This is a genomic window from Pantoea sp. Morm, from assembly GCF_016643525.1.
In the GTDB taxonomy this organism is placed as follows: domain Bacteria; phylum Pseudomonadota; class Gammaproteobacteria; order Enterobacterales; family Enterobacteriaceae; genus Pantoea; species Pantoea dispersa.
On sequence record NZ_VOQX01000003.1, the window covers coordinates 1 to 56,637 of the forward strand.

Here is a 56,637-nt window from a genome sequence, read left to right on the forward strand (position 1 = left end):
TACATTGCGCCGCTTGCAGGGTCAATGACCCACCTTCGCGCATCACTGCGCAGGCATGCGCGAGGTCAGGTCTCATCGTGAATGGTGGTCGACGCACCATTCTGCTGCACCGAGCGGATGCCGTTTTCCGCCGCCTGTTTAGAGCTGTACATCTCGCTGGTGGCGATGGTTTCGCCGTTGCTGGCTTTAAGCACAAACCAGTATTTCTGCGACGATGCTGTATCACTCTTACTCAGTACGTAATATCCCATGCGCTTTCTCCTTGTACCGGCACCCGATGGCCGGTTCGCTTACTATTCGCGCAGCCTGCTCATTAATCAATCACTGATTAGGAATTTGCCCGAATCCAGGAGCGGGATCGCAGCGTTTTGTATCAATCCGGTTGCTGGCAGGCACAAAAAAGGCCGCATCGCGGCCTTTTGGGGTAATGAGTTCGTGTTTATCACGTGGGTAAAGCCGTGATGTTCATGAATCGGGTAAATGCTTTACTGCGGGACACACCTTTCGGATCGCTGAAAAATGGCAGCTGGAATTTCGGTGAATCTTCCAGTGTCAGGCTCCAGATATAATCACCGATAAAACGAAACTGAAGTGAATGGTCACTGATATGCAACTGCTCAAATGTGCCGGAGTTATACTCATTGCCAATAGTGACAATTTCCTGAATGCCCTGAGAGGAATCAATCAGCACAATCGTTAGTGATTCCTCGTAGAGCACGTCATCCGTGACAAACAGGATATAGCGGTTATCAGTCACTTTGACTGCTGCCTCAAGGATTTTTCCGGGGATGATTATGCCGGTAGAACTACCACTGAGTAATACCTCTGATTTCGCCTGTTCGCGGTCCGTTGCGTGTTGCACCTCAACCAAAGATACATCATTAACTATTTGCATCAGCGCCAAATCCATCCCATTTGCTATGCCGCGAGAGCAGCTCCTGCGAATGAAATTTAACTAAGTTCGCTGCGGATTAATATGCTTATGATGTAAAAAACGCCTGATGCACTGCACCAGGCGTTTTTTAATCAAATGAATGCAGAGCAATCGCTCTCTACATCAGAACAAATTACTCAGAGACTTTCTTCTTCAGATCGCTGGCACCTTCTTTGGTTTTGTTCCAGCCTTTCTGCGCGCCTTCTTTGGTGGCGTCCCAACCTTTTTCAGTACCTTCTTTGGTGCTGTTCCAGGCTTTCTGTGAGTTTTCGCTCGCTTTGCTGGTCAGGCTATCGCTTTTACCTTCGGCAGCATGTTTGGCTTTGAGCTGCTGCTCTTCACCCTGATGCTGCGCCTGATGCAGTTTCTCTTTCGCCGTATTGGCGCCCGCTTTGGCGTCAGCGACGGTTTCATCGGTTGCGTGTGTGGCGGCAAACGCCGTAGAAGTCAGAAGAATGGCGGATAACGCAATAATCGTCTTTTTCATAATATATTCCCTCATTAAGCATCATAAGTGTTATGAGCGTAGTTAAGAGTGGCACAGAGCGCAACGCAGGGCATTAGGAATAAACTGTAAGTGAATCGTACCGTTTCTGTGAGGGTTTCTGGCATAAGTGCGCAGCGGTGTGCCGTAGGGGCCAGCCAGGTGTAATACTGGCACAGCGCAGAGGATAAAGAAACGAGGTGTGCTAAGTGCACTAGTCGGCTAGAGAAAAAGGTGGGGCAGCAGCGCAACCCTAAAACTTCGTGCGATTTTTTGTGCAGGTACTGGAGTAAGACGTAAAAGACAGCTCGAATCTCTTCATAGCCGATCAGGCAGGACCTTAATTCAGATTACCGAAGCCCTGAGCAGTGGGTTGATTGACTCAAAAGCTTCAAATAATGCAGACAAGGTCATTATAATGTCTATCTGAGTCAGGCCAGGGAGGTAAGAATTATGGATGAAAAAACCAACAAGAAGTTGAAGAAGATTCAATCAAAAATTCGGGGTAATGATTTTAACAAGGCTGAGTTACTTAGTTTCAGAGCCGGTTATAAAGAGATAAATTCGGTTTTTACAAAGAAAATTACCTCGGATATTAACCTGCGTTCAGTCATCGCGATCTTGTCAAATGATGTGTCTTCAGTTGTCGTTATTTATCTCTATATTCTGATTCTTTTTACGGCGGCTTTTTGTTTTGTCGGTGAAACGGAAGGTGCAGGATTATTTTTTGGCATGATAGGTATTGCTGCCGTAGTGCATTTCATTTACACGGCCAGGAAAAATAAGTTAGGACTCTTCACCCAAGTGAAGCTGGTTAATCTCTATATTAGAAGTGTTTTATAAAAATCCTTCTTGTAACCCCCTCTTCGGAAACGACAGACTCGAACAATTTATTGCCTGTTTGAGACGTCGTTAACCGTGAATGTTGACACAGCATTGTGCGAAAAATCAACTGCGCCACGCAGGCTCACCGGACAGGGCTGAACGCTCGAGTGCGCGGGTTTCCCGAATATTCCGGGCTGGCGGTGAACCAAACAGCCGTGAATATTCACGGGTAAACTGCGTCACGCTCTCATATCCCACCGCGTTAGCAGCAATACCGATCGCTGTCCCTTCCGTCAGCATCAGTCTCCGCGCTTCAAGCAGGCGCAGTTGTTTCTGGAATTGCAGCGGGGTGAGCGTGGTGACATGGCGGAAATGCGTATGAAATACCGAGAGGCTCATACCGGCGGCGTCAGCGAGGGTTTTCATGCGCAGCGGTTGCGCATAATTGGCCCGAATGATTGCGACTGCCCGCGCAATCCGCCGCGCATGGCTGTCAGTACTGCCGAGGGCGCGCAGCACGCTGCCGTGTCGTCCTGACAATAGCCAGTAATGTAACTCCCGCACCAACTGGCTGCCCAGCACGGCGAGCGCGCGCGGTCTGCTGAGCATGTTCAGCAGACGCAAAGCGGCTTCTGCCACATCTTCTTCGATCTGATCAATGCTTACGGGTAAATCCGTGGCAGCCTCCAGCCCGACCATGTTTGCCATCAGTTCACTAATCACCGCCGCATCCAGTTCCACGACCAGAGAATAATAAGGGGTGTCGGCACTGGCGCTGATAACCTGACTCACGGTTGGCACATCCATGGTGATCAGCAAGGATTCCCCCGCGCCAAAATCAAAACGATCGCTGCCCATGGTCACGCGTTTGCTGCCTTGCAGCACCATTGCGATCAACGGTTTAGTGATAGCAAATTGCAACGCGGTAGGTGCGGTCTCGCGCAGAATGAACACCCCATCAACCGGCGTTGCGGCAACGCCCGCTCCGTTGTGGTGTTCATCAGCATAATGACTTGCCGCCTGCAGCAAAGCCGCCATCCTCCCGGCAGATTGAAACTCGTCGTCCCCAGCAGGACGTTCCTCATACGAGTGAGCATGCTTTTTCATATTATCAGGCAATTAATGAAAAATTTCAGATGCGACCATTCTAGTAAATACCGCATCAAATAAAAATATAAAAATAATCAGGCAATAATTAAAAATTATTAGGCAACCTTGTAATTCTGCCGATTGTTAGAATCACTCTCCCATTATTGAGGAGATATTTCATGACAACCCTTTCTCTTGTTACTGGCGCCAGCCGGGGTCTTGGCCGTAATACCGCACTGAGCATTGCCCGCCATGGTGGTGATGTCATCGTGACTTATCGTACTGGTAAAGAGGCGGCGGATGCCGTGGTGAATGAAATCCAGGCGCTTGGCCGTAAAGCAGTTGCGCTGCAACTGGACACCAGCAACGTATCGTCCTTCCCGGGTTTCGTCGCCGCCGTGGGCAATATCCTGAAAGGTGACTGGGGACGCGAAACGTTCGACCATCTGATCAACAACGCCGGGCATGGGGAAATGGCCGACTTTAGCGCAACCACGGAAGAGCAGTTTGACGCGTTATTTAATGTACACGTCAAAGGAGTGTTTTTTCTGACGCAGTCGCTGCTGCCGCTGCTGGTCGATGGCGGACGCATCGTCAACTTCTCTTCGGGGCTGACCCGCGTGTCGTTCCCGGGGTTCTCGGCCTACTCGGCTGCCAAGGGCGCCGTTGAAATACTCTCCGTGTATATGGCGAAAGAACTGGGCAGCCGCGGCATCACCGTGAATACCGTTGCCCCGGGAGCGATTGAGACCGACTTCCTGGGTGGCGCGGTGCGTGACATCCCTGATTACAACCAGGCGTTTGCGGGTATGACCGCGCTGGGTCGCGTGGGCCTGCCTGATGACATCGGTCCGATGATTGCCAGCCTGCTGGGACCGGACAACCGCTGGGTCACCGGTCAGCGTATTGAAGTCTCCGGTGGGCAGTCAATTTAGTTGCCCGATGATGGATTCCGCCCGGTGCGGAATCCATCCTGTTCCCCTGATGCAATAAGAGGTATTTGATGCCTAAAATGATCATTCATGCGCCAGCAGGCACCTTTGATGCGGCCAAGCGTCAACAGGTTGCCAGAGATCTGACGCAGTTAGGACTTAATTGCGAGGCGCTGCCAGACTCCCCTCTGGTTCGTAGTACGGTATGGAGCTACTTTGCTGAATACTCTTCTGATGCCGTTTTTATGGGAGACAAACCCGCATGGTTGCCAGTTGTGTCCCTTCAGATATATGTCATCAAAGGTGGGCTGGATGAGGAAGCAAAGAAGAAGCTGATCGAGGGAGCAACCGCAATTCTGGATCGGCGTCCGTCAGGGACTTCAGTCGCGCCTGTCTATGTGGTGATACAGGAAATCGAAGAAGCAAACTGGGGGATTTTTGGTCAGCAGGCCGATCTGGCAGCGCTTCGCGCCAGCGATGAAAACGCTCCGTCGATTTGAAGGAAATGTTTTTGATAGGGGGGCGAGAAAACTATCAGGGAATGGTGTGAAGATTACAGTGTTGCGGCTATTGAGTATGTCTGATGTTACTTACGCATGCTGAAGGAAAGATGTACTTCAATATCAGATGTGATTACCTCAGCTAAGCTGGCTGAGTTGACATTCGGCAGAGCATAAGAAGGTAAGGAATAGAATGAACAGGAATGGTAATTGCCCGGCCCTGGGTTTAAGATTTGACTCGTATAAAGCGAAAGGAGAAGGTAATGGATACCACCGAACAGCTAAATGGAACGTACTTTTATGGTGGACTAACAAATCTCAGTGCGGGGGAATTATTCTTCTGGATTATGGTAGACGTAACCGCAGAACATTTCACTGGCGCGAAGGATGTTCTGGCGGCAGCAGCAATTTATAGCGGTCAGAACACTATCACCGTCAGAGGCAAGCTAGGTAGTGCTACGCCTGGCACAAGTTATGCCTCAAAGTATTCAAGGAAACTGCTTAGGGATATTCGGCTCCCTTTCCGCTTACCTACCTGGATTCAAAATCCCGCAAATCCTTTTGAAGTTAAAAGAATAATGACATCAAAGCTTTCGACGTTTGTAGGGCGTGCTATTCCTGTGGTTGGCTGGGTGATCCTGGCGGGCGATGTGGCGCAAATAGGTTATCAGTCTATGGTACGTTACAATCGCATTGTCACAGAGGAAGATAAGATATGGTAAGGCAGGATATTGAGCAGGCAGTTTATTCACTTCTGGCCGAATACAATGGTAGAAGCCTTTTTACCTTTCGACGTTATCCTTTAAAGCATTCTACTGATTTGAATAAAGATTTTCGTATGGATCCTCTTGATGCCTATGAGCTACTTGAAAGGTATTCTGAAAGGTTTGGCATTGATCCCAAATCAATTAATTTTCAGCGATACTTTCCAGATGATTTCAGTGAAGCGCATAAGCCACTTACTGTTCAACTCCTGATCGATTCTGCTGAAGCCGGGCGATGGCTGGATGATTGATGCATCTTAGGCGCTTAGTTGATATGAGCCTTGGATTGAAAATGTAGAATTGCCAACTGACTTAGCGGTGGGTTGGGGATTCGATCGAAAAAAGCTGAGCAGAGCAGAGCAGACCAGGCCAAGCTGAACTGATTGCGGTGAGTCGATGCGCAGCTTGCAAATCGCTTTCAGGTGTGAAGGCCGCTTATGAGCTGGCGGAATCTGAATGGATGGTTCAACTTTTTGAAATTAAATGTTTTTATCTAATTCAACTTTGAGTCGTATACCTAAACGTGTACCAACTATCAGATCTAATACCCCGGAGCGGCAGGGTAAGTATGACGAACGACAGGAGCCAAATCAAAAATAAAAATAATTTAAGAGAAAGTGTTCACATAGTTCACTTAGGGTTTTTTATGTATTAACTTCAGTATCCTAGGTAGTGAATGGTTTGAGGTTGGATGTACACTAGTGTGCACTAGGAGTGACCACTTTAGTCAAGTTGATTGATAAGCGACCGAAGCATAGTAGGTGCGATGTGATTCTGTTAAGCGCTTCATACTGGCTATTGTCAGCTCAGCACCACAAGCAAAGTTCTCGGATATCATGGCATGTGTAATAGATGTTTAAAAGTGCAGGGCTACTTAAGTAGATTTTTACATTAGCCCACGAAAGACTAATTTTCGTGGGCTAAGCTGCTTTAAAGTAACGTTCACTGAGTAGTTAATGAGCTCTGATTTACCTAAGTATATTTGTCGAAATATATTATGGTTTAACTGGCCATCTCATCATTGTGAATGGTAATTAGTAAGATTGTCGAAGAATGGATGTGAAATGATCAATCAAAATGTTATAGATGGACTTGCATGGCTGTATTCTATTTTTAATATAAAGCTGCTGACTTTAATCGCTGCAGGTTTTACTATTTACTTCGGATACCAGAAAGTAACAAAGAAAATATGCGTATCGTATAGTCTAAGTACTGGTAAGTTATACAACTTACACCTAACAAACTTTGTCATTTCAAATAAGAGAGATAACACAGTTATTATTTCCTCAATAAACATGAGGATTGGTAGTAAAGGTAGCATTGAAATAATAAAATTTGAAGAGCCACTAGTTTTAAAAGGCTATGAAGCTAAATTGATTGATGTGCCTAAATATAGTGAGATTTATGATCAAAATGGCTTGGTTTCGATTGGTATTTCTGAGAAACTTTTCTTTACTGTGGTTACTGGAGGCGGAAATATTATCGGTTGTGATGTGGAAAGCTCACTAACATTAAAAAGTTTTGAAAATCGCCTGCATAAAAGAGTGATTACTTTTAATGATATAGTGCTGACGCGGAAAATGGGGTTCATATTCACTTATCGAATTAAAGATAAAACTATAGATGTAATTTTCGATAAGTTTGGTTTCATAACAGGATATACACCATTTAACTTCAATATGTTCACGGAAATGTCAGGCGAAACATTTGAGTTTTTTCTAATATCAAATGGTTATCATGAACACTATGATGATTACGCTCTGTTTCAAGTGCAGGATAATCTAGATGTAATTTTAATATTGAGTAAATTTAATGTGCAAAAAAAAGCAACAGATAAAAATTCAAGTGAAAAAATATTATAGTTGATTCAGTTTATTAAAATTTACACATAAGTGTATGCATGTAAACTGATATAGTTTGCATTAATATGATTTTTAGGACTTCAATTGCTAGAGAACGCCTTACAATGCGATTTATTTTTATTTGGATTATATTACACATCAGTTAAGGCGCATACTTACATATAAGTTATAGTTTATATGATTGGATTTTTTTTATGATTTTAGCACTAAATTTTTCACAAAGGGAGTTTATAAAAAGAGGCTCAACACTTACACAATATGAAAGGTATCCTTGAAGGTACTTTTTCTTTTCAATTGTTAGTTGATCCCATTTGTATACTAAGCTTCTAATCTCTCGTTTCTTATCTCTACCAATCGATATATTTCCAGTATTCGTAATTGTAAGTCCAGTTACCATCATCCTGCTTTTTTTGGAGGAATGCTTGGTTTTCGATGAATTAATTATTAAGTGTTTTGGATATTCTAATGAGCGAAGTACATACATAATTCGTTGAGGCATGCTTCTTAAAATATCTGGAGTATTAGTGGATAAATAAATATCATCGGCATATCTCGTGTAAGTAATGTTTTGCTGACTGCAAATTGAGTCGATATTTCTATCCAATTTATTACAAATTAAATTAGATAACATTGGAGACGTAACAGCACCCATGGTTAGCCTGCCATTGTAACAAACTAGTTTTAAGAAAATTTCTTTATCATATTCATTCCAATCAGGATGGATTTTGTTTTCCATCATGAATGACAAAATATCATTATGTGTGATTGATTTAAAAAAATCCACGAAATCAAGGCGGAGAAGATATTTGTTTTTTTTATGTTTTTCAGCATTGTTTTTAACTGAAGCACCCTCTAAGTAAGCTGTAGATGCTGGGTGAACTGGCATCTTAACTAAAAAATCATCATGAATTACTCGTTGTAATAATTTTAGTTCTTTATGTGGTTGATAAACAACTCTCGTACCACCATTTTTTTTGGGTACACTGAATTTGTTATAGTTTTTACTGGCGGTATCTGCAAGTTCACAGATGAAATTTTCAGTTAAAATAAGACTATCTGAAAGATGTTCAATTAACATTTTTCATTACCTTTCCCAATTCGCTTTTGAAAGCTGGTATCATTATCAAATCTGACAGTGCTCTGGCCCTGCTTTTTAGTATCTTACTTAATAATTTTTTAGTGGAGTCGTGATTGAAAAATTTATCAAAATCAACGCATGAGTAATATGGCTCGTTTCCAACTTGTGTTTTTTTAAATAATCCTAAGGCGATTCCAAGAGATAGCATAAATCTAATGTTATTTTTGTTTCTATCTTTCAGTCCAATAATGTTAGAGCTCAGTTTTGCTATTTCTGTTGTCCCAATAGGACCAAGAGAAGCAATTACATACAATAAGAAGAAAAGAAGGACTTTTGGTGAGTATTGATAGTCACCATGAAGGTTGTTTTTTGACACAGAGGATCTTGTTTTTCTGGTTAGCCTCTCATTAATTTGAGGAATGCATGTTAGAATTGTTTTAAAATCAGTGTAGATTGTTGGTTTAAATTTCGAGTCATTATTTACCCACATTACTGGGCCTGTGTTAATAAATGAGTTGTGTCTTTCAAACTGTTTATCTAAAACAGGTAACAACTTCTTTCTTAAGCTTGGGCTTAATGAAAATGCACCTAGTTCAGCCACAGTTCCAAAGCTCTCAACTAAAATAATTACAATGTCGGAAATATCTGCTAGCCACTCTTCTAAAGCTAGCGCATTTACATTCTTTGAATTATCACTACTACTAATTAGATCCCAAGCAAGTTCAGCACGAAATGTAAGATATTCCTTGTGATGTTTTCTAATGTAACCTTCTAAAATTCCGCGATTTTTACAGCTTTTTTCTTCACCACCACAAATAAAGAGGATCTTCGGTAACGAATAACTCAACTGCGTTAGTTCACTTGCTGAGAAGTTGGCAACGAAATCCTTACGAGCATTCAAATATTTTGGATGTTTTGACCACATCAAAAGAGCCCTTACACAGGTTACGAGGCGCAAGATCGCGAGGTGGCACGAGGACAGCCGTCCTCGTGACGACTCGCGTTCTTGCGACGAGAAACCAAACAATAGTAACGGGTCGGATATGCACCAACCACAAGAAATGCCGGAGCACTTCCAAACTAAGGGTTGATCAGAAAATATCATCAATTTGACAAATTCGAAAGCGAAAAAAAATAATTTCCGTGAATAGTTTTCATTCTGTTCCTTTATGCTATTAATTAATATTAATCAATAGATTAATAAGTGAATGGTGTCATTACTGGCGAGCATCAGTATGCACTGAAGGTGATTACTCTAACGGGGGTTAAAAAAAGACCCAATCCAGGTTGTATAGAATGAGATTATCAGGCAATACATGCAGGCAGCCAATCTGCCTCGCTATCCTGATGTAACGTCAGGTTGGTTTGAATGCCGTTATTAGTACGGCGCTTGAGCAGCACGCGCTCGTACTCTTTCAACGCATGTGGCATAGCCTAGCCTGAGGCTTCAAGGGTGAGCGGATATTGATGCCCCGTGATTCCATAAACGACAAATAGGTATGATAGAGATAACGGTTAGGGCTAATCGGGAGAATATTGGCGTTGCCGATAAAAAGCCCGTTCGGCATGCTCAACGGCATTAGGTAGCCACAGAAATCAACTAGCGAATAAGTCTGGCGTTTTATCTCGAGCGCTTCGCCGGAAGACTGCTGCGCTTGCAACAGCTCACGGGCTTTAACTTATGACGCGAAGCGCTGCATCAGATGGCGAACAATGACGGCCAGCTTGTTGCTGATTTTATCCAGCAACTGTGGATCGCGCTCTTTCGCGGGTATCAGTATCACCTCCGGGAACGTCAGGATAACCCGGCGGCGCGATACGCCGCCGCTGCGATCGCTGAAACGCATCGGATTGTTGTTCACCGCCAGAATAACCGCCGGGATTTGAGTAGAGTAGGGATCGCGATATTTGGGATCGATGGCTACCGCATCGCCGCCAGTAATCGCCTTAATGCCAGCGCAGTCGCCACTCCACTTCTCCTGGTCGGGCAGAATAATCAGAGGGAATCTGACCACGCTGGCGCGTTCCCGCGATGACTCCAGTGTATCGATGGTGGCTGAGTTGGTGTTATCGCGGCCAGCGAGCAGCGTGGCGATCGATGCTAATCCGCTTTTCCCGCTTCCACCTGGACCAGTTACCTTCAAAAACATCTGCCAGTCGTAACGGTTTGCCAGCACCATAAATAACGCCGCGAAAATGCGCTCCTGCTTGTCGTGATTATGCCCGGCGGACCGCGTCAATGAGCGCCGGAAAGCCTGCGAGGTTTTTCGCCCGCACGCTGTGCGAACTAAACGTGCCGGTGGCAATATCAATCACGCCAATACGGAAGCCAGTCAGGCGGCGGGATTGTTTCCCCATGCGTGGCGCTATCAGATTCGCCATGTCGATGAGTTATTTACGTTCAAGCTGGTGCAAATTTTTCTTACTCCAATATGTATACCAAACATATACCTAATCACTCAGAATCCAGTGCAAGTTATCCCGAAAAGTTGAAGACACAAAAAAGCCCGCAGGGCTTGCGCCATGCGGGCTCTTAGGACTTCATCGGATGACTCTGGTAATCACCGATGGAGAATTTTGGTGGAGCTGGCGGGAGTTGAACCCGCGTCCGAAATTCCTACATCCTCGGTACTACATGCTTAGTCTGGTCTTTACATTCGCTTGCCAGCTGCGGACAGACACGCCACTAACAAACTAGCCTGATTAGTTTTAACGCTTCAACCCCAGGCAGGGCATCCACGCGATCTCTTTTAGGTTTGACCTCTCTTGATCCCCGTCCTAAGAGCGGAGGCTAGGGAGAGAGGGCTCTAAGCAGGTTATTAAGCTGCTAAAGCGTAGTTTTCGTCGTTTGCGACTATTTTTTTGCGGTTTTTTAGCGAGGCCTACCGCACCTCGGCATGCACCTTGGGTTTCGCGAATCCCGTCGAATCCAGAATCAGCCCCAAGACTTGTTACTCTAGCAAAAAATTATAAAAGATTCCAGTGCTTAACGGCTGGCATTCTTCATAATTCGTGCTTTGTCCATCTTCCACTCGCGATCTTTAATGTCCGCGCGCTTGTCGTGTTCTTTCTTACCGCGTGCTACGCCAATCTTTAGTTTGGCCCAGGCGTTTTTCCAGTACAGCGACAGCGCGACCACGGTGTAACCTTCGCGGTTAACGCGGCCGTACAGGGAGTCCAGTTCGCGCTGGTTCAACAGCAGCTTGCGGTTGCGCGTGGGATCGCACACCACGTGGCTTGATGCCACCGCCAGCGGCTGAAAAGTGGAACCGAACAGATAGGCTTCGCCATCGCGCAGCAAAATATAGCTGTCGCTGATGTTCGCTTTACCGGCACGCAGTGATTTGACTTCCCATCCTTGCAACGCCATGCCGGCCTCGAACTCTTCTTCAATGAAATATTCATGGCGAGCGCGTTTGTTGAGGGCAATAGTGGCTGAACCGGGTTTGTGAGCTTTTTTCTTTGTCATAGTGCGGCGTAGTCTACATCACTCAGTCTGTGGGCGCATCCCCTGTCCTGCGGGGCGGTAAAAAACACACTATTTTAGCACAGCTGGCAAAGGCGTGAATTTTTGTTTAGTAGCTTAAAATGGTATAATTCAACGGTTTTGTGACCAACAGGAACCATTATGGCCCAGATTAGCCGTTCAGCGCTGGTCCCGTATAGCGCTGAGCAGATGTACCGGCTCGTGAATGATGTGGATGCTTATCCTGAATTTCTTCCGGGCTGTACCGGCAGCCGCGTGCTGGATAACAGCGGTAACCAGATGACCGCCGCGGTGGATGTTTCCAAAGCCGGCATCAGTAAAACCTTTACCACGCGTAACACCCTGACCGATAACCAGAGCATTCATATGCAGCTGGTCGATGGGCCGTTCCGCAAGCTGACCGGCGGCTGGAAATTTATCTCGCTCGGCGACGATGCCTGCAAGGTAGAGCTCAGCCTCGACTTTGAGTTCACTAACATGCTGGTCGAGATGGCATTTGGCCGCATCTTCAAAGAGCTGGCCAACAGCATGGTGCAGGCGTTTACCCAGCGCGCCAAAGAGGTTTACCGTGGCTGACATCAGCGTTGAAGTGGTGTACGCGCTGCCGGATAAACAGTATCTGCGTGAGGTAAGCCTGGAAGAGGGCGCCACGGTTGAGCAGGCGATTCAGGCATCCGGACTGCTGACGCTGCGCAAAGATATCGACCTGAGCAGCAATAAGGTCGGCATTTTCAGCCGTCCGGTCAAGCTGAGCGATACGCTGCAGGATGGCGATCGGGTAGAGATTTATCGCCCGCTGATTGCCGATCCAAAAGAGATGCGCCGGCAGCGGGCAGAGCGGGCGGCAACGAAAAAGTAAGTGTACAGGCACTAAAAAAGGCGCTCAGGCGCCTTTTTTGTTGCGGCTCACTCAGTCTTCAGTGCCGGTGAGGCGCGGTTTGTTATCGATGTTCGTCAGCGTACCGTTGCTGTCGAAGGTCAGCGTCAGCGTCTGCTGCTTCACGCTCTCATGGCCTGGCTCCTGACGGAACACGTAATACCACACGTTGCTGCCAAACGGGTCGTGCATCATCGGCGTACCGAGCGTGTAAGCAACCTGCTGCTGCGTCATGCCGGTGTGAATCTTCGAAACGTCGTTGGCGACCAGGTAATTCCCCTGATTGATATCCGGACGATACACAACGCGCTCAAGGGTGGAACATCCGGCGGTCATCATCAACATTACCACTGCCGCGGCAGTCAGCGTTTTACAGCGCATCTATACATTCCTTTTCTGGGGCCAAACGCCTTTCATCAGGCAGTTTTGTTGCCATCAAATTCTGAACTCTGCATACGGCAGGCTTTATTATGGCGATATGACTGCCGATGATAATAAACCTTTGAGCTATTGGAAACCTCTACAGAGCAAGCATATGACCACCTGGCCGCAAAAAAGTGCGGTGTCAGGCTGCTAAAAGTTCTTTTGCGTTCGCCAGCGTGTTGCGTGTTACTTCGCTGCCGCCAAGCAGGCGCGCCAGTTCCTGCAGACGTGCACGCTTATCCAGCGGCTGCATGTGGGTTTCGGTCATCGCACCGTCGGTCTCTTTGCTGACGAAGAAGTGCTGATGACCACAGCCCGCCACCTGCGGCAGGTGAGTTACGCACATTACCTGAGTCGATTCGCCCAACTGGCGCAGCATCTGGCCAACAACAGCGGCCGTCGGACCGCTGATACCGACGTCAACCTCATCGAAAATCATCGCCGGAGTTTCCATTTTCTGTGCGGTGATCACCTGAATCGCCAGCGCAATACGTGACAGTTCCCCCCCTGAGGCCACTTTACCCAGCGGCTGCAGCGGCTGGCCCGGGTTAGTGGTGACACGGAAATCAATACGGCTGGCACCTTCGGCCGTCAGCTGATCGGCATTGAATTCCAGCACGATGGCAAACTCACCGTGCGGCATGGCGAGCGTGCGCATGCTTTGCGTAATCAGCTGGCTCAACTCCTGCGCCGAGGTGACGCGTTGCTGATGCAGGGCTTCGGCACAGGCCAGCGCGGCCTGATGATGAGCCACGACGTCGCTCTGCAGGCTTTCCTGATCGCTCTCCTGCTGCGACAGCTGTTCCGCTTCATCCAGCAGCTGCTGATACAGCACCGGCAGCGCTTCCGGTGAAACATGATGCTTACGCGCCAGCGCAATCTGCCGCGACAGACGCTGCTCCAGCTCATACAGGCGATTAGGATCGAGGTCGAGCCGTTCACAGTAGTGGCGCAGCTCATCGCTGGCTTCACTCAGCTGAATCGCGGCTTCTTCCAGCAGGTTAAATACGCCGCTGACTTTATCATCCAGCGAGACCAGCTCACTCAGCATATTACGCGCGCTGTAAAGCAGGCTTTGCAGGTTGGTGTCATCGCTGTCGGCAAGAATTTGCAGCGCCTGCTGGCTAGTGGACAGCAGCTGACCGCTGTTCGCCAGGCGCTTGTACTCTTCATCAATCTGCTCAAACTCGCCTGGCTGCGGCGCAAACTCGTTGAGTTCTTTCAGCTGATACTGCAGCAGTTCGCGGCGGGCTTCACGCTCCTGCGACAGCTGCTGATGCTGTGCCAGCGCGCGGCAGCTGTGGTGCCAGCGCTGATAGTGCTGACGCATCTCCGCCAGCCGATCGTCGTGCGCGGCGTAGGCATCCAGCAGGTGTTTCTGATGTTCGGTTTTAAGCAGCAGCTGATGCGCATGCTGACCGTGGATTTGAATCAGTAACTGACCGAGTTCGCGCAGCTGCGACAGCGGTACGGACGTGCCGTTGATAAAGCCACGTGAGCGGCCATCGGCACTGATCACGCGGCGCAACAAACATTCGTTGCCGTCGTCAAGCTGGTTCTCCGCCAGCCAGCGCTGGGCTGAGGGTGACGCTTTCAGCTGGAAGCGCGCGCAGATATCCGCGCGGCTGGCCCCCTGACGCACCATGTCTGCTTCAGCACGGCCGCCAAGGCACAGGCCCAGCGCATCAATCGCGATGGATTTTCCTGCGCCGGTTTCGCCGGTGATCGCCGTCATGCCACGATGAAAATCGATCTCCAGTTCACGAACGATTGCAAAATTACTGATGGTCAGTTGTGCCAGCATACAATCACCTGTATGTAAAAACAGATATGGTTTTTCATACAGTATAAACTGGTTTTTTATCCAGTAAAGTAGCCGGCAGGCCTTTTCAGAATAATTTTTTTGACCATCCGAGTTTTGAGCTTAATGTATTAAAATAATTATAATTTTTGGGATGAATTAAATTGAGGTGATTGGCACTGCGGCGAATCAGCACATCTTCCCCTTCCTGAATCGGCAGAGCGATCTGGCTGTCGCAGCTGATCTCCAGGTCGCTGCGCAGCGAGGAAAAACGCAGGCGAATGGTGCTGCTACTGTTGATCACCAGCGGACGCGCCGACAGCGTGTGCGGGAACATTGGCACCAGCGCAATCGCATCAAGCGACGGCGTTAATATCGGCCCGCCCGCCGACAGCGAATAGGCGGTTGAACCGGTTGGCGTGGAGATAATCAGCCCGTCCGAGCGCTGGGAAAAGGCGAACACTTCGTCGATATAGACTTCAAATTCAATCATGTGCGCCACTTTGCCCGGATGCAGCACCACTTCATTGATGGCGCTGCCGATGCGCGGCGAACACTCTTCTTTGCATACCTGCGCTTCCAGCAAAAAGCGGCTTTCCACGAAATAATCGCCCTGCAGCACGTCATCCAGCTGCAGCTGCGCGTTATCCGGATCGAGGTCCGTGAGGAAGCCGAGATTGCCGCGGTTGATGCCAATCACTTTGATGTCGTAACGAGCCAGCACGCGCGCGGCGCCCAGCATGTTGCCATCGCCGCCGACCACCACCGCCAGATCGGCATACTGGCCGATGTCCGCCAGGCTGCCGGTACGCACATCCTGCAGGTTCAGCTCGCGGGCGATTTGCTGTTCCACGATCACGTCATAGCCTTTGTCAGTCAGCCAGCGCCAGAGCATTTCATGGGTGGTTAACGCAGTGGGGTGGCGCGGATGGCCGACGATCCCAATGCAGTTAAAGTGTTTGTTCATTTAGCGGGTGTTCCTCATAAGCCAAAACGGCCAGGCAATGTGATGGGTTCACTTGAAACCGTCAAACTGATCCCCATAATAAGCCAACCAGCGAGATGAATGTGCAAAACGCGGAGAAATTCATGAGTAGTAAAGAACAGAACACCCCAAACGAGCAAGTCTCAGACGAAATTCAACAGGAACAACAGCAGCCGGAAGCGGAGACAGCAACTGAGGTGGATCCGCGTGATGAGCGTATCGCCCAGCTGGAAGCGGAATTAGCGCAGGCGCAGGGTGGCGTGCGTGACGCCCAGCTGCGCGCGCAGGCTGAGATTGAAAATATCCGTCGCCGCGCCGAAATGGACGTGGAAAAAGCGCACAAGTTTGCGCTGGAAAAGTTTGCCAACGAACTGCTGCCGGTGATTGATAGCCTGGAGCGCGCGCTGGAAGTGGCGGATAAAGAGAACACCGAGCTGGCTTCGATGATTGAAGGCATCGAGCTGACGCTGAAATCACTGCTGGGTGCGGTGCGCAAGTTCGGCGTGGAAGTGGTGGGCGAAACTAATGTGCCGTTCAACCCGGATGTGCATCAGGCGATGTCGATGATGGAGTCTGAAGAAGTGGCGCCAAACCACGTGCTGATGGTGATGCAGCGCGGTTACACCCTCAACGGTCGCCTGCTGCGTCCGGCGATGGTTGCGGTATCGAAAGCCAAAGGCTAAGCCGCTCCCGTGCAACAACGGCCGCTGATGCGGCCGTTTGTGTTTTCAGGGCAGCACCGGCGTCCAGTCAATGGGCGTCTGGCCGGCCTGGCTCAGCAGCGCATTAGCTTTGGAAAAATGCTGACAGCCAAAAAAGCCGCGATGGGCCGAAAGCGGCGAAGGATGCGGTGCTTTCAATACGTGATGACGCTGCGCATCAATGATGCTGCCTTTCTTCTGCGCGTGCGATCCCCACAGCAGGAAAATCACCCCTTCGCGATGGGAGTTGATGGCGCTGATCACGTTATCGGTAAAGGTTTCCCAGCCGAAACGCGCGTGCGAATGCGCTTTGCCGGCTTCCACGGTTAACACCGTATTCAGCAGCAGCACACCCTGTTTCGCCCAGCTTTCAAGAAAGCCGTGCTGCGGGCGCTGAAAGCCAGGAATGTCCTGTTCCAGCTCTTTGTACATATTCAGCAGCGACGGCGGAATGGCCACGCCCGGCAGGACCGAGAACGCCAGGCCGTGTGCCTGATTCGGGCCGTGGTACGGATCCTGGCCGAGGATCACCACTTTAATATCGCCCAGTTCGGTGAGACGGAACGCGTTGAAGACGTCCTTTTGCGGCGGATAGACCGTCACGCCCGCCGCACGCTCTTCGGCTACCGCTTTTAGCGTTTCCACGAAGTAAGGTTTTTCTTTCTCTTCAGCCAGCACATCGTGCCAGGTCAGCTTCTCAGCCATCATTGACTCCCTGCAAATTGATGCCTTTAGCTTAGCGTGTCCGGCGGGGCAGCAGAAGGGTAAAAATAAGTTGAACAATTGCAGAAAAAGTTAATGAAAAAAGTTGTTATAAATCAACTAACTAGAGTGGAAGCAAAAATTCTGGCCGGACGAAATTGATACAGGTCAAAACGAGCCGGTCAGCGCGGTGATATACCAGAGCATCACATAACCCGAAGAACCGCGCTGTGCTCCTGCCGCAGCGCTAAGCCCTGGAGGCCTCTATGATTACCGGTATTCAAATTACTCAGGCACAAAATCCGCAGCTGCTGAACTCGTTCTGGCTGCTGGACAATGAGAAAGCCGAAGCCCGCTGCCTGTGCGCAAAAGGTGATTTCACGGAAGATCAGGTTGTTGCAGTCAGCGACCTTGGCGAGATTGCTTACCGTGAAATTCCACTGGAGCAGAAACCGCAGGTGCGCGTTGAAGGCGGTCAGCACCTCAACGTTAACGTGCTGCGCCGTGAAACGCTGGAAGATGCGGTAAAGCATCCGGAAAAATATCCGCAGCTGACCATTCGCGTGTCGGGCTATGCGGTGCGCTTTAATGCGCTGACGCCAGAACAGCAGCGTGACGTTATCACCCGTACCTTTACCGAAAGCCTGTAATTGATCGGCTGACGAAAACACACACACAGCAATACAGGCCGCGCCGGTGCTTACTGGCGCGGCTTTTTTATTTCCTGAAGAGAGAAGAGGGCAGGTTGAGATATTTTACGCCGCGAAACTGCGATTTCAGCAGGCCAGAAAGCAAAAAATCGCCTCAGGGAGGCGATTTAATTGCCGCGATGCTGTTTTATTCCGCACTGCTCTCCGGTGTGCTGCTGCCGCTTGGCTTGCGGCGTTTACCGATATTTTTAGTATCGCGGTGACGTTTCTTCACGCGCGGTTTCTCTTCTTCTTTCGCTTTCTTCTCTTTGCGCTTCTCAAGCGCCTTTTTCGACGGTTTACCGGTGACTTTAGCACTCGGTGCACGCGTTTCCGGACGCAGCTCATCGATTACGCGCGATTTCAGTGGTTCGTTGACGTAGCGGCTGATTTTACCCAGCAGCGGATGGTCATGTGCCTCTACCAGCGAGATCGCGGTACCTTTGCGTCCGGCGCGGCCGGTTCGGCCAATGCGGTGCAGATAGACATCGGCGGTGCGCGGTAAGTCATAGTTGATGACGTGGGTGACGTTATCAATGTCGATACCGCGCGCGGCGACATCGGTCGCGACCAGCACGTTAACGCGACCGTCATTCAGGCGTTTGATCGCTTCGTTACGGTTAGCCTGCACCATTTCGCCTTCGAGGTAGCTGCTGCGCAGGCCGGCTTCGTGCATCCAGGTCACCAGCTCATGCAGGCGCTCACGTTTGCGTACGAACACGATGGCGCGCTTCACTTCCGGCTGCTTCAGCAGATGCACCAGCAGTTTGGTTTTGTGCTCAAGGTTGTCGGCGCGGTAATACCACTGCTGAATCTTCTTGCGCTCGCTTTTGCTCGGATCGGCTTCAATCGCTACCGGATCGTTCAGCAGGCGCTCGGCGAAATCTTTAATGTTGTCGCCTTCCAGCGTGGCCGAGAACAGCAGCGTCTGTTTGCGCCAGCGCGTTTCACCGGCAATGGTCTCGATATCCTGCGCAAAGCCCATGTCCAGCATGCGGTCGGCTTCGTCCAGAATCAGCGTTTCTACCGCGCGGCAGTCAAAGTTCTCTTCTTTGATGTACTGCAGCAGACGGCCGGTGGTCGCGACCACGATGTCCTGATTTTCACTGAACACTTCCGCGTGGTTCATATAGGCCACGCCGCCGGTGATGGTGGCGATATCGAGATGGGTATGTTTGGCCAGCTCGCGCGCCTGGTCGGCAACCTGCATCGCCAGTTCACGCGTCGGCGTGAGGATCAGAATGCGCGGCGGCCCTGATTTTTTACGCGGAAAATCGAGCAGGTGCTGTAAAGCGGGCAGCAGGTAGGCTGCGGTTTTCCCCGTTCCGGTTGGTGCCGAACCCAGTACGTCACGGCCTTCCAGCGCGGCAGGAATGGCCTCAGCCTGAATGGCAGTCGGGCGCGTGAAGCCTTTATCCTGCAGGGCTTCCAGCAGGCTTTCGTCGAGTTCGAGTTCGGAGAATGTGGTTACGGTCATGGTCTACCTCAGTTTGGGGCGCTGATTATAGACAGTTCAGCCACAATCTTCATCTGTTTGTGTTGCACAGGTGAAGGTGAATTCACTTCGCGACCACGTTACACTTCCGGCAGGAGCAAATTCAATGGTCGTTAAGCATGTCTCAGCCGCAACCGCCAGCGCGGGCGATGTTAAGAAAAGATGGGTTCACGTTTAAGCAATTTTTTGTCGCGCACGATCGCTGTGCCATGAAGGTCGGCACCGATGGGGTGCTGCTCGGCGCCTGGGCACCGGTGGCAGGCGTACGGCGCATACTGGATATCGGCTGCGGCAGCGGTCTTATTGCGCTGATGCTGGCGCAGCGCACGCCGGATGACGTCAGTATCGATGCCGTCGAACTGGAGCGCAGCGCCGCCGCGCAGGCGCAGGAGAACGTCGCCGCGTCGCCGTGGGCGCATCGCATCGCGGTGCATGCGCAGGACATCGTCAGCTGGAGTGAGCAGGCAGAAAAACGCTACTCGCTGATTGTCAGTAATCCGCCGTTTTTCACGCCGGGCATGGCCTCGGCCAGCGTCGAGCGCGATACCGCGCGCAGCACGGCAACACTTGATCATCCCACCCTGCTGCGCTGTGCGGCAGAGCTGATTGAAGAAGAGGGGCTGTTTTGCGTGGTGCTGCCCGCGGATGCCGGCGAAAACCTGATTACACTGGCGCGTGCCGAAGGCTGGCATCTGCGTTATCGCTATGATGTGGCACCTTACGCGCAGCGACCGCCGAACCGGCTGGTGCTGGGCTTTTCACCTGCCGCAGGCGAACTCGTGCAGGAGCGGCTCGCCATTCGTGATGAAGATAAAAGCTATTCGGCGGACTGGCTGAGCCTGGTAACCGATTTCTATCTGTTCCGCTAGGCTACCGGCTGCAGCACCGTTGGCTGTGCCTCGGGCAGCGTATGCGGATAGTCGCGGGTGAAGTGCAGCCCGCGGCTCTCTTTGCGCGCCAGCGCACAGCGCACCATCAGCTCTGCCACCTGTACCAGATTGCGCAGCTCCAGCAGATTGTTGGAGAGGCGAAAGTGCGCATAGTATTCATCTATCTCCTGCTGTAGCAGCGTAATGCGGCGCAGGGCGCGCTCCAGCCGCTTGGTGGTACGCACGATGCCCATGTAGTCCCACATTAACAGCCGCAGCTCATGCCAGTTGTGCTGAATCACCACCCATTCATCGGCATCGTCGACGCGGCTTTCATCCCACGCCGGCAGGTGATCGACGGCGTGCATCTGCGGCAGACGGCGCACAATATCTTCGGCCGCCGACCAGCCATACACCAGACACTCCAGCAGCGAGTTTGATGCCATGCGGTTAGCGCCGTGCAGGCCGGTATAGCTGACCTCACCAATCGCATACAGCCCGTCGACATCGGTGCGCCCATGCTGATCCACCATCACGCCGCCGCAGGTGTAATGCGCGGCGGGCACAATCGGAATCGGCTGCTGTGTCAGATCGAGGCCAAACGTCAGCAGCTTGTCATAGATCATCGGAAAGTGGGCACGCACAAAGCTGGCCGGCTGATGGCTGATGTCGAGATACATGCAGTCGACGCCCAGGCGCTTCATTTCGTGATCGATAGCGCGCGCCACGATATCGCGCGGTGCCAGTTCGGCGCGCGCATCGAAATCCGGCATAAAGCGCGAACCGTCCGGGCGCAGTAGCCAGGCACCTTCGCCGCGCAGCGCTTCGGTCAGCAAAAAGTTTTGCGCCTGCGGATGAAACAGGCAGGTAGGGTGAAACTGATTGAATTCCAGATTGGCCACCCGGCAGCCGGCGCGCCACGCCATCGCGATGCCGTCGCCGGACGCGACATCCGGATTAGTGGTGTACTGATATACCTTCGCCGCACCGCCGGTGGCCAGCACCACGCTGCGGGCGCGGCAGGTTTCAACCTGTTCGCGATTGCGATTCCAGATCCATGCGCCTACCACGCGCCGCGTTCCGGGCAGGCCAATTTTATCGGAGAGGATTAAATCCACCGCGTTGGCACGCTCAATAACGCGAATATTGGGATGGCTGAGCGCCTGGCTGACCAGCGTGGTTTCGACCGCGCGCCCGGTGGCGTCGGCGCTGTGTAAAATACGGCGATGGCTGTGACCGCCTTCGCGCGTCAGGTGATAGCGCGCATTGCCGTTATCCTGTGGCTCGCGATCAAACGCCACGCCGTTATCGATCAGCCACTGTACGCACGGGCGCGCATTGCTGGCGATAAAATTCACCGTCTCACGATCACACAGGCCTGCGCCGGCAATCAGCGTATCTTCGACGTGTGATTCAATGCTGTCGTTTTCATCAAACACCGCCGCAATCCCGCCCTGTGCATACAGCGTGGAGCCTTCGCTAATCTGCGCTTTACTCAGCACCGTTACCTGATAATGCGGTGCCAGCCGCAGCGCCAGAGATAAACCGGCCGCGCCGCTGCCAACAATCAGTACATCACAGCTATGATCGGGAATGGGGTTCATGATGTTTAATTTACTAAACAAAAGGTCCCCCGAGCATAAGCCCGGACGCCGCTGGTGTGAAGTATTTTGAACAAAAAACGCGGGATAATTCGACGCAATAATCAGATTGTAATGCGATTTCAGTAAGTTATGTCTGAAAATAAGCGATTAGTGTTTTTTATACCAAACACGCTGAAAATTCAGGGAATAAAGGTGAAAAATGCGGCGTCATAGGGTACTCTGCCAGCGATTATCGGTGCCGCCAACGACACCACCAGTGCGGTAAGTCGCTACACTGAAAGACCATCAACAACAACGATGTCAGGGCACCGGTACAGAAAATATCAGGTCGTGGTGAACTTCAGGCCAGAACGGGACTCTAAGCGCATGCTTGCTCACAATAAATGAGATGTGCTGGCAGTTCACTTACGCATAAAAGAGATTTGGGGAGACATTACCTCGGATGAGCGAGCAGTTAACGGATCAGGTTCTCGTTGAGCGGGTTCAGAAAGGAGATCAAAAGTCATTTAATTTACTGGTGATCCGATACCAGCATAAAGTGGCGAGCCTGGTTTCACGTTATGTCCCGTCAGGCGATGTGCCTGATGTGGTTCAGGAATCTTTCATTAAAGCGTATCGCGCACTGGAGTCGTTCCGGGGTGATAGCGCCTTTTACACGTGGCTGTACCGCATTGCGGTCAACACCGCGAAGAATTATCTGGTGGCTCAGGGGCGCCGGCCGCCGTCCAGCGATGTGGACGCGATTGACGCGGAAAATTTCGAAAGTGCGGGTGCGCTAAAAGAAATTTCGAACCCTGAGAACTTAATGTTGTCAGACGAACTGAAACAAATTGTTTTTCGGACGATTGAGGCGTTGCCTGAAGATCTGCGTATGGCCATCACCCTGCGGGAACTGGATGGCCTGAGTTACGAAGAGATCGCCGCCATCATGGATTGTCCGGTAGGTACTGTACGTTCACGTATCTTCCGGGCCCGGGAAGCCATTGATAATAAAGTTCAACCGCTTATCCAACGTCAGTGATAACGGCTACTGGAAGGGTACCAAAGCATGCAGAAAGAAAAACTTTCCGCTTTAATGGATGGTGAAACTTTAGATAACGAGCTGCTGGCGTCGTTATCGAAGGATGCAGATCTACAAAAAAGCTGGGAGAGCTACCATCTGATCCGCGACACTCTGCGGGGCGATGTGGGCGAAGTGCTGCATTTTGATATCTCCGCACGCGTTGCTGCCGCGATCGAAAACGAGCCGGTGCGCAAAGTGACTTCGTTGATCCCGGAAGCACAGCCGGAGCCGTCGCGCTGGCAGAAAATGCCATTCTGGCGTCGCGGTGGCGGCTGGGTTGCTCAGGTCACGCAGATCGGTGTGGCGGCCTGTGTGTCGCTGGCGGTGATCGTCGGTGTGCAGCACTACAACAGTTCACCAGCGGGTAGTGCGACGGAAACGTCGGATGCGCCAGCCTTTAATACCTTACCGATGATGGGTAAAGCGTCACCGGTCAGCCTGGGCGTGCCGTCTGATGCTTTTGACACCAACAGCTCAAATCAGCAGGTGCAGGAGCAGCGTCGACGCGTGAATGCCATGCTGCAGGATTACGAACTGCAACGCCGTCTGCATGCCGATCAGGTGCAGTTTGAAAGCAATGCGCCGCAACAGGCGCAGGCTAACGTTCCCGGAACTCAGTCGTTAGGAACTCAACAGCAGTAATGAAGCAGCTTTGGTGTGCCGTTAGCCTGCTGGCAGGCAGCCTGCTTTGGTCATCTACCGCCCCGGCGCAGACATCTGCGTCCGGGGCGTTGTTACAGCAGATGGAGCAGGCCAGCCAGAACCTCAACTACGAATTCGCCTATATCAATGTCTCACGTCTGGGCATTGAATCCCTGCGTTACCGCCATGCGGTTATCGACAATCGCGTATTCGCCCAGCTATTACAGATGGACGGACCGCGCCGTGAAGTGATCCAGCGCGGCAACGACATCAGCTATTTCGAACCGGGTCTCGATCCGTTCTCGCTGCCGGGCAACCACATTATTGATGCGCTGCCGGCGCTGATGTTCGCTGACTTCTCGCGCCTCGGCGATGCCTACGATTTTATCCCGGTAGGGCGTTCCCGCATGGCCGATCAGATGTGCGAAGTAGTGCGCATCGTGTCGCGAGACGGTACGCGTTACAGCTACGTGGTGTGGCTGGACGTCGATACCAAATTGCCGCTGCGGATTGATTTGCTGGATCGCGACGGTGAGACGCTGGAGCAGTTCCGCGTCATCAGTTTTGCCGTTGATGAAGGCGTGCGCAATCTGATGCAGGGGCTGGAAAAAGCCAATCTGCCGCCGTCGCTGTCGTTACCGGCGGGCGACAAAGTGCAGCTCAGCTGGCAACCGGGCTGGCTGCCGGCCGGCATGAAGCTGATTTCGCAAAGCCGGCGCGACATTCCGGCGATGAACAAAACCGTAGAATCCCGTCTGTACAGCGATGGCCTGTTCAGCTTCGCTATCAACATCACGCCTGCCGATAAAAGCAGTTCGCCACAGTCATTGCGCACTGGGCGTCGTACGGTACAGACCGAAGTGCGCGATAATCGTGAAATTACCGTGGTGGGCGAATTGCCGCCGACCACTGCCAAACGTATCGCGGACAGCATAGATTCAGGTGCCACAAAATGATGAGAGAATGGGCCACCGTGGTGGCATGGAAAGAGGGCGTCGCTACTCTGCATTCGGAAGCGAAAACCTCCTGCAACAGTTGTTCAGCGCGCAAAGGCTGCGGCAGCCATGCGCTCAACCAGCTGGGACCGAAAAACGCCCATGTAATGACCATCGCCAGTCCGGAGCCGCTGCAGCCGGGCCAGCGCATTGAGCTGGGCATTCGCGAAAGCAGCCTGCTCGGTTCTGCGTTGCTGGTGTATATGACGCCACTGTTTGGTCTGTTCCTGGTCGCGGGCCTGTTCCAGATGCTGTTCCACAGCGACCTTGCTGCGGCCTGCGGTGCGCTGCTGGGTGGCGTTGGCGGCTTTATTGTTGCCAAAGGGGTTTCCAGCCGGTTTGGCGATCGCGAAGCGTTCCAGCCGGTGATTCTCAGCGTTGCGCTCCCGCCTGATGCGCTACGGGTGGAAAACCACAGTTGATCCCCGTTCAGGCCGCGTATTGCGCGGCCTTTTCATTTCGTCTTAATCGCTGAATTCTGTTGCGATTCCCCGCAGTTCCATTCTTTAACGCGCGGCGTTAACAGTGTAATATGCGTCGTCATTAATGAGGCTGACAGGGTTCCGGGTAAAGCTCACTTGCCTGAATGTGTCTGTGCTCACGTTTTCAACTGATTTTCTACGTGAAGATATTCATATAAATGAAGCACATACGAAATTTCTCCATTATCGCTCACATTGACCATGGCAAATCAACGCTCTCTGACCGTTTGATTCAGATTTGCGGTGGCCTGAGCGATCGTGAGATGGCGGCGCAGGTTCTGGATTCGATGGATCTGGAGCGCGAGCGCGGCATCACCATTAAAGCGCAGAGCGTTACGCTCGATTACCACGCGCCAAACGGTGAAACTTACCAGCTCAATTTTATCGACACCCCAGGCCATGTTGACTTCTCTTATGAAGTTTCCCGCTCGCTGGCGGCCTGTGAAGGGGCATTGCTGGTGGTTGATGCAGGTCAGGGCGTTGAAGCGCAGACCCTGGCGAACTGCTACACCGCCATGGAAATGGATCTGGAAGTGGTACCGGTACTGAACAAGATCGACCTGCCTGCGGCCGACCCGGAGCGCGTGGCGGAAGAGATTGAAGATATCGTCGGCATTGACGCCGCGGATGCGGTGCGTTGCTCGGCGAAAACCGGCGTCGGCGTACCGGATGTGCTGGAACGTCTGGTGCGGGATATTCCGCCGCCGGAAGGTGATGCGGAAGGCCCGCTGCAGGCGCTGATCATCGATTCCTGGTTTGATAACTACCTCGGTGTGGTGTCGCTGATCCGTATTAAGAACGGCACGCTGCGCAAAGGTGACAAAGTGAAGGTAATGAGTACCGGCCAGGTGTACAACGCTGACCGTCTCGGCATTTTCACGCCAAAACAAATTGACCGTACCGAGCTGAAGTGTGGCGAGGTAGGCTGGCTGGTGTGCGCCATCAAAGACATCCTCGGCGCGCCGGTGGGCGATACCCTGACGCTGCAGCGCAATCCAGCGGATAAAGCGCTGCCGGGCTTCAAAAAAGTGAAGCCACAGGTGTATGCCGGTCTGTTCCCGGTGAGCTCTGACGACTACGAAGCTTTCCGTGATGCCTTAGGCAAGCTGAGCCTGAACGACGCCTCACTGTTCTATGAGCCAGAGAGCTCCACCGCGCTGGGCTTTGGCTTCCGCTGTGGCTTCCTCGGCCTGCTGCACATGGAGATCATCCAGGAGCGTCTGGAGCGTGAATACGATCTCGACCTGATCACCACCGCGCCAACGGTTGTGTACGAAGTGGAAACCACTGACGGAGAAGTGGTGTACGTCGACAGCCCATCGAAGCTGCCGCCGCTGAATAATATTGCTGAACTGCGCGAACCGATCGCTGAGTGTCATATGCTGCTGCCGCAGGAGTTTCTGGGCAACGTCATTACGCTGTGTATCGAAAAACGCGGTGTGCAGACTAACATGGTTTACCACGGCAAACAGGTTGCGCTGACCTATGAGATTCCGATGGCAGAAGTGGTACTCGACTTCTTCGACCGTCTGAAATCAACGTCGCGCGGCTATGCGTCGCTGGACTATAACTTCAAACGTTTCCAGACCTCTGACATGGTGCGCGTCGACGTCCTGATTAACTCAGAACGCGTTGATGCGCTGGCGCTGATTACGCACCGTGATAACTCACAGTATCGTGGCCGCGAGCTGGTGGAGAAGATGAAAGATCTGATCCCGCGCCAGCAGTTCGATATTGCGATTCAGGCTGCAATCGGCAACCACATTATCGCTCGCTCAACAGTGAAGCAGCTGCGTAAAAACGTCCTGGCGAAATGCTATGGCGGTGACGTCAGCCGTAAGAAAAAGCTGTTGCAGAAGCAGAAAGAAGGTAAGAAGCGAATGAAGCAGGTCGGCAACGTTGAGCTGCCGCAGGAAGCATTCCTTGCCATTCTGCATGTCGGTAAAGACAGCAAATAAGGAACTTTAATGGCTAATATGTTCGCCCTGATTCTGGTGATTGCCACTCTGTTAACCGGCATCATCTGGTGTATCGATCGCTTTAAGTGGGCCCCGGCGCGCCGGGCAAAGCAGGCGGCGGCACAGGCTCAGGCAGGTAATTCGCTCGACAGCAAAACGCTGGCCAAAGTGGCCGCGCAGCCGGGCTGGGTTGAAACCGCAGCGTCGGTGTTCCCGGTGCTGGCGGTGGTACTGATCGTGCGCTCGTTTATCTTCGAACCGTTTCAGATCCCTTCTGGCTCGATGATGCCGACGCTGCTGATTGGCGACTTCATCCTGGTGGAGAAATTTGCTTACGGCATCAAAGATCCGATCACGCAAACCACGCTGATCCCGACCGGCCATCCGCAGCGCGGAGATGTCGCGGTGTTCAAATACCCGAAGGATCCGAGCGTGGATTACATCAAGCGCGTGATCGGTCTGCCGGGCGACAAAGTGGTGTTTGATCCTTACAGCAAAACGCTGACCATCAACCCAGGCTGCGGCACGGGCAAGTGTGACACGGCGCTGCCGGTGACCTATACCAACATTGAGCCAAGCGATTTCATCCAGACCTTCAGCGGCTTTGATGGTAACGAAACCGGCAACGGTTTCTACCAGGTGCCGCAGGGCGAAACGCTGCGTGGCGGCCTGCGTCTTGGCACGCGCAAAGAGACGCTGGGCAACGTCACGCACGATATCCTGCTGGTGAACGAAGCGCAGAGCCAGGCGAGCATGTATTATCAGCAGCCGGGTCAGCCGCAGGCCACGTGGATTGTGCCGCAGGGGCAATACTTCATGATGGGCGATAACCGTGATAACAGCGCCGACAGCCGCTACTGGGGCTTTGTGCCCGAGAAGAATCTGGTCGGCAAAGCGGTTGCTATCTGGATGAGCTTTGAGAAACAGGAAGGACAGTGGCCGACCGGCGTGCGACTGAGTCGCATTGGCGGTATTCACTGATTTAAAAACGGCTGGCTTCCTGCGAGTCAGGGAGCCACTGCACACCAAACAGAACGTGCTGGACCTTCAGCCCTGTTTGGTATGCAGAGTCACAGACGCACAGAACAACTGGAATCGCATGAACCCCATCCTCATTAACAAGCTGCAGCGCAAACTGGGCTACACTTTTACTCATCCGGAATTACTGCAGCAGGCTCTGACTCACCGCAGCGCCAGCAGCAAACATAACGAGCGTCTTGAATTTCTTGGCGATTCTATCCTCAGCTATGTGATTGCCAACGCGCTGTATCACCGCTTCCCGCGCGTGGACGAAGGCGACATGAGCCGCATGCGTGCCACGCTGGTACGCGGCAACACGCTGGCCGAAATGGCGCGCGAGTTTGAGCTGGGCGAATGTCTGCGTCTTGGGCCGGGCGAGCTGAAAAGCGGCGGGTTCCGCCGGGAATCCATCCTCGCGGATACCGTAGAGGCGCTGATCGGCGGCATCTTCCTCGACAGCAACATTCAGACGGTCGAGAAGCTGATTCTCGACTGGTATCAGAATCGCCTTGAGCAGATCAGCCCGGGCGATAAGCAAAAAGATCCGAAAACGCGCCTGCAGGAGTATCTGCAGGGCCGTCATCTGCCGCTGCCGTCTTATCTGGTGGTACAGGTACGTGGCGAAGCGCACGATCAGGAATTTACCATTCACTGTCAGGTGAGTGGGATGGCTGAACCGGTGGTGGGCGTGGGCTCCAGCCGCCGTAAAGCAGAGCAGGCCGCCGCCGAACAGGCGTTAATCAAGCTCGGCCTCGAATAAATTGTCATTTCGCAGCCTCAGCAGTGAGGCTGCCCAATCAGGACCCGAATGAGCGAACTCGAAACATACAGCGGCTTTATCGCGATTGTCGGCCGGCCTAACGTCGGCAAATCCACCTTACTGAACCAGCTGCTGGGGCAGAAGGTGTCGATCACCTCGCGCAAGCCGCAAACCACGCGCCACCGCATCATGGGTATTCATACCGAAGGCGCTTATCAGGCGATCTACGTGGATACACCCGGCCTGCATATGGAAGAGAAGCGGGCGATCAACCGCCTGATGAACCGTGCTGCCAGCAGCTCCATCGGTGACGTTGAGCTGGTAATTTTTGTGGTGGAAGGCACGCGCTGGACGCCTGACGATGAGATGGTGCTGAACAAGCTGCGTGACGGCAAAGTGCCGGTGGTGCTGGCGGTAAACAAAGTCGACAACATCCAGGATAAAAGCATCCTGCTGCCGCACCTGCAGTTCCTCAGCCAGCAGATGAACTTCCTCGAGATCGTGCCGATCTCCGCCGAAACCGGTAAAAACGTGGATGCCATTGCGGAGATCGCCCGCAAGCGCCTGCCGCTGTCGGATCACCACTTCCCGGAAGACTACATCACCGATCGCTCGCAGCGTTTCATGGCTTCAGAAATCATCCGTGAAAAACTGATGCGCTTCCTCGGCGCCGAGTTACCGTATTCGGTTACCGTGGAGATTGAGCAGTTCGTCTCTAACGAGCGCGGCGGCTATGACATCAACGGTTTGATTCTGGTCGAGCGCGAAGGGCAGAAGAAGATGGTGATTGGCAACAAAGGTGCCAAAATCAAAACCATCGGTATCGAAGCGCGTAAAGACATGGAAGAGATGTTCGAGGCGAAAGTCCATCTCGAGCTGTGGGTTAAAGTGAAATCGGGCTGGGCGGACGACGAACGTGCGCTGCGCAGCCTGGGTTATACAGACGACTAATTGATGGAAGGCTGGCAACGCGCCTTTGTGCTGCATAGTCGCCCTTACAGCGAAACCAGCCTGCTGCTCGATCTGTTCAGCGAAAGTCAGGGACGCGTCCGCGTCCTTGCCAAGGGCGCACGCTCGCGCCGTTCCCAGCTTAAAGGCGCACTGCAACCCTTTACACCGCTACTGGTGCGCTGGGGCGGCCGTGGCGAAGTCAAAACCCTGCGTAACGCCGAAGCGGTGTCGCTGGCGCTGCCGCTCAGCGGCATCACGCTCTACTGTGGCCTGTATGTTAACGAGCTGCTGTCGCGGGTGCTGGAGCAGGAAATTCCCTTCTCCGAACTGTTCTTCGATTATCTCTCATGTATCCAGACGCTGGCGGCGGCCAACGGTTCGCCCGAGCCAGCGCTGCGCCGTTTTGAGCTTGCACTGCTGGGGCATCTGGGCTACGGCGTCGACTTTCTGCACTGCGCCGGCAGCGGCGAGGCGGTCGACGACAGCATGACCTACAGCTATCGCGAAGAGAAAGGTTTTATCGCCAGTCTGGTGGTCAATCAGCGCAGTTTCACCGGCCGCCAGCTGCGCGCGCTGTGGGAGCGCGAATTTCCCGACGCCGACACGCTGCGTGCCGCCAAACGCTTCACGCGCATGGCGCTGAAACCTTATCTGGGCGGTAAGCCGCTGAAGAGTCAGGAGCTGTTCCGTCAGTTTGTGCCGAAAAAACGACCGAACGTGGCAAACGACGAGCGCGGGTGATGCACCTGACAGGCTCCGCGCGTTACACTGCAAACATACTGAACACATTTAAGGATTGTCATGGCTGAGTTGCTGTTAGGGGTCAACATCGATCACATCGCCACCGTACGTAACGCGCGTGGCACAAACTATCCCGATCCGGTACAGGCCGCGTTTGTCGCGGAGCAGGCGGGCGCAGACGGCATTACCGTACATCTGCGTGAAGATCGCCGTCACATCACCGATCGCGACGTGCGGATCCTGCGCGATACCATCCATACCCGCATGAATCTTGAGATGGCGGTCACCGACGAAATGGTCGGCATCGCCTGCGACATCAAACCGCATTTTGTCTGCCTGGTGCCGGAAAAGCGCCAGGAAGTGACCACGGAAGGCGGCCTTGATGTGGCCGGTCAGCAGGATAAAGTCAACGCGGCAGTCAAACAGCTGAGCGAGGCGGGCATTCTGGTGTCGCTATTTATTGATGCCGATCAGCGCCAGATTGAAGCGGCGGTCGCCAGCGGTGCGCCTTACATTGAAATCCACACTGGCGCCTATGCTGAAGCAGCGGAAGGGCTGGCGCGCGATGCCGAACTGGCGCGTATCGCCAGCGCTGCGACCTTTGCCGCCAGCCGCGGCCTGAAGGTCAATGCTGGCCACGGTCTGACGTATCACAACGTTCAGCCGATTGCTGCGCTGCCGGAAATGCATGAGCTGAACATTGGTCACGCGATTATCGGTCGTGCGCTGTTCAGCGGTCTCGCAGCGGCGGTTAGCGACATGAAAGCGCTGATGCGGGAAGCGCGCCGCTAATGGCCATTCTGGGGCTGGGCAGCGATATCGTCGAGATCGAGCGTATCGCCGGCGTAATTGAACGCTCTGGCGATCGCCTGGCGCGCCGCGTGCTGAGCGAAGCTGAGTGGCAGCAGTATCAGGCGCATCAGCAGCCGGTGCGCTTCCTCGCCAAACGTTTTGCGGTGAAAGAGGCGGCGGCAAAAGCCTTCGGCACCGGCATTCGCGGCGGCTTAGCGTTTAATCAGTTTGAAGTGTACAACGATGCGCTGGGGAAGCCTGGCCTGCGCTTCTTTGAACAGGCCAAAGTGATTGCCAGCCAGCTGGGCGTGCAGCATGTGCACGTCACGCTGGCCGACGAGCGCCACTATGCCTGCGCCACGGTGATTATCGAAGATTAAGCGTGCAGCAGCACAAACTTCTCCCACAGCGCGTCGCGACTTTCCACGTGCTGTGGGTCTGAAAGAATAGTGTTATCAATCGGGCAGACGCTCTGACAGGTCGGCTCATCATAATGACCCACGCACTCAGTGCAGCGGTCAGCGTCGATCTGATAGATCGATTCACCCATGCTGATCGCCTGGTTCGGGCACTCAGGCTCGCACATGTCGCAGTTAATGCAGCGCTCAGTAATTATCAGTGCCATTGCATAAGCTCATCAGTTGCTTGTTTTCATTGCATGTTTCATGGTTAGTTCCGCTCTCCGGCGCAAAACGCCTGCTGAAATAGCGCTTTGCAGTGTGATTTTTCAATCGATGCAGGCGTACACCAGCGGGGCGATCCCCTGAGCGGCACGCATATTATCACGCCGGGTGGCGTTCAAAAAATGACTTAGCGTAGTATTCGGCCGCCAGCAGAACGTGGCGACGTGGCTGCGACCAGCCGATCTGATGTCGCGCCATAGCCAGAAAACCACGCAACGGTAAGCAGAGCCGTTGCGTGGTAAGCGAAATAGTGGCGGCGCTGGCCTTTATTTTACCGGTGCCAGCACGTGGGTGGCATCCAGCGTCATACAATCACCTGGACATTGATCGCTGCCGTAGATAACGGGCACCTTTGGCAAGGAAAACTTCATCGCGTGCTCTTTTTTAATCGCGTCGGCCATACCGGCAAAGGACCATGGCATACCCAGCGAAAGCGAACCGAACTCATCGTATTTTTTGGATTTTGCGACAGCAGGTAAGTTGTCGCTATCGATACGATAATAAAGCTGGCCAGAGTATTCTGCAGGCACGTTCTCTATGATTGCGCTGCTTAACAACTGATACTCGCGCTGCTGAGGCGTAGAAAAGCCCTTCTGAATATTCAGCATGCATGAGAGCACCGCAATGACGAGGCAAACGATACTGGCAGAAGTAGTTATCTTCAGCTTATTAAAGATCACGAATAAGCCAGCAATGAAGGCTGAGGTAGTGATTAACGACAGCGCGATAACCGTGCGATAGGCTGCCCAGTCCTCACTCACCAAAAGATTAGGAATGCCCGCCGCCAGCAGGAAAAACAGGAACAGAAAAGCTTTACGCGGTTTGAAATCGGGTGCCTTCACAATGCCCACGATGCTCAGTGAGCAGGAGATGATAATACTGACAATCGAGCGCCCGGTATCAAAGTTGCACAGCGCATTTCTGAGCGGCTCAGCGATAAACCAGGTGATTTTTTTCAGCGGCGCTAAGGTGATATTGGTTCTGGCCAGTACTTCATTGAACAGCACGAGCGGCAGAACTTTCGCCAGTACCAGTGCCATCACCATGCCAAATCCCAGCATCAACATCAGCTTGATCACCGCGCTGCGCTGATAATTATTCCGGGTCATGCCCAGATCGAGCAGGGCAAAGAATAAGAAGCTCATGGCTGCGGGTTGGTAAATCGCAAAGGAAAGCGTCAGGCAAATAGCTGACAGTAGCACCCGGCCCAGGCCTTTGTTTTCCGCCAGCGTTGAATAACTGATGCCCGCCAGCAGCACGGACAGGACATAAGGAAAGCAGACTGTCCAGCCGACAAAAACCTGAAATGAGGGCAGCAAACAAATCAACGTGGCAAACGTCAGACGCTGGACCGCGCTGGCGAAAATGCTGCGACGCTCAAGGAAACGGATGATGTAACCGCCCAGTAAAATCAGGCTTAATAATGAGAGTACACGAAGCCAGGTCAAATCCTGCACGTCATCGATCAGGAAAGCGAAGAAGTAACGGATAGCACCATAAAAAGGTCGGCCCGATAAGATATCCCATTTGAAAATACTGAATGCATCGGTAGTGGATGCGTATAAATAGAACCAGTCGTCGGAAAATCCGTATGTTGATAAATAAACCGGGCTATAACCGATGAGTAAAGCGACGGCAAGTATCAGATACATGGTGGAGGGATGACGCTCAAAAACTGTTTTTTTCATTTCCTGCTCTTAATCACGTAGCGTGGTCTTTGTTTGGACTCAATGTAGATTCGGCCAATATATTCGCCCAGAACACCGATGCCGATAAGTTGCACTCCACCCAAAAACAGAATGGAAACCAGCAACGAAGGGTAACCCGCCACCGGATTGCCCCAGAGCAGTTTATCGATGATCATCCAGAATCCATAAAGAAAGGAGAGTAACGCGACGCTACCGCCGATGTAACTCCAGATGCGCAAGGGGAAGGTTGAAAAACTGGTTAATCCTTCTAATGCCAGATTCCATAATTTCCAGCCATTAAATTTCGACATCCCTGTGACGCGTTCAGCCCGATCATATTCCACAATCGCTGTTTTACCGCCAACCCAGGATAAAATGCCCTTCATGAACAGATTTCTTTCCGGCAGGCTTTTTATCTGTTCTACCGTCTCGCGCGATAGCAGACGAAAATCGCCAACGTTTTCCTCTATTTTCGGCGAGCTGATTTGGTTGTGGAAGTGATAAAACCACTCGGCTGTTTTACGTTTGACATGCCCATCGGCGCTGCGATCTTTCCGTTTAGCCAGAACCACATCGGCACCCGCTTGCCAGCGTTCAACCAGTTGATGGATAACGGCGATGGGATCCTGCAGATCAACATCAATCGGGATAACCGCGTCACCGGTGGCATGCTCCAGTCCGGCAAACAACGCGGGCTCTTTGCCGAAATTGCGGGTGAATGACAGCGCAATGACCAGCGGATCCGAGATGGCCAGGGCATTGATGATGTTTTCGCTGCCATCGCTACTGCCGTCATTGATAAAAACAATTTCCACCTGATAGCCGGCTAATTCATGACGAACCGCCTGATAAAAGAGTGGAATGGTTTCCTCTTCATTGAAGACGGGCACGACGAGAGACAATTTCATTTTACTTCCCTGAAAACGATGTAATTAGAGTAGATGAAGCCGCAACCCAGGCTAATAAAGGAAAAGAGTATCAGGGTAATCACCGGGGAAAGCGTGCAGGCGTCGGCCATCCAGCCAACCAGCGCCGCCATGCCTCCCATAAAGCTGACATAAAGCAGGTAACGCAAGGGCGTGGCTGCAGAAGAGAAGGTCCAGCGGGCATTAGCAAAAAAAGAAAACGTCACCGCAACGCAGAATGCACCAAAGTTTGCCATAGCCTGGCCGGACTCGAACAGCTTGAGAATAAGCGCAAACACCGTCCAGTGAATCGCGGTGTTGATAACGCCAATTCCTGCATAACGGGAAATAAGTTTCAGCATGACGAGAGAGATGAGTAAATTTGCCCTGATCATATACATCGGAAATTATCCTGCAAGCCCGATGCTGAAAATGCGTTTAATCGGGCCAAAACAAGGATAGCGACAGGCAACAAAACCATTGCCCCGCCCGATGATCAATTTCGGACTAAGGCAGGGTGGGGAATATCCTGAGCATGGGGCAATCAGACCAGCTTTTTCACCAGCTCCTCGCTGTGACGAATATGGCTGGAGGCGCGTTCCGGATCGTTCTGCACCAGCGCCATAAACAGCAGATCGGTCAGCGCCAGCTGGGCGCTGGTGGAGGAGATGGCCGCACTGCGCGTGCTCTGCTCCTCGGCGACGGTATACAGACAGACCGTGGCGCACTGCTGCAGCGAATTCGGGGTAAAGCCGGTAAACGCCAGCACATCGGCGCCAATCGCCGCCGCTTCCTGCGCCGCGAGGTTGATCTCGCGACGTTCGCCGGTGTAGGAGATTGCCAGCAGCACATCGCCGGGTGCCATCGCCTGAACGCTGGCCAGCAGCGCGTGCATGTCCTGCTCGGCGACGGCGTTGATGCCAATCTTCATCAGCTTCCACGAAAAATCTTTCGCCACCAGCCCGGAAGCGCCAATGCCGACCAGCAGAATGCGGTTGGCGTTTTTCAGCAGCTGCAGCGTTTCCGTGAGTTTCTCTTCGCTGTTGATATCCAGCGTGGCGCGAATCGCCGAAATTTTTTCCGTCAGCAGCTTTTCGCCGACAACTTTAAGCGGATCGTCACTCAGAATGTGGTTGTGCACGGTGATGGCATCGCGGTCGGCCAGCGACTCACTCAGCGCCAGCTTCAGCGCCGGAAAGCCTTTGTAACCCAGTTTCTGGGCGAACTTCACCACGCTCGACTGGCTGACGCCTGACTCTTCCGCCAGTTTTTGTGAACTCAGATGCCGTGCCCGATCAGGCTGCGACAGCAAAAAATCCGCCAGCCGACGCTCGTTCAGCGCCAGGCGTGGGTAGAGCTGGCGAATTCGCAGCAATGAACTCATGTCCGATCCTTAATCCATAGTCCCGCACACAGCTTAGCCGCTCGCGGAAGGAAATGTCTGGCCAGGAATGTCAGATGACATCGCGCCGACGCAGAGAATAAACTATTCAAATGGCATTGTAGCCACTGGAATTAAAAATGACAGCTTTCGCCCCGGCGCGCGATGCTGGCTACACTGTAGAGCAGGTATCGCCGCGTTTAGAAAAAGGAGTCGGGTTTGACAAAGGGTTCGCATCGCCGCGTAGTATTTTTTGACCTGGACGGCACGCTGCATCAGCAGGACATGTTTGGCACATTTATGCGTTATCTGCTGCGCCGCCAGCCGCTCAATCTGGTGCTGGTGGTGCCGCTGCTGCCGGTCATCGGCATGGGTATGCTGATAAAGGGCCGCGCCGCGCGCTGGCCGATGAGCCTGCTGCTGTGGGCTATCACCTTTGGCCATCGTGAGGCCACGCTGCGCCAGCGTGAGGCCGAATTTGCCCGCTGGTTTCGCGAGCGCGTTACCGCGTTTCCGGTGGTGCAGCAGCGGCTGACTGACTACCTCAGCAGTGAAGACGCCGATGTCTGGCTGATTACCGGCTCGCCGCAGTCACTGGTGGAGCAGGTCTATTTTGATTCCGCGTTTCTGCCGCGCGTGAAGCTGATCGCCAGCCAGATGAAACCGGGCCGTGGCGGCCGGGTATTAGCCATGCGCTGTCTCGGCCATGAAAAAGTGGCGCAGCTCGAGGAGAAAATCGGTACGCCGCTGCAGCTGTACAGCGGCTACAGCGACAGCAAGCAGGATAACCCGCTGCTGTTTTTCTGCCAGCACCGCTGGCGCGTGACGCCGCGCGGTGAACTGCAACAGCTGGAGTGAATCGCAGCTGGATTCCGTCTATAATGCGCCGCCTTGTTAATCCGCAGGAGTTGCCCGTTGAACCCACAAACTGATGAATACTGGATGCGCCACGCGCTTGAACTGGCGCGGCGTGCGTGGGAGCAGGGCGAAGTGCCGGTCGGTGCGGTGCTGGTGCAGGGCGACAGAGTGATTGGCGAGGGCTGGAACCGGCCGATTAGCCAGTGCGATCCCACCGCGCATGCCGAGATTATGGCGCTGCGTCAGGGCGGAAAAGTGATTGATAACTACCGGCTGCTCGACACCACCTTATACGTAACGCTGGAGCCGTGCGTGATGTGTGCCGGTGCCATGGTGCACAGCCGGATTACCCGTCTGGTCTATGGCGCGAAGGATGAGAAAACCGGTGCTGCCGGTTCGCTACTGGATGTGATCGGCCATCCGGGCATGAATCATCAGATTGAGATTGCGCATGGCGTGCTGGCCGAGGAGTGCGCCACGCTGCTGAGCGACTTTTTCCGCATGCGGCGGGAACAGAAACGTGCGCAGCGGCAGGCGCTGCGCGCCGATTAGTTCATCGCAATCTTCGGTTCGACAGCCGGATAACCGGCACCGAGTTCCGCTTCCAGCGCCGACTGCTGCGCCAGCCGTTTCTCCTGCTCCTGCAGATAGCCTACCAGGCTGATCTGATACTTACGGATGTTCTCAACGTAGTTATAAGCTTCGTGGCCGCGCGCATAGCCATAAGTGGTCTGCGCGTAATAGCGCTTCTGGCTCAGCATCGGCAGGCGCAGCTTAACGTCGGCCCAGCTGTCCGGATTGCCACCCTGTTTGAGGGTCAGCCGGCGTGCATCCAGCATATGCGCGTAACCCATGTTGTAGGCCGCCAGCGCAAACCAGATGCGTTCATCTTCCGGAATGGTCTCCGGCACTTTTTCCATCATGCGCCGCAGGTATTCGCTGCCGCCGCGAATGCTCTGTTCCGGATCGAGACGATCGTTCACGTCGAGGCTGTCAGCGGTATTGCGCGTCAGCATCATCATGCCGCGCACGCCGGTGGGCGAGGTCGCCTGCGGATTCCAGTGCGACTCCTGGTAGGAAATCGCCGCCAGCAGGCGCCAGTCGATACTGGACGCGTACTTCTCAAACAGCGGCTTGATATCCGGCAGCGTGTTATCAATCGCCCGCAGGAAGGTGCGGGTATCGACATAATCAAAGGTGCCGACGTGGCCGAGATACTTCTCTTCCAGCCGCGCCATGGTGCCTTCTTCCCCCATCTGACTGTAGAAGTCGAGCATGGCGGCGTTCAGGCTATCGTCATCGTTACGCGGCAGATACCAGGTTACCGGCTCTTCATCGGTAATATCAAACGCCACCGCCAGCTGTGGATGGATGCGCTGCAGCAGGCCGATGGTCACCGAATCCCCCACGGTATAGTCAAGCTTGCCGTCGGCAACCGCTTCCAGCAGCGCTTTCTGGCCCATATCGGTGGAAATGGCCCAGTCGAGATCGGGGTAGCTGTCCGCTTTGGCGGAACGTAACGTTGACAGATAGGCCGAACCGGACTGCACAATCAGCCGGCCTTTCAGATCACCAAGGTTTTTGGGCCGCGGCTTGTCGATGCGATACACCAGCTGCTGCGACACGGAATAGTAGCTCGGGCCGCTCTGATAACGGCTAAGGCGCTCGCTGTTGTAGATCAGCCCGGCGGCCAGCAGGTCGGCTTTGCCGTCGTCGAGATCGTCAAACAGGTCGCCGAGGTTGGGCCGCACCGTGACTTCCAGCTTCACGCCAAGATAATCGGCGAAACGCTTCGCCAGCTCGTAGTCCATACCGGCTGGTGCATTATTGATGGTGTAGTAAGTCAGCGGCGAGTTGACGGTACTGATGCGCAACACTCCCCGCGATTTGATCTGTGATAACGCGTCTTTTCCGCCCCCGTACCAGGGGATGGACGGCCACAGCGCCAGCGCAAGCAGCACGGTGATCAGACCGATAAACAGATAATTTAATTTCAGGCGTTTCAAATAGTTGTCTCGTAATGGCTCACAGGCCTCTGTCTTTTAAAGGCAGTATTTATGTTGTTTTGCACTCCCAGAGCGAGGGGCATTTTGCGCAACAAAGCGCAACAGGGCAACTTATATAGCAAGATTTGCGCAAAATTCAGGCAAATCCCGAGACTCAGTTTTTCTGCGCAAACGGTTTCGTAACCCGTGCCATTTCTCTATAATACCGCCCGTTTTCCCTGTTGCGCCCCATGAAGCGTCGCCCGGCGCTTCGAAGACGAGAGATCTTTAATGATGGAAATTCTGCGTGGTTCGCCCGCTCTGTCGGCATTTCGTGTAAACAAACTGCTGACCCGCTTTCAGGACGCTCATCTGCCGGTGAGTGATATTTACGCCGAGTACGTCCATTTCGCCGATGTCAGCGCACCGCTCAGCGCGGAACAGCAAGCCCGCCTGCAGCGTCTGCTGAAATACGGTCCTTCTCTCGCCGAACATGCGCCACAAGGGCGTCTGTTGCTGGTGACGCCGCGTCCCGGCACCATTTCTCCCTGGTCATCGAAAGCCACCGATATCGCCCACAACTGCGGCCTGCCACAGGTATTGCGCCTGGAGCGCGGTCTGGCCTTCTATGTACAGGCACCGCAGCTGACTGACGCGCAGTGGCAGCAGCTGGCCAGCCTGCTGCACGACCGCATGATGGAAACCGTGTTCACGGAGCTCAGCGCGGCAGAACAGCTGTTCGCGCATCATGAGCCGCAGCCGCTGAAAAGCGTAGACGTGCTGGGCGGAGGGCGCGAGGCGCTGGAACAGGCTAACCGCACGCTCGGCCTGGCGCTGGCCGATGACGAAATTGATTACCTGCTCGATGCCTTTACCAGACTGGGCCGCAATCCGAACGACATCGAGCTCTATATGTTCGCTCAGGCGAACTCCGAGCACTGTCGTCACAAGATTTTTAACGCCGACTGGATTATCGACGGCGAAAAACAGCCGAAGTCGCTGTTTAAAATGATTAAAAACACCTTTGAGCAGCATCCGGAACACGTCCTGTCGGCATATAAAGACAATGCCGCGGTGATGGAAGGCTCTGAGGTCGGGCGTTTCTACGCGGATGCGCAGCAGGGCGAATACGAGTTTCATCAGGAAGCCGCGCATATCCTGATGAAGGTGGAAACCCACAATCACCCGACGGCCATTTCGCCATGGCCAGGTGCCGCCACCGGTTCCGGCGGGGAAATCCGTGACGAAGGTGCCACCGGACGTGGCGCGAAGCCGAAAGCGGGTCTGGTCGGCTTCTCGGTTTCCAACCTGCGTATTCCCGGCTTTGAACAGCCGTGGGAAGAGGATTTCGGCAAGCCGGATCGCATTGTTACCGCGCTGGATATCATGACCGAAGGCCCGTTAGGCGGCGCCGCGTTTAACAACGAATTTGGTCGCCCGGCGCTGAACGGCTATTTCCGTACTTATGAAGAGCAGGTCAACAGCCACAACGGCGTTGAACTGCGCGGCTATCACAAGCCGATCATGCTGGCCGGCGGCATTGGTAACATCCGCGCCGATCACGTGCAGAAGGGTGAGATCGTGGTTGGCGCGAAGCTGATCGTGCTGGGCGGTCCGGCGATGAATATCGGCCTTGGCGGCGGCGCGGCGTCCTCGATGGCGTCCGGCCAGTCGGATGCCGATCTCGACTTCGCCTCGGTGCAGCGTGACAACCCGGAGATGGAGCGTCGCTGTCAGGAAGTGATTGACCGCTGCTGGCAGCTGGGCGAAGCCAACCCGATTCTGTTTATTCACGACGTCGGTGCCGGTGGCCTGTCTAACGCCATGCCGGAGCTGGTGAGCGACGGTGGCCGCGGCGGCAACTTCAACCTGCGCGACATCCTTAGCGATGAGCCAGGCATGAGCCCGCTGGAAGTGTGGTGTAACGAGTCGCAGGAGCGTTATGTGCTGGCGGTTGCGCCGGACAAACTGGCGCTGTTCGATGAGCTGTGCCAGCGCGAACGTGCGCCGTACGCGGTGATTGGTGAAGCGACCGAAGAGCAGCACCTGAACCTTGCCGACAGCCATTTCGATAACAAACCGATCGACATGCCGCTCGACGTGCTGCTGGGTAAAACGCCAAAAATGACGCGCGACGTGGCCAGCCAGCAGGCGAAAGGTGACGCGCTGGTGCGGGACGGCATTACCATTGCCGATGCGGTAAACCGCGTGCTGCATCTGCCAACCGTGGCGGAAAAAACCTTCCTGGTGACCATCGGTGACCGCAGCGTAACCGGCATGGTGGCGCGCGATCAGATGGTCGGGCCGTGGCAGATCCCGGTGGCGAACTGCGCCGTGACCACCGCCAGCCTTGACAGCTACCACGGTGAAGCGTTTGCCATGGGCGAACGTGCGCCGGTAGCGCTGCTTGATTTCGCTGCGTCCGGCCGCCTGGCGGTGGGCGAAGCGCTGACCAACCTGGCCGCGACCGCGATCGGTTCACTGAAGCGCGTGAAGCTGTCGGCAAACTGGATGGCTGCAGCCGGTCACCCGGGCGAAGACGCTGGCCTGTACGCCGCGGTAAAAGCGGTGGGCGAAGAGCTGTGCCCGGCGCTGGGGATCACCATTCCGGTGGGTAAAGACTCCATGTCGATGAAAACCCGCTGGCAGCAGGGCACTGAACAGCGCGAAATGACTTCGCCGCTGTCGCTGGTCATTACGGCTTTTGCACGTGTTGAAGATGTGCGTCGCACCGTAACGCCACAGCTGCAGCCGGAAGGCGACAACCTGCTGCTGCTGGTGGATCTCGGCAACGGCGCCAACACCCTCGGCGCTACGGCGCTGTCGCAGGTGTATCGCCAGCTGGGCGACAAACCGGCCGACGTGCGCGATGCCGCGCAGCTGGCTGGCTTCTTCAATGCAATTCAGACGCTGGTCAGCGAGCAGAAACTGCTGGCTTACCACGACCGCTCGGATGGCGGTCTGCTGGTCACGCTGGCTGAGATGGCCTTCACCGGCCACTGCGGTATTGAGGCGGATATCGCCGCGCTGGGCAGCGATGCGCTGGCAGCACTGTTTACGGAAGAGCTGGGCGCCGTACTGCAGATTAACGCTGCCGACCGCGCGGCTGTGGAAAAAGTATTTGCCGATCACGGTCTGAGCAGCAATGTTCACGTCATCGGTAAAGCGCTGCCGGGCGACCGTTTTGTTATCCGCTCCGGCGACAGCGCGGTGTACAGCGAAAGCCGTACCACCCTGCGTACCTGGTGGGCTGAAACCACCTGGCAGATGCAGCGCCTGCGCGATAACCCGGCCTGTGCCGATCAGGAACATGAAGCGAAGAAAGACGATAACGATCCTGGCCTGAACGTGCAGCTGACCTTCCGTCCGGAAGAGGATGTGGCGGCACCGATGATCGCCACCGGCGCGCGTCCGCGCGTTGCCGTGCTGCGCGAGCAGGGCGTGAACTCGCACGTTGAGATGGCCGCTGCCTTCCACCGCGCAGGCTTCACCGCGGTTGATGTGCACATGAGCGATCTGCTGGCGGGCCGTCGTGGTCTTGAGGAATTCCACGCGCTGGTCGCCTGTGGCGGCTTCTCCTACGGCGACGTGCTGGGTGCGGGCGAAGGCTGGGCGAAATCGATTCTGTTCAACAGCCGCGTGCGTGACGAGTTTGAAAACTTCTTCCATCGTCCGCAGACGCTGGCGCTGGGCGTGTGTAACGGCTGCCAGATGATGTCGAATCTGCGTGAACTGATTCCGGGCAGCGAGCTGTGGCCACGCTTTGTGCGTAACCAGTCCGAGCGCTTTGAAGCTCGCTTCAGCCTGGTGGAAGTGGCCGCCAGCCCGTCACTGCTGCTGGACGGCATGGTCGGTTCACGCATGCCGATTGCCGTCTCGCACGGTGAAGGTTTTGTTGAAGTACGTGACGGTGCGCATCTGGCTGAGCTGGAAGCGAAAGGGCTGGTAGCGCTGCGCTTCGTCGATAACTTCGGCAAGGTCACCGAGACCTATCCGGCAAACCCGAACGGCTCACCGAACGGCATCACCGCCGTGACTAACGAAAGCGGGCGCGTCACCATTATGATGCCGCATCCGGAGCGCGTGTTCCGCACCGTCAGCAATTCGTGGCATCCGGCGGAGTGGGGCGAAGACAGCCCGTGGATGCGCATTTTCCGCAACGCACGCAAGCAGCTGGGTTAAACCTGAATCCTGTCTTTTACCGGTGCCCATTCACGGGCACCGTGCCAAGGCCGCTCAACGCGGCCTTTTTTATTTTTTGTCGCGTGGGCACTGCTGTCGATCCGCTGTGATTCCCTGACATCTGTGGCATGTCGGAAAATGACGACAATCCCATGACTGAGTTGTCGCTAAAAGGTGACATTTAAATCGTTGTTTTTTATGGGTGCGAAGTTAGCGCGTTAAAGCCGTTGCTAATCGGCGACACTTTTTCCAGACCAGCCGGTCCGAAAGCGTCGTTGATTCCCTCTCTGAGCTGGCAGTATGCTGATTAACAAGGTTATTTATTTTCTGGCACGATAGTTGCTATACTCATTACGTTGCTCATTCTCCTGTCTATGATTGCCCCGCACTGCGGTTGAGCTCATAAAATTTCGAATGACGCACCAAACGGAGCCTGCCGTCCACCCAACCGATAATCGCTTGCTTTGCAACGTTATCAAGCACCGGACGCAACGTTGAGTTAGGCTCCACCTATTTTGCAGGCGATGCTGCGGCGTCGCTCTCACGGCAGGCCAAAAGGCCTGCCGTTTTCGTTTTCAGCCTTTCTAACCTTGCCGGACTTCGCTAGCATGCCTGCAACTCACCTCAAAGGAAGCGCGGTTGTGAAGAGATGGCGTCTGTTTCCCCGATCCCTGCGGCAACTGGTTTTAATGGCCTTTCTGCTGGTGCTGCTGCCGCTGCTGGTGCTGGCATGGCAGGCGTGGGAAAGCCTGTCAGCATTGAGTAATCAGGCGGCGGACACTAACCGCAACACCTTCACCGACGTGCGTCGCAGTGAGGCGATGGCGCGTACGGCGCTGGAGCTGGAGCGTAGCTATCGCCAGTATTGCGTGCTGGGCGATGCCAGTCTGGCACGCCTGTATCAAACGCAGTGGAGCCGCTACGGCCAGATGCTCAGCAGCCATGCCGCCAGCCTGCCCGATTTGCCAACGTTCAAAATATTGCAGAGCGCACTGCCGCAGCTGGAAAAGCTGCAGTGTGATAACGGCAATCTGCTGGCACCGGCGGCGAGCGCGCTGGAAGCATTCTCCGCCGCCAACACCCGCATGGTGCAGGCCACACGTGAAGTGGTGTTTTCACGCGGCCTGCAGCTACAGCGCGAAATTGCCGATCGCGGCCAGTTTTTTGGCTGGCAGGCGCTGATACTGTTTTTGATCAGTCTGGTGCTGGTACTGCTGTTCACCGGCATGATTATCGGCCCGGTTAAGCGCGTCGAACGCATGATTAACCGGCTGGGTGAGGGCAAAACGCTGGGCAATAGCGTCAGTTTTCGCGGGCCACGCGAAATTCGCTCGCTGGGACAGCGCATTGTCTGGCTCAGCGAACGTCTTAGCTGGCTGGAGGCACAGCGGCATGAGTTTCTGCGCCACCTGTCGCACGAACTCAAAACACCGCTGGCCAGCCTGCGCGAAGGCACCGAACTGCTGGCCGACCAGGTTGCCGGCCCGCTCAATGCGGAGCAGCAGGAAGTTGTCGCCATTCTCGACACCAGCAGCCGTCATCTGCAGCGACTGATTGAACAGCTGCTCGACTACAATCGCCGGCTGGCGGACAGCCCAATGCGGCTGGAACCGGTGGCTATCGACGCTATCATTGATAGCGTCGTCAGGGTGCACTCACTGCCCGCCAGCGCGCGCCAGATGCACACGCATATCGATCTGCAGGCCCGCTATTGTCTGGCGGAACCGACGCTGTTGCAGCGGGTGATTGATAACCTCTACTCGAACGCCGTGAACTACGGTAGCGAATCCGGTAACATCTGGCTGCAGAGCCAGCAGAAGGGCAACCAGGTGTGGATTGAGGTGGCCAACACCGGCACGCCGATTCCGGCTGAAGAGCAGGCGATGATCTTTGAGCCCTTTTATCAGGGGAGCCAGCAGCGCAAAGGGCCGGTGAAAGGCAGCGGGCTGGGATTAAGCATCGCCAAAGATTGCCTGCGCAGGATGCAGGGTGATTTGCAGTTGGTCACGCGCACGGACGCGGACGTCTGTTTTCGTATCATTTTGACTACCAGCGCCGGGAATGCCTGATTAATGAAACTCACATCCAGCCGATTTCTCGTCGGCGCACTGATCGCCATCGGCCTGAGCGCCTGTCAGGCGCCACCCCAGAGCAGTATGCCGCGCGGTGCGGTGAACCTGCCGGAGCCGGACGTGCGCCTGGCGGATTATCTGGCCACCGATTGCCAGAATGTCTGGCAGATTGAAGCACCGGCGGCCATGAGCAATCCACTTTACTGGCAGCGCGCTATCGACTGCGGTGAGCGGCTGTCGGCGGCCGAAGCGCGGGCGGAAGCGCGGCGCTGGCCGGTACAGAACTGGGCGCGCGCCTTTAAGCAGGGCATCCTGCTGGCGAACGGCAACGTGACGCCGGTGGAGCGCCGTCAGTACGTTGATACGCTCGACAGCTACAGCGCGGATTATCCGGCGGCGGTGCGTCCGCTGCTGCAGCTGTGGCGCAGTAACCAGGCCGCGCAGCTGGAGCTGAGCGAGGCGCGCGGCCGCTACGCCGCGCTGCAGCAAAGCAATGACGCCGAACTGGATCGCCTGCGTCAGCAGCAAACGCAACTGCGGCAAACGCTGGACGATACCCAGCGTAAATTGCAGCGACTGACTGACATCGAGCGTCAGCTGTCATCGCGCAAAGCGCCGGACAGCGGCGACAGCACACACGGTGCCAGCGATGCCCAAAGCGAGGAGCAGTAACCATGAAACAGGCCGCACGCTTACTGCTGGTGGATGACGATCCGGGCTTACTCAAGCTGCTCGGTATGCGTCTCAGCAGTGAAGGTTATCAGGTAGCGACCGCGGCCAGCGGGCCGGAAGCCCTGCGTCATCTGCAGAAAGAGAAAGTCGATTTGGTGATCAGCGATCTGCGCATGGATGAAATGGATGGCCTGGCGCTGTTTGCTGAAATCCAGAAGCGCCATACCGGACTGCCGGTCATCATCCTGACCGCGCACGGCTCGATTCCGGACGCGGTAGCCGCCACGCAGCAGGGCGTGTTCAGCTTTCTGACCAAACCGGTCGACCGCGATGCGCTATACAAAGCGATTGACGAAGCACTGGCGCAGCGCGCGCCGGTCAGCGATGACGGCTGGCGCGAAGCGATCGTCACGCGTAATCCGCTGATGCTGCGGCTGCTGGAGCAGGCGCACATGGTGGCGCAATCTGACGTCAGTATATTAATTAACGGCCAGAGCGGCACCGGTAAAGAGGTGCTGGCGCAGGCGATTCATGCTGCCAGTCCGCGCGCCGGTAAACCTTTCATTGCCATCAACTGCGGCGCGCTGCCGGAACAGCTGCTGGAGTCTGAGCTGTTTGGCCACGCCAAAGGCGCCTTCACCGGTGCCGTAAGTGCGCGCGAAGGGCTGTTTCAGGCGGCGGAAGGCGGCACGCTGTTTCTCGATGAGATTGGCGACATGCCGCAGGCGCTGCAGGTGAAGCTTCTCCGCGTGCTGCAGGAGCGCAAAGTGCGCCCACTGGGCAGCAACCGCGATCTCGACATCAACGTGCGCATCATCTCTGCCACGCACCGCGATCTGCCGAAGGCGATGGAGAAGAAAAGCTTCCGCGAAGATCTCTACTATCGTCTCAACGTGGTGAATCTCAGGATCCCGGCACTGCACGAACGCGCCGAAGACATCCCGTTGCTGGCCAACCATCTGCTGCGCCAGTCGGCCGATCGCCACAAACCGTTTGTGCGCAGCTTCTCGGTCGATGCGATGAAACGGCTGGTGAGTGCCAGCTGGCCGGGAAATGTGCGCCAGCTGGTTAACGTGATTGAGCAGTGCGTGGCGCTTACTACGTCGCCGGTGATTGGTGACGCGCTGGTAGAGCAGGCGCTGGCTGGCGAGAACACGGCGCTACCGACCTTTGTCGAAGCACGCAACCAGTTTGAGCTTAACTATCTGCGCAAACTGCTGCAGATGACCAAAGGTAATGTTACGCATGCGGCGCGTCTGGCTGGACGCAACCGTACCGAGTTTTATAAGCTGCTGTCGCGCCACGAACTGGACGCCAGCGAATTTAAAGAGTAGCTTGCTGCGGCAGCGTCAGGAACACTTATACTCATAGTTACCCGTCCATCATGGAGGGAGCGAAAAAAGGATCTGTGATGAAAAAGATCGATGCAATTATCAAACCATTCAAACTCGATGATGTGCGTGAAGCCTTAGCAGAAGTGGGCATCACCGGGATGACGGTCAGCGAAGTGAAAGGCTTCGGACGTCAGAAAGGCCACACCGAGCTGTATCGCGGTGCCGAATACATGGTCGATTTTCTGCCAAAAGTGAAAATCGAGATGGTGGTGGGCGATGATATCGTCGATACCTGCGTAGAAACCATCATGAAAACCGCGCAGACCGGTAAAATCGGCGACGGCAAAATTTTTGTCTTTGACGTGGCGCGCGTCGTGCGTATTCGTACCGGCGAGGAAGACGAAGAGGCCATCTGAGCCCTTCGCTCCTCACCAGACACAAAGCCTGCCGCGTGCAGGCTTTTTCATTTACAGCACTTTGTGCGGACCGAACACTTCGTAGTGAATGCGGTCGGCGCTGATGCCGGCGTCGGTCAGCTGGCGCGCAACAAACTGCATGAATGCCAGCGGGCCGCAAATCCAGAACTGACCCTCGGGCTGGGTCAGTGCGGTTGAGACGGTGGCTAAATCCATCAGACCCTGCGCGTCGTAACGTCCCGCGTCGTCAGCTTGCGGCTGGCGATACCAGACGTGGCGGCTAAAGCGCGGCAGTTGCGCACCCAGCGCCGCGACCTCATCAGCAAACGCGTGCTGCGCGCCGTTTTCGGCGGCGTGCAGCCAGCATACTGCGGCCGGATGCTGCTGCTCCGCCAGGCTGGCCAGCATGGCTAACAGCGGCGTTTGCCCGACGCCGGCTGAGATCAGCGTCACCGGCGTCTGCGCTGCTGCCTGCAGGAAGAAATCCCCGGCCGGCGCGGCGCACTGCACGATATCGCCAACCTTCGCATGCTGATGCAGCCAGCCGGAGACGCTGCCCTGCGCTTCGTGCTTCACTGCAATGCGATAGGCTTTGCCATCCGGCAGATGCGTCAGCGAATACTGGCGGTGCTGAATGTAGTCGCTGTCCGCCGGGCGCAGACTGAGGGTCAGATACTGGCCGGGCAGGAAGTCCGCCACCGGCTCTCCATCATTCGGCACCAGCTCAATGCTTTTGATCACCGAGCTCTGCGCGGTAATCGCACGGATACGAAAATCGCGCGCGCCGCGCCAGCCGCCGACCTTTTCTTCCGACGCACGGTAAATCGCTGCTTCACGCTGGATAAACACCTCAGCCAGCACGCCATAGGCTTTGCCCCACGCCGCCAGTACTTCATCGCCTGGATTGAGCAGCTCTTTAATCGTCGCCAGCAGGTTTTCCCCGACAATCGCGTACTGCGCCGGCTGAATATTCAGGCTGGCATGCTTCTGCGCAATTTTCTCCACCGCCGGCAGCAGCGCCTCAAGATTTTCCAGGTTGCTGCCGTACGCACAGATCGCGTTAAACAGCGCTTCACGCTGATTGCCGCTGCGCTGGTTGTTCATGTTAAACACGTTCTTCAGCTCGGGATGCTGCGTCAGCATCCGCTGATAAAAGTGACCGGTCAGCTGCGGGCCGAGTTGAGCAATCGCGGGCAGGGTAGATTTCACGGTGGCGATGGTTTGTGCGTCAAGCATGGGCTGATCCTCAGAGTAATTTTAAACATGTATTTTAAATGCATGTTATGCCTGTTGCCGCGCACTGTAAATCCCCCGTTTTGTCTGGGGTGACGAGTGCCAATCTGCTGGCGGGCGCGCAAAGCTGAAAAATTTTCCCGCTGCTGATGAACAAATATCCGGTTTTCTTCCCCGGCTAAAAAGCGTAAAAATCCCGTGCCAGCGCCTTGCCAATCGTTTGCGTAAAAAGAGGGGATTGGCGCTACCGTCCCCTGGCAAAACCGTTTACACTGTTGGCCTTCGCCCCTTAGCCGGGGCTTAAACTGCCGTTAAAAAGTTGCTGAGTCAGGAGATGCGGATGTTAAAGCGTGATATGAACATTGCCGATTATGATGCCGAGTTGTGGCAGGCTATGGAGCAGGAGAAGGTGCGTCAGGAAGAGCACATTGAACTGATTGCTTCGGAAAACTACACCAGCCCACGCGTTATGCAGGCGCAAGGTTCACAGCTCACCAACAAATATGCCGAAGGCTATCCGGGCAAACGCTACTACGGCGGATGTGAATATGTGGATATTGTTGAGCAGCTGGCGATCGATCGCGCCAAAGCGCTGTTCGGCGCGGATTACGCTAACGTGCAGCCGCACTCCGGCTCCCAGGCTAACTTCGCGGTGTACACCGCGCTGCTGCAGCCGGGCGACACCATTCTGGGCATGAACCTGGCACACGGTGGTCACCTGACCCACGGTTCGCCGGTCAACCTGTCCGGTAAGCTGTACAACGTTATCCCTTACGGCATCGATGAAACCGGCAAAATCAATTACGAAGAGCTGGCCGAACTGGCGCAGACCCACAAGCCAAAAATGATCGTGGGCGGCTTCTCTGCTTACTCTGGCGTGTGCGACTGGGCCAAAATGCGTGAAATCGCCGACAGCATCGGCGCCTGGCTGTTTGTTGATATGGCCCACGTTGCCGGTCTGATCGCTGCTGATGTGTATCCGAACCCGGTACCGCACGCGCACATCGTGACCTCGACCACGCACAAAACGCTGGCCGGCCCGCGCGGTGGCCTGATCCTGGCGAAAAACGGCGACGAAGAGCTGTACAAGAAACTGAACTCCGCGGTGTTCCCGGGTGGTCAGGGCGGCCCGCTGATGCACGTTATCGCCGGTAAAGCCGTCGCGTTCAAAGAAGCCATGGAGCCGGAGTTCAAGGCTTATCAGCAGCAGGTCGCGAAGAACGCCAAAGCGATGGTGGAAGTGCTGCTGGAGCGCGGTTACAACATCGTCTCAGGCGGTACTTACAACCACCTGTTCCTGATCGATCTGGTGAGCAAAGGTCTGACCGGTAAAGAGGCGGATGCCGCTCTGGGCCGCGCTAACATCACCGTGAACAAAAACAGCGTACCTAACGATCCGAAGAGCCCGTTTGTGACCTCCGGTGTGCGTATCGGTACGCCAGCAGTAACCCGTCGCGGCTTCAAAGAAGCGGAAGTGCGCGAACTGGCGGGCTGGATCGCTGACGTTCTCGACAACATCAACGACGAAGCCACTATCGAGCGCACCAAACAGAAAGTGCTGGATATCTGTGCCCGTCTGCCGGTTTATGCCTGATAAGCGCCAAACCCGCAGTGTGAAGAAGGATGGCGCAAGCCATCCTTTTTTTATTCCCTTTCGCAGGCGGCTTTGAGAAAGTAACGGCCATTCCGCGCACGGCGGAGCGTCAACAGGAGGAAACATGACCATCGGATCGGCCAGGTGGCTGGGACTGAGCTACTTCACCTACTTTTTCTGCTATGGCATCTATCTGCCGTTCTGGAGCGTGTGGCTGAAGGGCAACGGGCTGGATGCGGAAAAAATTGGCCTGCTGCTCGGCTGTGGCATGGTGGCGCGCTTTGCCGGCAGCCTGTTGATTGCTTCGCAGGTGAAAAATCCAGCGCAGCTGATTGTTGCGCTGCGCCTGCTGGCGCTGGCGACCTGTCTGTTCGCGCTCGGTTTCTGGCTGGGCGGTCAGTGGCTATGGCTGCTGCTGGTGATGATTGGTTTTAACCTGTTCTTCTCGCCGCTGGTGCCGCTGAGTGATGCGCTGGCGGCCACCTGGACACAGCAAATCGGGCTGGCCTATGGTCCGGTACGGCTGTGGGGCTCGCTGGCGTTTGTTATCAGCTCGGCGCTTACCGGTATGCTGGTCAGCGCCTGGTCATCGCAGGTGATTCTGCTGCTGTTGAGCGCAGGCGCGCTGGCGATGCTGTCCGGCATGCTGCTGCCACCACAAACCCGACCGCAGGGTGAGCTACGCCAGGGCGCGAGCGGTGGCTGGGCGGCGTGGCGCGACCTGCTGCGCGAGAACAGTGTCTGGCGTTTCATGCTGTGCGTAACGCTGATGCAGGGCGCGCACGCTGCTTATTACAGCTTCAGCGCCATCTGGTGGCAGGAAGCGGGCTACTCCGCGTCGGTCGTGGGCTACCTGTGGTCGCTGGGTGTGGTGGCCGAAATCGTGATTTTTGCCCTGAGTAACCGGCTGTTTCGCCGCTGGAGCGCGCGCGATCTGCTACTGCTGTCCGGCGTGTGCGCGCTGGTGCGCTGGACGCTGCTGGGTGCCAGCACAGCGCTACCGCTGTTGATTGTGGCGCAGATTCTGCACTGCGGCAGCTTTACCGTCTGCCATCTGGCGGCGATGCGCTTTATTGCCGCACGCAAAGGCGCAGAGGTGATTCGTCTGCAGTCGCTCTATTCGGCGCTGGCAATGGGCGGCGGCATCGCGGTGATGACGATGGTGTGCGGCGTGCTGTTTACCCACCTGCACGGCCAGCTGTTCTGGGTAATGGCGCTGGTGGCGCTGCCGGCGCTGTTCCTGCGGCCACGCGCGGCTTAAGACTCCAGCAGCTGACGAATGCGCTGCTGCTGGTGATCGCTCAGCGGCAGCTCAGCGTGGATCAGCGGCGGCGAATAGAGCGGCAGGGCGGTGGCGTAGGGCGTCACCACCAGCGCCACATCGCGCGGTGCGCCTTCACGCTGAAAGTGCAGCATATCCTGATAGGTAATATTGATCGGCAACAGCATCATTTCCCGCAGCTGCTGCTCCAGCAGCTGTTCCAGCGCCGCGTCAGCGCCGGTCAGTAACAGCACCTGTTTCTCCTGTAGCGCGCTCTCCTGCATCAGCCAGCCACCAAACTGCACCGCCACCAGGCTCACTTCTTCTGCGCTAAACTGCGTGCCGAAATCGCTGCTGAAGTGCTGCAGCGCGCGCGCCGTGGTGCGCAGCAGGCGCGGATAGAGACGCGCTACGTCCAGCGCCACGCTGTTATCAATGCCGATGGCAAAGTGGCTACGATCCAGCGCCTGCGCCAGGTGAGTATAGAGCTGCAGCTTAAGCTGCTGCTGATTTTTGATGCGCGTCTGCGCCAGTTGCTCAAAGCGGGCAATCAGCGCTTCCACCGCAGCCATCAGCTTGTGTGCCTGACTGTCCGCCAGCTGGCTGCCGTCTGGCGCGTGAATCAGGCTGAACAGCAGCGTCCAGAAATCGGTTTCGCTGACGTCCGGTGCCAGATGGCAACGTTTTTGCCAGTGATGGATCACGTCATCCGCTGCGCTGCGTTCAATCTTCGCCGCCAGCCAGGCGCGCTGGCGCTCGCTGAACAGCGCCGTCTGACGCTGACACAGCGCATATTTCATGAAGATTTGCAGAAACAGCCGGTCGCGAGGCGTGAAATCGCGCGCCAGCCGCAGGCTGCAATGCTGGATCAGCGCCTGCAGATTGGTTTCATCCCATAGCGCTTTCTCAATTTTCAGCACCTTCAGCCGCTGGCGCAGTGCCGGCGCAAAATGCGTGCAGACGAAATCCTGCGACAGGCGCAGCGCGCGGCGCAGCCAGTGCAGCAGGCACAGACGCCGGTCCAGTTCCGTGCCATGAATGCGAAAGCTGCCATCCACCATCTGGTGTAATTCCAGCTGGTGAAAGCGCTGTATCTCATCTCCGACATCCGCGATATCCTGTCGGGCGACAACAGGGTCCACGCCATTCAACTGGCAGAGCTTTTCAAGCGTTAACGCGGGAGCAGGCAGAAACAGCAGCAACAGCAGATGGCAACGACGCTGGGCGCGGCTGAAGAGGGGAGCAGTAGAATGCGCTGAACTCATCAATCGTGTTATCCGCAGGTCATTTTTCAGCTAAGAATAGCCAACTCCACGCGCTGACCCTGGCCTTTGTCATGACTTTTGTTCAGAGCTTCAGGGCGGGTCACAGTTTTTTCTGGCCCGGTATCCTTCTGACTTTAAAATTTGTTACTTTATAACATATGAAAATTGCGCTCGTTAGCTTTACGCTGTTGTTCAGCGGCGCCGTGTGGGCGCATCCACACAGCTTTATTGATATGCAGACCGAACTGATCGGTAAGGACGATCATCTCAGCGCGATGAAGATGGTATGGACCATGGATGAAATCACTTCCGCCGATCTGCTGTACGATGCCGGCAACGCCAAACCCGGCGAGGTGGTGTGGAAAAAGCTGGCGGCACAGGTAATGGCCAATGTGCTGGGCCAGCACTATTTTACCGAAGTGTGGCAGGATAAAAATCGGGTGAAATTTCTCAACCTGCCGCAGGAGTATCAGCTGTCGCGCAAGGGCAATAAAGCGGTGCTGGAGTTCATTGTGCCGTTCGGCGAACCGCAGTCGTTAAGCGCCAGGCAATACCGCATCCAGACCTTCGATCCCAGTTACTTTGTTGATATGTATTATGACAATCCGCAAGCCATCACCATGGATGAGACCGTGAAAGCCCATTGCCAGTTTGACTTACACACGCCCAAACCGAATGACTCGCTAAAACAGTACGCGCTGTCGCTGGATAAAGCTGACGCACCGCCCGAGGATATGGATCTCGGCCAGCAGTTTGCTCAGACGGTAACCCTGACATGTCGTTGATTTCACTGCCTGGCGCTTCCCGTCGCTGGTGGCCGCTGTGGCTGCTGGCTGCGCTGCTGATTACCGCGGGCGCTTTGCTGTGGCTGCACTGGCCGCAGATTCTGCTGCAAAGCGTACTGTGGCAAAAGGTTCTGCACCGTGAGATGACGCAGCTCCTGCAACAGGTGGCGCAGCAGCCGCAGCAGGCCGGTGTCACGCTGATGCTGTTCAGCCTTGCCTATGGCGTGCTGCATGCGCTGGGGCCGGGCCACGGCAAAGTGGTGATCAGCACCTTTCTCGCTACCCACCCGGCGCAGCTGAAAACCAGCATGAAGCTGACGCTGCTGGCGGCGCTGTTGCAGGGCGCGGTGGCGATTGCTCTGGTGACGCTGATGCTGGTGGTGCTGCAAACCTCGTCGCGCCAGCTGCATCTCACCAGTTACTGGCTGGAGAAAGGTAGCTATTTGCTGGTGATGGCGCTCGGCGTCTGGGTGGGCTGGCGCGCGCTGCAGGGGTTACGCCGCGCGTTCCGTCCGGCGACCGGGCTCCAGATTCGCGCGGTACGGCCACATCATCAGCATCATGCTGACTGCGGCTGCGGTCATGCCCACCTGCCGAGCGCGCAACAGCTGGCCGGTGCGGTGAGCGGCAAAACCCAGGCGCTGGTGGTGCTGTCGATGGGGCTGCGGCCCTGTTCTGGTGCCATCATGATGCTGTTGTTTGCCAAAGTGATTGGCGTATATGGCTGGGGCGTGGCCTCGGCGCTGACCATGGCGCTGGGCACCGCGCTCACCGTGTCGCTGCTGGGTTTGCTGGTGCAGCGCTCGCGCGTGCTGGCGGTGCGTCTCGGCAGGGTCAGCAGCAGAGGGGCAGCGCAATGGTTGTTGCCGGCCGTGATGCTGGCTGGCAGCCTGCTGTTGCTGCTGGCCGGCTTTATTTTATGGCACAGTGCTACGCCCGGCTTCGGTGGCGGTCTGCGTCCTTTTTAATTAATACGCTTTAAAAAATAAGCGCAGCATATTCCCTGAATATGCTGCGTTTTTTTTTGCCCGCGACGCAGACTTTAATTTCTCTTGCCCGACGATCTGGTGAAAAGAGTTTTCTCTGTCTACGCTAGATAATATCAAAAAGGACAGGGTGTGCTCTTATATGCGTTACTCTTTATCGTCAATGTTTGTGAGGAAATAAATATGCCTGAAACCTGGACTAATAATGGCAGCACGGAAACGGTGGTGGAAACGCACGGCGGTTTACCGTTGAAACGCATTTCCTGGAGTGCCGTATTTGCAGGGGTGATTGCGGCATTAATCATTCATATTTTACTGGGGCTGCTGGGAACCGCGATCGGCGCCACGACCATCGATCCCCAGCAGGAACAAAATCCGCTGGAACACCTGGGGACCGGGGCGCTGATTTGGACCGGGGCCAGCATGCTGATTGCGCTGGCGGTCGGTAGCTACGTTGCCGGACGGCTGGCTCAGCGCGAAGGTGCGCTGCACGGTCTGCTGATGTTTGGTGTCAGTACCCTGATTACGCTGTGGCTGGCGATTTCACTTGCCAGCGGTATTATCGGCGGCGCCTTTAATATTTTAGGCTCCGGTTTTAATGCCCTGGGGAACGGTATTTCTGCGGTAGCGCCATCGGTGACCAATATGGCGAAAGAGAAGCTGCAGGAAAATAATATCAACCTGGATGATTTGCAAAATGAATTGCAAACCACGCTGCGTCAGACCGGCAAACCGGAACTGCAGCCGGAAAATTTACAGCAGGATGTAAATAGCGAAGCGAATAATGCGCAAAACCAGGCGAAACAGACGGCACAGAATCCACAGAATGCCGACAATGATATTGCCAATTGGATCCGTGGTGTACTGAGTCGTCATGCCGATACGCTGCAGGCTGCAGACCGTGATGCGCTGAAAAACATTATTAAAGCGCGGACCGGAAAAAGCGATCAGGAAGCGGAGCAGATCGTTAATCAGACTGAGCAGAGCTATCAACAGGCGATGCAGAAATATCAGCAACTGAAGCAGGAAGCGGAGCAGAAAGCGCGTGAAGCCGCAGAGAAAGCCGCGGCGGCAACGGCGAAAGCCAGCTGGTTTGCCTTCTTCATGATGCTGATCGAGGCGGTGCTGGCGGCGGTCCTCGGTGGTGTCGGTCGGCGTACCCAGCCGCGCACCGTGTTAACCCACGAGCGTCGGTAACAAAGTCAGTAATAAAAAAGGCGGCTGATTTAGCCGCCTTTTTTTGCTTAGCGCTTCAGCGCTTCGCTCAGTTCTTCGCGCATGCTGGCCAGCATCGCCTTCACCACACGCGGGTTACCGGCCACCAGGTTGCCAGACAGCATATAGCCGTGGTTACCGGTGAAATCGGTCACCAGACCGCCCGCTTCACGCACCAGCAGTTCACCGGCAGCGAAATCCCATGGCTTCAGGCCAATCTCAAAGAAACCGTCAACGCGACCTGCGGCCACATAGGCCAAATCCAGCGCAGCAGAGCCGGTACGGCGGAAATCAGCGCACTGGGTAAACAGTTTTGCCACGATGTTGATGAACGGCGTGGCGTGCTGCTTCAGCTTGAACGGGAAGCCGGTAGCCAGAATGGTGCCGTCGAGGTCACGCGCCGTGCTGCCGCGCAGGCGATAGCCGTTAAGCTGCGCACCCTGACCGCGTACAGCGGTGAACAGTTCGTTACGCATTGGATCATAAACCACCGCCACTTCGGTGCGGCCTTTGATGCGCACGGCGATAGAAACAGCAAAGTGGGGCAGACGTTTGATGAAGTTGGTGGTGCCATCCAGGGGATCGATTACCCATTGAACATCCTGATCGTCGCCCGC

Annotated in this window: 56 protein-coding genes, 1 other RNA gene and 1 pseudogene (1 of these 58 only partly in view); 34 read left to right on the forward strand and 24 right to left on the reverse strand. The window is 54.7% G+C overall.

All coding sequences use genetic code 11. The features are described 5' to 3' along the window. Window positions 1–65 precede the first annotated feature (65 nt). The 3 genes from FT726_RS01535 to FT726_RS01545 all read right to left on the reverse strand — a co-directional run bounded on the left by FT726_RS01535 (window position 66) and on the right by FT726_RS01545 (window position 1,421). Entirely contained in the window at window positions 66–251 is a 186-nt protein-coding gene (locus FT726_RS01535; protein ID WP_159378636.1) for a YegP family protein, read from the reverse strand. 191 nt (window positions 252–442) lie between these two features. Continuing rightward, a complete protein-coding gene (locus FT726_RS01540; protein WP_278426626.1) occupies window positions 443–910 on the reverse strand; it encodes a hypothetical protein in 468 nt (155 codons plus the stop codon). Window positions 911–1,067: 157 nt separating this feature from the next. Further along, window positions 1,068–1,421, reverse strand: coding sequence for a hypothetical protein (locus tag FT726_RS01545; RefSeq protein ID WP_021506488.1), 354 nt, complete (start codon window positions 1,419–1,421; stop codon window positions 1,068–1,070). Between the two features lie 450 nt (window positions 1,422–1,871). On the opposite strand from FT726_RS01545, the gene FT726_RS01550 reads away from it, so the two are divergent. Further along, window positions 1,872–2,261 (forward strand): hypothetical protein, encoded by a 390-nt coding sequence (locus FT726_RS01550; RefSeq protein WP_288424048.1) that lies wholly within the window; start codon window positions 1,872–1,874, stop codon window positions 2,259–2,261. Window positions 2,262–2,366: 105 nt separating this feature from the next. Here FT726_RS01550 and FT726_RS01555 read toward each other — a convergent pair whose 3' ends face one another. Beyond that, entirely contained in the window at window positions 2,367–3,281 is a 915-nt protein-coding gene (locus FT726_RS01555; RefSeq protein ID WP_346302358.1) for an AraC family transcriptional regulator, read from the reverse strand. A gap of 230 nt (window positions 3,282–3,511) precedes the next feature. Between FT726_RS01555 and FT726_RS01560 the strand changes: the two genes are divergently transcribed. The 5 genes from FT726_RS01560 to FT726_RS01580 all read left to right on the forward strand — a co-directional run bounded on the left by FT726_RS01560 (window position 3,512) and on the right by FT726_RS01580 (window position 7,390). Further along, entirely contained in the window at window positions 3,512–4,267 is a 756-nt protein-coding gene (locus FT726_RS01560) for an SDR family NAD(P)-dependent oxidoreductase (protein ID WP_127834462.1), read from the forward strand. A gap of 68 nt (window positions 4,268–4,335) precedes the next feature. Beyond that, complete coding sequence (locus tag FT726_RS01565) at window positions 4,336–4,764, forward strand: tautomerase family protein (protein ID WP_346302336.1); 429 nt, start codon at window positions 4,336–4,338, stop codon at window positions 4,762–4,764. Between the two features lie 263 nt (window positions 4,765–5,027). Continuing rightward, on the forward strand, window positions 5,028–5,486 hold the full coding sequence (locus FT726_RS01570) for an STM2901 family protein (RefSeq protein WP_021506492.1): 459 nt from the start codon (window positions 5,028–5,030) through the stop codon (window positions 5,484–5,486). Continuing rightward, window positions 5,480–5,779, forward strand: coding sequence for a DUF1493 family protein (locus tag FT726_RS01575; RefSeq protein WP_346302337.1), 300 nt, complete (start codon window positions 5,480–5,482; stop codon window positions 5,777–5,779). The genes FT726_RS01570 and FT726_RS01575 overlap by 7 nt, the downstream gene beginning before the upstream one ends. Before the next feature lie 813 nt (window positions 5,780–6,592). Then, window positions 6,593–7,390, forward strand: a complete 798-nt coding sequence (locus FT726_RS01580) for a hypothetical protein (protein ID WP_346302338.1) — start codon at window positions 6,593–6,595, stop codon at window positions 7,388–7,390. Window positions 7,391–7,556: 166 nt separating this feature from the next. Here FT726_RS01580 and FT726_RS01585 read toward each other — a convergent pair whose 3' ends face one another. The 5 genes and pseudogenes from FT726_RS01585 to smpB form a co-directional block, all read right to left on the reverse strand. After that, the gene (locus FT726_RS01585; protein WP_346302339.1) at window positions 7,557–8,468 is read right to left on the reverse strand and encodes a retron St85 family RNA-directed DNA polymerase; all 912 of its coding nucleotides are present in this window, start codon (window positions 8,466–8,468) and stop codon (window positions 7,557–7,559) included. Next, a complete protein-coding gene (locus tag FT726_RS01590; protein WP_346302340.1) occupies window positions 8,458–9,393 on the reverse strand; it encodes a retron St85 family effector protein in 936 nt (311 codons plus the stop codon). The genes FT726_RS01585 and FT726_RS01590 overlap by 11 nt, the downstream gene beginning before the upstream one ends. Before the next feature lie 380 nt (window positions 9,394–9,773). After that, window positions 9,774–10,859, reverse strand: a pseudogene (locus tag FT726_RS01595) (DUF5906 domain-containing protein); the annotation flags it as partial. Window positions 10,860–11,046: 187 nt separating this feature from the next. Next, window positions 11,047–11,411: a transfer-messenger RNA gene (gene ssrA / locus FT726_RS01600) on the reverse strand. Between the two features lie 43 nt (window positions 11,412–11,454). Beyond that, entirely contained in the window at window positions 11,455–11,937 is a 483-nt protein-coding gene (gene smpB / locus FT726_RS01605; RefSeq protein WP_021506506.1) for an SsrA-binding protein SmpB, read from the reverse strand. A 159-nt stretch (window positions 11,938–12,096) separates the two neighbouring features. Here smpB and FT726_RS01610 point away from each other — a divergent pair, with 159 nt between their 5' ends. Together FT726_RS01610 and FT726_RS01615 are read left to right on the forward strand one after the other, a co-directional pair. Continuing rightward, on the forward strand, window positions 12,097–12,531 hold the full coding sequence (locus FT726_RS01610) for a type II toxin-antitoxin system RatA family toxin (RefSeq protein WP_021506507.1): 435 nt from the start codon (window positions 12,097–12,099) through the stop codon (window positions 12,529–12,531). Next, complete coding sequence (locus FT726_RS01615; RefSeq protein WP_021506508.1) at window positions 12,524–12,814, forward strand: RnfH family protein; 291 nt, start codon at window positions 12,524–12,526, stop codon at window positions 12,812–12,814. Before FT726_RS01610 ends, FT726_RS01615 begins: the two co-directional genes overlap by 8 nt. A 51-nt stretch (window positions 12,815–12,865) precedes the next feature. On the opposite strand, the gene bamE is transcribed toward FT726_RS01615, so the two are convergent. The 3 genes from bamE to nadK all read right to left on the reverse strand — a co-directional run bounded on the left by bamE (window position 12,866) and on the right by nadK (window position 16,023). Further along, on the reverse strand, window positions 12,866–13,213 hold the full coding sequence (gene bamE / locus FT726_RS01620; protein WP_021506509.1) for an outer membrane protein assembly factor BamE: 348 nt from the start codon (window positions 13,211–13,213) through the stop codon (window positions 12,866–12,868). A gap of 184 nt (window positions 13,214–13,397) precedes the next feature. Then, window positions 13,398–15,059, reverse strand: a complete 1,662-nt coding sequence (gene recN / locus FT726_RS01625; protein ID WP_346302341.1) for a DNA repair protein RecN — start codon at window positions 15,057–15,059, stop codon at window positions 13,398–13,400. Window positions 15,060–15,144: 85 nt separating this feature from the next. Then, complete coding sequence (gene nadK / locus FT726_RS01630; protein ID WP_346302342.1) at window positions 15,145–16,023, reverse strand: NAD(+) kinase; 879 nt, start codon at window positions 16,021–16,023, stop codon at window positions 15,145–15,147. A gap of 122 nt (window positions 16,024–16,145) precedes the next feature. Between nadK and grpE the strand changes: the two genes are divergently transcribed. After that, window positions 16,146–16,724, forward strand: coding sequence for a nucleotide exchange factor GrpE (gene grpE, locus FT726_RS01635; protein ID WP_031279366.1), 579 nt, complete (start codon window positions 16,146–16,148; stop codon window positions 16,722–16,724). Window positions 16,725–16,769: 45 nt separating this feature from the next. Here grpE and ung read toward each other — a convergent pair whose 3' ends face one another. After that, a complete protein-coding gene (ung, locus tag FT726_RS01640) occupies window positions 16,770–17,447 on the reverse strand; it encodes a uracil-DNA glycosylase (RefSeq protein WP_127834787.1) in 678 nt (225 codons plus the stop codon). Window positions 17,448–17,710: 263 nt separating this feature from the next. Between ung and grcA the strand changes: the two genes are divergently transcribed. Continuing rightward, window positions 17,711–18,094, forward strand: a complete 384-nt coding sequence (gene grcA / locus FT726_RS01645) for an autonomous glycyl radical cofactor GrcA (RefSeq protein WP_021506514.1) — start codon at window positions 17,711–17,713, stop codon at window positions 18,092–18,094. Window positions 18,095–18,281: 187 nt separating this feature from the next. On the opposite strand, the gene srmB is transcribed toward grcA, so the two are convergent. Beyond that, complete coding sequence (gene srmB / locus FT726_RS01650) at window positions 18,282–19,610, reverse strand: ATP-dependent RNA helicase SrmB (protein ID WP_288424068.1); 1,329 nt, start codon at window positions 19,608–19,610, stop codon at window positions 18,282–18,284. A gap of 137 nt (window positions 19,611–19,747) precedes the next feature. On the opposite strand from srmB, the gene FT726_RS01655 reads away from it, so the two are divergent. Then, on the forward strand, window positions 19,748–20,497 hold the full coding sequence (locus FT726_RS01655) for a tRNA(1)(Val) (adenine(37)-N(6))-methyltransferase TrmN (RefSeq protein WP_288424070.1): 750 nt from the start codon (window positions 19,748–19,750) through the stop codon (window positions 20,495–20,497). Here the strand turns inward: FT726_RS01655 and nadB are convergent. Beyond that, window positions 20,494–22,101, reverse strand: a complete 1,608-nt coding sequence (gene nadB, locus FT726_RS01660) for an L-aspartate oxidase (RefSeq protein WP_346302359.1) — start codon at window positions 22,099–22,101, stop codon at window positions 20,494–20,496. The genes FT726_RS01655 and nadB overlap by 4 nt on opposite strands. A gap of 442 nt (window positions 22,102–22,543) precedes the next feature. On the opposite strand from nadB, the gene rpoE reads away from it, so the two are divergent. From rpoE to acpS, 11 genes are all read left to right on the forward strand, one after another. Then, a complete protein-coding gene (gene rpoE / locus FT726_RS01665) occupies window positions 22,544–23,122 on the forward strand; it encodes an RNA polymerase sigma factor RpoE (protein ID WP_010617748.1) in 579 nt (192 codons plus the stop codon). Between the two features lie 27 nt (window positions 23,123–23,149). Further along, complete coding sequence (gene rseA / locus FT726_RS01670) at window positions 23,150–23,806, forward strand: anti-sigma-E factor RseA (protein ID WP_021506518.1); 657 nt, start codon at window positions 23,150–23,152, stop codon at window positions 23,804–23,806. Further along, entirely contained in the window at window positions 23,806–24,762 is a 957-nt protein-coding gene (rseB, locus tag FT726_RS01675) for a sigma-E factor regulatory protein RseB (protein WP_031279374.1), read from the forward strand. The genes rseA and rseB overlap by 1 nt, the downstream gene beginning before the upstream one ends. Next, window positions 24,759–25,223, forward strand: a complete 465-nt coding sequence (gene rseC, locus FT726_RS01680) for a SoxR-reducing system protein RseC (protein ID WP_021506520.1) — start codon at window positions 24,759–24,761, stop codon at window positions 25,221–25,223. Before rseB ends, rseC begins: the two co-directional genes overlap by 4 nt. A 218-nt stretch (window positions 25,224–25,441) precedes the next feature. Further along, on the forward strand, window positions 25,442–27,241 hold the full coding sequence (gene lepA, locus FT726_RS01685; RefSeq protein WP_058758277.1) for a translation elongation factor 4: 1,800 nt from the start codon (window positions 25,442–25,444) through the stop codon (window positions 27,239–27,241). A 9-nt stretch (window positions 27,242–27,250) separates the two neighbouring features. Then, a complete protein-coding gene (lepB, locus tag FT726_RS01690; RefSeq protein WP_021506522.1) occupies window positions 27,251–28,222 on the forward strand; it encodes a signal peptidase I in 972 nt (323 codons plus the stop codon). 118 nt (window positions 28,223–28,340) lie between these two features. Continuing rightward, window positions 28,341–29,021, forward strand: coding sequence for a ribonuclease III (gene rnc, locus FT726_RS01695; RefSeq protein ID WP_021506523.1), 681 nt, complete (start codon window positions 28,341–28,343; stop codon window positions 29,019–29,021). Window positions 29,022–29,069: 48 nt separating this feature from the next. After that, a complete protein-coding gene (gene era, locus FT726_RS01700) occupies window positions 29,070–29,972 on the forward strand; it encodes a GTPase Era (protein WP_058758278.1) in 903 nt (300 codons plus the stop codon). A gap of 3 nt (window positions 29,973–29,975) precedes the next feature. Then, a complete protein-coding gene (gene recO / locus FT726_RS01705; RefSeq protein WP_058775641.1) occupies window positions 29,976–30,713 on the forward strand; it encodes a DNA repair protein RecO in 738 nt (245 codons plus the stop codon). Between the two features lie 60 nt (window positions 30,714–30,773). Continuing rightward, on the forward strand, window positions 30,774–31,505 hold the full coding sequence (pdxJ, locus tag FT726_RS01710; RefSeq protein WP_021506526.1) for a pyridoxine 5'-phosphate synthase: 732 nt from the start codon (window positions 30,774–30,776) through the stop codon (window positions 31,503–31,505). After that, window positions 31,505–31,885 carry a holo-ACP synthase gene (gene acpS, locus FT726_RS01715; RefSeq protein WP_010617758.1) on the forward strand — a complete coding sequence of 127 codons (381 nt, stop codon included), beginning with the start codon at window positions 31,505–31,507 and terminating at the stop codon, window positions 31,883–31,885. The genes pdxJ and acpS overlap by 1 nt, the downstream gene beginning before the upstream one ends. Here acpS and FT726_RS01720 read toward each other — a convergent pair. From FT726_RS01720 to FT726_RS01740, 5 genes are all read right to left on the reverse strand, one after another. Next, window positions 31,882–32,130: a YfhL family 4Fe-4S dicluster ferredoxin gene (locus FT726_RS01720; protein WP_010617759.1), complete on the reverse strand. Its 249-nt coding sequence runs from the start codon at window positions 32,128–32,130 to the stop codon at window positions 31,882–31,884. The two genes, acpS and FT726_RS01720, sit on opposite strands and share 4 nt — an antisense overlap. A gap of 324 nt (window positions 32,131–32,454) precedes the next feature. Beyond that, window positions 32,455–33,876 (reverse strand): glucosyltransferase domain-containing protein, encoded by a 1,422-nt coding sequence (locus FT726_RS01725; RefSeq protein ID WP_346302343.1) that lies wholly within the window; start codon window positions 33,874–33,876, stop codon window positions 32,455–32,457. Continuing rightward, complete coding sequence (locus FT726_RS01730) at window positions 33,873–34,784, reverse strand: glycosyltransferase family 2 protein (RefSeq protein ID WP_346302344.1); 912 nt, start codon at window positions 34,782–34,784, stop codon at window positions 33,873–33,875. Before FT726_RS01730 ends, FT726_RS01725 begins: the two co-directional genes overlap by 4 nt. After that, a complete protein-coding gene (locus FT726_RS01735) occupies window positions 34,781–35,143 on the reverse strand; it encodes a GtrA family protein (protein ID WP_031279382.1) in 363 nt (120 codons plus the stop codon). Before FT726_RS01735 ends, FT726_RS01730 begins: the two co-directional genes overlap by 4 nt. Window positions 35,144–35,325: 182 nt before the next feature. Next, window positions 35,326–36,165, reverse strand: a complete 840-nt coding sequence (locus FT726_RS01740; RefSeq protein WP_021506531.1) for a MurR/RpiR family transcriptional regulator — start codon at window positions 36,163–36,165, stop codon at window positions 35,326–35,328. Between the two features lie 216 nt (window positions 36,166–36,381). Here FT726_RS01740 and yfhb point away from each other — a divergent pair, with 216 nt between their 5' ends. Both yfhb and tadA read left to right on the forward strand, forming a co-directional pair. Beyond that, on the forward strand, window positions 36,382–37,020 hold the full coding sequence (gene yfhb / locus FT726_RS01745; RefSeq protein WP_010618503.1) for a phosphatidylglycerophosphatase C: 639 nt from the start codon (window positions 36,382–36,384) through the stop codon (window positions 37,018–37,020). A gap of 57 nt (window positions 37,021–37,077) precedes the next feature. Further along, window positions 37,078–37,572, forward strand: a complete 495-nt coding sequence (tadA, locus tag FT726_RS01750) for a tRNA adenosine(34) deaminase TadA (protein ID WP_071813580.1) — start codon at window positions 37,078–37,080, stop codon at window positions 37,570–37,572. On the opposite strand, the gene mltF is transcribed toward tadA, so the two are convergent. Next, on the reverse strand, window positions 37,569–39,026 hold the full coding sequence (mltF, locus tag FT726_RS01755; protein ID WP_021506534.1) for a membrane-bound lytic murein transglycosylase MltF: 1,458 nt from the start codon (window positions 39,024–39,026) through the stop codon (window positions 37,569–37,571). The two genes, tadA and mltF, sit on opposite strands and share 4 nt — an antisense overlap. Before the next feature lie 270 nt (window positions 39,027–39,296). On the opposite strand from mltF, the gene purL reads away from it, so the two are divergent. The 5 genes from purL to glnB all read left to right on the forward strand — a co-directional run bounded on the left by purL (window position 39,297) and on the right by glnB (window position 47,681). Further along, on the forward strand, window positions 39,297–43,187 hold the full coding sequence (gene purL, locus FT726_RS01760) for a phosphoribosylformylglycinamidine synthase (RefSeq protein ID WP_346302345.1): 3,891 nt from the start codon (window positions 39,297–39,299) through the stop codon (window positions 43,185–43,187). Window positions 43,188–43,828: 641 nt separating this feature from the next. Next, window positions 43,829–45,256, forward strand: a complete 1,428-nt coding sequence (locus FT726_RS01765; protein ID WP_125309208.1) for a HAMP domain-containing sensor histidine kinase — start codon at window positions 43,829–43,831, stop codon at window positions 45,254–45,256. Window positions 45,257–45,259: 3 nt separating this feature from the next. Further along, complete coding sequence (gene qseG / locus FT726_RS01770; protein WP_058781722.1) at window positions 45,260–45,931, forward strand: two-component system QseEF-associated lipoprotein QseG; 672 nt, start codon at window positions 45,260–45,262, stop codon at window positions 45,929–45,931. Window positions 45,932–45,933: 2 nt separating this feature from the next. Continuing rightward, a complete protein-coding gene (gene glrR, locus FT726_RS01775) occupies window positions 45,934–47,265 on the forward strand; it encodes a two-component system response regulator GlrR (RefSeq protein WP_058758284.1) in 1,332 nt (443 codons plus the stop codon). Window positions 47,266–47,342: 77 nt separating this feature from the next. Beyond that, a complete protein-coding gene (gene glnB, locus FT726_RS01780) occupies window positions 47,343–47,681 on the forward strand; it encodes a nitrogen regulatory protein P-II (protein WP_007886217.1) in 339 nt (112 codons plus the stop codon). Between the two features lie 51 nt (window positions 47,682–47,732). Here glnB and hmpA read toward each other — a convergent pair whose 3' ends face one another. Then, window positions 47,733–48,917: an NO-inducible flavohemoprotein gene (gene hmpA / locus FT726_RS01785; protein WP_152390559.1), complete on the reverse strand. Its 1,185-nt coding sequence runs from the start codon at window positions 48,915–48,917 to the stop codon at window positions 47,733–47,735. A 337-nt stretch (window positions 48,918–49,254) separates the two neighbouring features. Here hmpA and glyA point away from each other — a divergent pair, with 337 nt between their 5' ends. Then, a complete protein-coding gene (glyA, locus tag FT726_RS01790) occupies window positions 49,255–50,508 on the forward strand; it encodes a serine hydroxymethyltransferase (protein WP_021506540.1) in 1,254 nt (417 codons plus the stop codon). Between the two features lie 124 nt (window positions 50,509–50,632). Continuing rightward, window positions 50,633–51,769, forward strand: a complete 1,137-nt coding sequence (locus FT726_RS01795) for a 3-phenylpropionate MFS transporter (protein WP_346302346.1) — start codon at window positions 50,633–50,635, stop codon at window positions 51,767–51,769. On the opposite strand, the gene csiE is transcribed toward FT726_RS01795, so the two are convergent. Beyond that, a complete protein-coding gene (csiE, locus tag FT726_RS01800; RefSeq protein WP_058770857.1) occupies window positions 51,766–53,034 on the reverse strand; it encodes a stationary phase inducible protein CsiE in 1,269 nt (422 codons plus the stop codon). The two genes, FT726_RS01795 and csiE, sit on opposite strands and share 4 nt — an antisense overlap. Window positions 53,035–53,192: 158 nt before the next feature. Here csiE and FT726_RS01805 point away from each other — a divergent pair, with 158 nt between their 5' ends. The 3 genes from FT726_RS01805 (at window position 53,193) to FT726_RS01815 (ending at window position 56,002) form a co-directional block, all read left to right on the forward strand. Then, entirely contained in the window at window positions 53,193–53,819 is a 627-nt protein-coding gene (locus tag FT726_RS01805) for a DUF1007 family protein (RefSeq protein ID WP_059009930.1), read from the forward strand. After that, window positions 53,810–54,787 carry a nickel/cobalt transporter gene (locus FT726_RS01810; protein ID WP_346302347.1) on the forward strand — a complete coding sequence of 326 codons (978 nt, stop codon included), beginning with the start codon at window positions 53,810–53,812 and terminating at the stop codon, window positions 54,785–54,787. Before FT726_RS01805 ends, FT726_RS01810 begins: the two co-directional genes overlap by 10 nt. Window positions 54,788–54,988: 201 nt before the next feature. Next, on the forward strand, window positions 54,989–56,002 hold the full coding sequence (locus tag FT726_RS01815; protein ID WP_058758290.1) for a hypothetical protein: 1,014 nt from the start codon (window positions 54,989–54,991) through the stop codon (window positions 56,000–56,002). A gap of 47 nt (window positions 56,003–56,049) precedes the next feature. Here FT726_RS01815 and suhB read toward each other — a convergent pair whose 3' ends face one another. Further along, window positions 56,050–56,637, reverse strand: the 3' portion of a protein-coding gene (gene suhB, locus FT726_RS01820; RefSeq protein WP_058758291.1) for an inositol-1-monophosphatase. The gene runs 216 nt beyond the window's last position; the window shows 588 of its 804 coding nt (coding positions 217–804); its start codon lies beyond the right edge, outside the window; it ends in the stop codon at window positions 56,050–56,052.

Bases quoted from the DNA above. Each gene is read 5' to 3' on its own strand.
- FT726_RS01535 (WP_159378636.1), bottom strand. From the start codon at position 251: ATGGGATATTACGTACTGAGTAAGAGTGATACAGCATCGTCGCAGAAA.
- FT726_RS01540 (WP_278426626.1), bottom strand. From the start codon at position 910: ATGGATTTGGCGCTGATGCAAATAGTTAATGATGTATCTTTGGTTGAG.
- FT726_RS01545 (WP_021506488.1), bottom strand. From the start codon at position 1,421: ATGAAAAAGACGATTATTGCGTTATCCGCCATTCTTCTGACTTCTACG.
- FT726_RS01550 (WP_288424048.1), top strand. From the start codon at position 1,872: ATGGATGAAAAAACCAACAAGAAGTTGAAGAAGATTCAATCAAAAATT.
- FT726_RS01555 (WP_346302358.1), bottom strand. From the start codon at position 3,281: ATGGCGGCTTTGCTGCAGGCGGCAAGTCATTATGCTGATGAACACCAC.
- FT726_RS01560 (WP_127834462.1), top strand. From the start codon at position 3,512: ATGACAACCCTTTCTCTTGTTACTGGCGCCAGCCGGGGTCTTGGCCGT.
- FT726_RS01565 (WP_346302336.1), top strand. From the start codon at position 4,336: ATGCCTAAAATGATCATTCATGCGCCAGCAGGCACCTTTGATGCGGCC.
- FT726_RS01570 (WP_021506492.1), top strand. From the start codon at position 5,028: ATGGATACCACCGAACAGCTAAATGGAACGTACTTTTATGGTGGACTA.
- FT726_RS01575 (WP_346302337.1), top strand. From the start codon at position 5,480: ATGGTAAGGCAGGATATTGAGCAGGCAGTTTATTCACTTCTGGCCGAA.
- FT726_RS01580 (WP_346302338.1), top strand. From the start codon at position 6,593: ATGATCAATCAAAATGTTATAGATGGACTTGCATGGCTGTATTCTATT.
- FT726_RS01585 (WP_346302339.1), bottom strand. From the start codon at position 8,468: ATGTTAATTGAACATCTTTCAGATAGTCTTATTTTAACTGAAAATTTC.
- FT726_RS01590 (WP_346302340.1), bottom strand. From the start codon at position 9,393: ATGTGGTCAAAACATCCAAAATATTTGAATGCTCGTAAGGATTTCGTT.
- smpB (WP_021506506.1), bottom strand. From the start codon at position 11,937: ATGACAAAGAAAAAAGCTCACAAACCCGGTTCAGCCACTATTGCCCTC.
- FT726_RS01610 (WP_021506507.1), top strand. From the start codon at position 12,097: ATGGCCCAGATTAGCCGTTCAGCGCTGGTCCCGTATAGCGCTGAGCAG.
- bamE (WP_021506509.1), bottom strand. From the start codon at position 13,213: ATGCGCTGTAAAACGCTGACTGCCGCGGCAGTGGTAATGTTGATGATG.
- recN (WP_346302341.1), bottom strand. From the start codon at position 15,059: ATGCTGGCACAACTGACCATCAGTAATTTTGCAATCGTTCGTGAACTG.
- nadK (WP_346302342.1), bottom strand. From the start codon at position 16,023: ATGAACAAACACTTTAACTGCATTGGGATCGTCGGCCATCCGCGCCAC.
- grpE (WP_031279366.1), top strand. From the start codon at position 16,146: ATGAGTAGTAAAGAACAGAACACCCCAAACGAGCAAGTCTCAGACGAA.
- ung (WP_127834787.1), bottom strand. From the start codon at position 17,447: ATGGCTGAGAAGCTGACCTGGCACGATGTGCTGGCTGAAGAGAAAGAA.
- grcA (WP_021506514.1), top strand. From the start codon at position 17,711: ATGATTACCGGTATTCAAATTACTCAGGCACAAAATCCGCAGCTGCTG.
- srmB (WP_288424068.1), bottom strand. From the start codon at position 19,610: ATGACCGTAACCACATTCTCCGAACTCGAACTCGACGAAAGCCTGCTG.
- FT726_RS01655 (WP_288424070.1), top strand. From the start codon at position 19,748: ATGTCTCAGCCGCAACCGCCAGCGCGGGCGATGTTAAGAAAAGATGGG.
- nadB (WP_346302359.1), bottom strand. From the start codon at position 22,101: ATGAACCCCATTCCCGATCATAGCTGTGATGTACTGATTGTTGGCAGC.
- rpoE (WP_010617748.1), top strand. From the start codon at position 22,544: ATGAGCGAGCAGTTAACGGATCAGGTTCTCGTTGAGCGGGTTCAGAAA.
- rseA (WP_021506518.1), top strand. From the start codon at position 23,150: ATGCAGAAAGAAAAACTTTCCGCTTTAATGGATGGTGAAACTTTAGAT.
- rseB (WP_031279374.1), top strand. From the start codon at position 23,806: ATGAAGCAGCTTTGGTGTGCCGTTAGCCTGCTGGCAGGCAGCCTGCTT.
- rseC (WP_021506520.1), top strand. From the start codon at position 24,759: ATGATGAGAGAATGGGCCACCGTGGTGGCATGGAAAGAGGGCGTCGCT.
- lepA (WP_058758277.1), top strand. From the start codon at position 25,442: ATGAAGCACATACGAAATTTCTCCATTATCGCTCACATTGACCATGGC.
- lepB (WP_021506522.1), top strand. From the start codon at position 27,251: ATGGCTAATATGTTCGCCCTGATTCTGGTGATTGCCACTCTGTTAACC.
- rnc (WP_021506523.1), top strand. From the start codon at position 28,341: ATGAACCCCATCCTCATTAACAAGCTGCAGCGCAAACTGGGCTACACT.
- era (WP_058758278.1), top strand. From the start codon at position 29,070: ATGAGCGAACTCGAAACATACAGCGGCTTTATCGCGATTGTCGGCCGG.
- recO (WP_058775641.1), top strand. From the start codon at position 29,976: ATGGAAGGCTGGCAACGCGCCTTTGTGCTGCATAGTCGCCCTTACAGC.
- pdxJ (WP_021506526.1), top strand. From the start codon at position 30,774: ATGGCTGAGTTGCTGTTAGGGGTCAACATCGATCACATCGCCACCGTA.
- acpS (WP_010617758.1), top strand. From the start codon at position 31,505: ATGGCCATTCTGGGGCTGGGCAGCGATATCGTCGAGATCGAGCGTATC.
- FT726_RS01720 (WP_010617759.1), bottom strand. From the start codon at position 32,130: ATGGCACTGATAATTACTGAGCGCTGCATTAACTGCGACATGTGCGAG.
- FT726_RS01725 (WP_346302343.1), bottom strand. From the start codon at position 33,876: ATGAAAAAAACAGTTTTTGAGCGTCATCCCTCCACCATGTATCTGATA.
- FT726_RS01730 (WP_346302344.1), bottom strand. From the start codon at position 34,784: ATGAAATTGTCTCTCGTCGTGCCCGTCTTCAATGAAGAGGAAACCATT.
- FT726_RS01735 (WP_031279382.1), bottom strand. From the start codon at position 35,143: ATGCTGAAACTTATTTCCCGTTATGCAGGAATTGGCGTTATCAACACC.
- FT726_RS01740 (WP_021506531.1), bottom strand. From the start codon at position 36,165: ATGAGTTCATTGCTGCGAATTCGCCAGCTCTACCCACGCCTGGCGCTG.
- purL (WP_346302345.1), top strand. From the start codon at position 39,297: ATGATGGAAATTCTGCGTGGTTCGCCCGCTCTGTCGGCATTTCGTGTA.
- qseG (WP_058781722.1), top strand. From the start codon at position 45,260: ATGAAACTCACATCCAGCCGATTTCTCGTCGGCGCACTGATCGCCATC.
- glrR (WP_058758284.1), top strand. From the start codon at position 45,934: ATGAAACAGGCCGCACGCTTACTGCTGGTGGATGACGATCCGGGCTTA.
- glnB (WP_007886217.1), top strand. From the start codon at position 47,343: ATGAAAAAGATCGATGCAATTATCAAACCATTCAAACTCGATGATGTG.
- hmpA (WP_152390559.1), bottom strand. From the start codon at position 48,917: ATGCTTGACGCACAAACCATCGCCACCGTGAAATCTACCCTGCCCGCG.
- glyA (WP_021506540.1), top strand. From the start codon at position 49,255: ATGTTAAAGCGTGATATGAACATTGCCGATTATGATGCCGAGTTGTGG.
- FT726_RS01795 (WP_346302346.1), top strand. From the start codon at position 50,633: ATGACCATCGGATCGGCCAGGTGGCTGGGACTGAGCTACTTCACCTAC.
- csiE (WP_058770857.1), bottom strand. From the start codon at position 53,034: ATGAGTTCAGCGCATTCTACTGCTCCCCTCTTCAGCCGCGCCCAGCGT.
- FT726_RS01805 (WP_059009930.1), top strand. From the start codon at position 53,193: ATGAAAATTGCGCTCGTTAGCTTTACGCTGTTGTTCAGCGGCGCCGTG.
- FT726_RS01810 (WP_346302347.1), top strand. From the start codon at position 53,810: ATGTCGTTGATTTCACTGCCTGGCGCTTCCCGTCGCTGGTGGCCGCTG.
- FT726_RS01815 (WP_058758290.1), top strand. From the start codon at position 54,989: ATGCCTGAAACCTGGACTAATAATGGCAGCACGGAAACGGTGGTGGAA.